The 57,671-nt window shown below is 70.4% G+C and carries 32 protein-coding genes and 1 pseudogene (1 of these 33 running past the window's edge); 15 read left to right on the top strand and 18 right to left on the bottom strand.

The annotated features are described in order from the left end of the window. The 4 genes from OG519_RS30370 to OG519_RS30355 form a co-directional block, all read right to left on the bottom strand. On the bottom strand, window positions 1-1,038 hold the 5' portion of the coding sequence (locus tag OG519_RS30370; RefSeq protein ID WP_405590578.1) for an aromatic ring-hydroxylating dioxygenase subunit alpha. The gene continues 264 nt to the left of window position 1, outside the view; only the first 1,038 of its 1,302 coding nucleotides appear in the window; its start codon is at window positions 1,036-1,038; its stop codon lies beyond the left edge, outside the window. 792 nt (window positions 1,039-1,830) lie between these two features. Next, window positions 1,831-2,217 (bottom strand): response regulator transcription factor, encoded by a 387-nt coding sequence (locus tag OG519_RS30365; RefSeq protein WP_405590576.1) that lies wholly within the window; start codon window positions 2,215-2,217, stop codon window positions 1,831-1,833. 268 nt (window positions 2,218-2,485) lie between these two features. Next, window positions 2,486-3,556 carry a Rieske 2Fe-2S domain-containing protein gene (locus tag OG519_RS30360; protein ID WP_405590574.1) on the bottom strand — a complete coding sequence of 357 codons (1,071 nt, stop codon included), beginning with the start codon at window positions 3,554-3,556 and terminating at the stop codon, window positions 2,486-2,488. Window positions 3,557-3,599: 43 nt separating this feature from the next. Continuing rightward, a complete protein-coding gene (locus tag OG519_RS30355; RefSeq protein WP_405590571.1) occupies window positions 3,600-5,402 on the bottom strand; it encodes a BTAD domain-containing putative transcriptional regulator in 1,803 nt (600 codons plus the stop codon). A gap of 562 nt (window positions 5,403-5,964) precedes the next feature. Between OG519_RS30355 and OG519_RS30350 the strand changes: the two genes are divergently transcribed. The 4 genes from OG519_RS30350 (at window position 5,965) to OG519_RS30335 (ending at window position 18,284) form a co-directional block, all read left to right on the top strand. Further along, a complete protein-coding gene (locus OG519_RS30350; RefSeq protein ID WP_405590568.1) occupies window positions 5,965-7,371 on the top strand; it encodes a cytochrome P450 in 1,407 nt (468 codons plus the stop codon). A gap of 435 nt (window positions 7,372-7,806) precedes the next feature. After that, entirely contained in the window at window positions 7,807-15,342 is a 7,536-nt protein-coding gene (locus OG519_RS30345; RefSeq protein ID WP_405590565.1) for an SDR family NAD(P)-dependent oxidoreductase, read from the top strand. A 205-nt stretch (window positions 15,343-15,547) separates the two neighbouring features. Continuing rightward, on the top strand, window positions 15,548-16,522 hold the full coding sequence (locus OG519_RS30340; RefSeq protein WP_405590563.1) for a hypothetical protein: 975 nt from the start codon (window positions 15,548-15,550) through the stop codon (window positions 16,520-16,522). Between the two features lie 310 nt (window positions 16,523-16,832). Next, window positions 16,833-18,284, top strand: a complete 1,452-nt coding sequence (locus tag OG519_RS30335) for an MFS transporter (RefSeq protein ID WP_405590560.1) — start codon at window positions 16,833-16,835, stop codon at window positions 18,282-18,284. Between the two features lie 57 nt (window positions 18,285-18,341). On the opposite strand, the gene OG519_RS30330 is transcribed toward OG519_RS30335, so the two are convergent. Then, window positions 18,342-19,304: a LysR family transcriptional regulator gene (locus OG519_RS30330; protein ID WP_405590557.1), complete on the bottom strand. Its 963-nt coding sequence runs from the start codon at window positions 19,302-19,304 to the stop codon at window positions 18,342-18,344. A 144-nt stretch (window positions 19,305-19,448) separates the two neighbouring features. On the opposite strand from OG519_RS30330, the gene OG519_RS30325 reads away from it, so the two are divergent. Further along, on the top strand, window positions 19,449-20,048 hold the full coding sequence (locus OG519_RS30325; RefSeq protein WP_405590554.1) for an RICIN domain-containing protein: 600 nt from the start codon (window positions 19,449-19,451) through the stop codon (window positions 20,046-20,048). Window positions 20,049-20,693: 645 nt separating this feature from the next. Here the strand turns inward: OG519_RS30325 and OG519_RS30320 are convergent. Then, window positions 20,694-21,872: a cytochrome P450 gene (locus OG519_RS30320; RefSeq protein WP_405590551.1), complete on the bottom strand. Its 1,179-nt coding sequence runs from the start codon at window positions 21,870-21,872 to the stop codon at window positions 20,694-20,696. An 833-nt stretch (window positions 21,873-22,705) separates the two neighbouring features. Between OG519_RS30320 and OG519_RS30315 the strand changes: the two genes are divergently transcribed. From OG519_RS30315 to OG519_RS30300, 4 genes are all read left to right on the top strand, one after another. Continuing rightward, on the top strand, window positions 22,706-24,601 hold the full coding sequence (locus tag OG519_RS30315; RefSeq protein ID WP_405590548.1) for a cobalamin-dependent protein: 1,896 nt from the start codon (window positions 22,706-22,708) through the stop codon (window positions 24,599-24,601). 118 nt (window positions 24,602-24,719) lie between these two features. After that, the gene (locus OG519_RS30310) at window positions 24,720-26,603 is read left to right on the top strand and encodes an amino acid adenylation domain-containing protein (protein WP_405590545.1); all 1,884 of its coding nucleotides are present in this window, start codon (window positions 24,720-24,722) and stop codon (window positions 26,601-26,603) included. Then, complete coding sequence (locus OG519_RS30305; RefSeq protein ID WP_405590542.1) at window positions 26,600-27,373, top strand: thioesterase II family protein; 774 nt, start codon at window positions 26,600-26,602, stop codon at window positions 27,371-27,373. Before OG519_RS30310 ends, OG519_RS30305 begins: the two co-directional genes overlap by 4 nt. 136 nt (window positions 27,374-27,509) lie before the next feature. Next, window positions 27,510-28,727, top strand: coding sequence for a cytochrome P450 (locus OG519_RS30300; RefSeq protein WP_405590539.1), 1,218 nt, complete (start codon window positions 27,510-27,512; stop codon window positions 28,725-28,727). A gap of 36 nt (window positions 28,728-28,763) precedes the next feature. On the opposite strand, the gene OG519_RS30295 is transcribed toward OG519_RS30300, so the two are convergent. The 8 genes from OG519_RS30295 to OG519_RS30260 all read right to left on the bottom strand — a co-directional run bounded on the left by OG519_RS30295 (window position 28,764) and on the right by OG519_RS30260 (window position 36,447). Beyond that, entirely contained in the window at window positions 28,764-29,753 is a 990-nt protein-coding gene (locus OG519_RS30295) for a DMT family transporter (protein ID WP_405590536.1), read from the bottom strand. A gap of 218 nt (window positions 29,754-29,971) precedes the next feature. Next, a complete protein-coding gene (locus OG519_RS30290; RefSeq protein ID WP_405590533.1) occupies window positions 29,972-31,063 on the bottom strand; it encodes a histidinol-phosphate transaminase in 1,092 nt (363 codons plus the stop codon). A 209-nt stretch (window positions 31,064-31,272) separates the two neighbouring features. Next, window positions 31,273-32,259: an ornithine cyclodeaminase family protein gene (locus OG519_RS30285; protein WP_405590531.1), complete on the bottom strand. Its 987-nt coding sequence runs from the start codon at window positions 32,257-32,259 to the stop codon at window positions 31,273-31,275. A gap of 110 nt (window positions 32,260-32,369) precedes the next feature. Continuing rightward, window positions 32,370-32,963, bottom strand: a complete 594-nt coding sequence (locus OG519_RS30280) for a hypothetical protein (RefSeq protein ID WP_405590529.1) — start codon at window positions 32,961-32,963, stop codon at window positions 32,370-32,372. A gap of 52 nt (window positions 32,964-33,015) precedes the next feature. After that, complete coding sequence (locus OG519_RS30275; RefSeq protein WP_405590526.1) at window positions 33,016-33,990, bottom strand: branched-chain amino acid transaminase; 975 nt, start codon at window positions 33,988-33,990, stop codon at window positions 33,016-33,018. Continuing rightward, window positions 33,987-35,411 carry a phenylacetate--CoA ligase family protein gene (locus OG519_RS30270; RefSeq protein WP_405590523.1) on the bottom strand — a complete coding sequence of 475 codons (1,425 nt, stop codon included), beginning with the start codon at window positions 35,409-35,411 and terminating at the stop codon, window positions 33,987-33,989. Before OG519_RS30270 ends, OG519_RS30275 begins: the two co-directional genes overlap by 4 nt. Before the next feature lie 312 nt (window positions 35,412-35,723). Then, on the bottom strand, window positions 35,724-36,143 hold the full coding sequence (locus OG519_RS30265) for a DUF2000 domain-containing protein (protein WP_405590520.1): 420 nt from the start codon (window positions 36,141-36,143) through the stop codon (window positions 35,724-35,726). A 10-nt stretch (window positions 36,144-36,153) separates the two neighbouring features. Further along, window positions 36,154-36,447 (bottom strand): Dabb family protein, encoded by a 294-nt coding sequence (locus OG519_RS30260; protein ID WP_405590518.1) that lies wholly within the window; start codon window positions 36,445-36,447, stop codon window positions 36,154-36,156. A 1,119-nt stretch (window positions 36,448-37,566) separates the two neighbouring features. Between OG519_RS30260 and OG519_RS30255 the strand changes: the two genes are divergently transcribed. Next, the gene (locus OG519_RS30255) at window positions 37,567-38,508 is read left to right on the top strand and encodes a hypothetical protein (RefSeq protein ID WP_405590515.1); all 942 of its coding nucleotides are present in this window, start codon (window positions 37,567-37,569) and stop codon (window positions 38,506-38,508) included. A 566-nt stretch (window positions 38,509-39,074) separates the two neighbouring features. Continuing rightward, window positions 39,075-39,203 carry a hypothetical protein gene (locus tag OG519_RS30250; protein WP_405590513.1) on the top strand — a complete coding sequence of 43 codons (129 nt, stop codon included), beginning with the start codon at window positions 39,075-39,077 and terminating at the stop codon, window positions 39,201-39,203. 32 nt (window positions 39,204-39,235) lie between these two features. Here the strand turns inward: OG519_RS30250 and OG519_RS30245 are convergent, their stop codons facing one another. After that, window positions 39,236-39,544, bottom strand: coding sequence for a hypothetical protein (locus OG519_RS30245; protein WP_405590511.1), 309 nt, complete (start codon window positions 39,542-39,544; stop codon window positions 39,236-39,238). 518 nt (window positions 39,545-40,062) lie between these two features. Here OG519_RS30245 and OG519_RS30240 point away from each other — a divergent pair. Further along, window positions 40,063-43,947: a S8 family serine peptidase gene (locus OG519_RS30240; RefSeq protein ID WP_405590508.1), complete on the top strand. Its 3,885-nt coding sequence runs from the start codon at window positions 40,063-40,065 to the stop codon at window positions 43,945-43,947. Window positions 43,948-44,118: 171 nt separating this feature from the next. On the opposite strand, the pseudogene OG519_RS30235 reads toward OG519_RS30240, so the two are convergent. Further along, a pseudogene (locus OG519_RS30235) lies at window positions 44,119-45,047 on the bottom strand (transposase); the annotation flags it as partial. Between the two features lie 726 nt (window positions 45,048-45,773). On the opposite strand from OG519_RS30235, the gene OG519_RS30230 reads away from it, so the two are divergent. The 3 genes from OG519_RS30230 to OG519_RS30220 all read left to right on the top strand — a co-directional run bounded on the left by OG519_RS30230 (window position 45,774) and on the right by OG519_RS30220 (window position 52,377). Next, entirely contained in the window at window positions 45,774-47,777 is a 2,004-nt protein-coding gene (locus OG519_RS30230) for a family 43 glycosylhydrolase (protein WP_405590505.1), read from the top strand. A gap of 593 nt (window positions 47,778-48,370) precedes the next feature. Then, a complete protein-coding gene (locus OG519_RS30225) occupies window positions 48,371-50,752 on the top strand; it encodes a glycoside hydrolase family 44 protein (protein WP_405590502.1) in 2,382 nt (793 codons plus the stop codon). Between the two features lie 254 nt (window positions 50,753-51,006). Then, window positions 51,007-52,377, top strand: coding sequence for a cellulose binding domain-containing protein (locus OG519_RS30220; protein ID WP_405590499.1), 1,371 nt, complete (start codon window positions 51,007-51,009; stop codon window positions 52,375-52,377). Window positions 52,378-52,477: 100 nt separating this feature from the next. Here the strand turns inward: OG519_RS30220 and OG519_RS30215 are convergent, their stop codons facing one another. Both OG519_RS30215 and OG519_RS30210 read right to left on the bottom strand, forming a co-directional pair. Then, window positions 52,478-54,238, bottom strand: a complete 1,761-nt coding sequence (locus OG519_RS30215) for an arabinofuranosidase catalytic domain-containing protein (protein WP_405590496.1) — start codon at window positions 54,236-54,238, stop codon at window positions 52,478-52,480. Window positions 54,239-54,932: 694 nt separating this feature from the next. Continuing rightward, window positions 54,933-57,134, bottom strand: a complete 2,202-nt coding sequence (locus OG519_RS30210) for a cellulose binding domain-containing protein (RefSeq protein ID WP_405590494.1) — start codon at window positions 57,132-57,134, stop codon at window positions 54,933-54,935. Between the last annotated feature and the right edge of the window lie 537 nt (window positions 57,135-57,671).

Here is a 57,671-nt window from a genome sequence, read left to right as displayed (position 1 = left end):
CTCCGGATCTTCGTCCTTGGGGGCCAGCGCGACCGAGGTGATGGCCATCCGGTCGGCGCCGATCGGGTCGATCTTGCGAATCGTGATCGCGATCGCGTCGATGATCAACAAGTTGGGGAAGATCAGCAGCGCGCGGTTGGTGCCGGTGATCCGTTCCGCGCGTTCGGCGCCGAACCGGTCGACGAAACGTGCGGCGGTCGCCTCCATGCGCGGCCGGACCTCGGGACCGAACATCGGCGTCCAGTGGGCGAGCGGGCGCGCCGCGGCCGGCGGCAGCTCATTGGCTCCGTGACCCAGGCCGAGGGCGCGGCCGAAGCCACCTCGCCGTCGTGGCGGCACCGACCCGAGCGACTGCATGTAGCTGACGTAGCGCTTGTGCAGTGCTCGGAAGTGGTAGATGTCGACGCTGTTCTCCATCATGAGTTTCCAGTTGGCCTGAGCCCCGTGGAGTTGCGCGCCTTGGATCACCTCCATTCCGACCTCGGACTGGTCGTCGATGAGATCGAGGTACTCCGTGGCTCCCGCCAGGTACTCGGTCAAGCTGCGCGGCTGCTCCGGATCGAAGGTGACGAAGACAAAGCCGCGGTAGATATCACTCTGGTGCTGCGCCAGGCCGAAGTCCGCCTTGCGAAAGTTCGGCCCGTAACCGTCCGGAATCGGGACGCCGACCAGGTCGCCCTGATTGGAGAACGTCCAGTCGTGATAGGGGCACCGGAAAGATTTGGCCTGCCCGGCCGGCAGCGAGCAGATCAGAGCCCCGCGGTGCGTGCAGCTGTTGGCAAACACCCGGATTACCCCGTCGGACCCGCGCGCCATGACCACCGGGCGCCCGCCGACATCGCGTGACACGAAGGAGCCCGGCGTGGGTATCTCCGATTCGTGCCCGAGGTACAACCAGCAGCGATCGAAGATCCTGGCCATCTCTCGCGCGGCCAGGTCGTTGTCGGTGTACGCGCGGCGATCCACCCGGAACGAGAGGCGCTCGAAATCATCGAGGACGATCGGATCGTCCACTGGCCGCTGCAGTTCGATCGTCACTGCTCTCTCTTTCGCTGTAGTTTCTGGAAGGTTACGGTTATGAGAACCGCCTCGGCCGTGCGTGCCGCAGCATCGCCGCACTCGGGCTGCGCGGCGCGTGTATCTGACCAAATGCACCAATGCGGGGAGGTAAAACCCGACCATCGGGGGCCGTTCACGACTCAGCAGCTCTCCTAAGTGCCGGATTGCAACCACGGGAAGGTTGGCAGATCGCCAAGTCGGCCGTACATAGGTCTTAATACCCATCGCTGGCCGTCGCTGGATGTCGCTATGCTGCGACGCCCACCGGCAGTCCCAAAAGCACGGTTTTTGCCGTCTTTTGCCGTTGACGGGCCGACGGCATTGACCTGGTCACGACACTGAACGCCAAGATCGCGTGAGGAAAAATAATTTAAAATTCAAATAAATTGAGTTGAGAGTGAGCGGTTTCACACCGCACACCGTCAGGCCGGCCGAGGTATCGGCGGCGAGTGTCGACAGCGCCGGTTTCTCCGACCTGGACACCGGCGGAAGGTGGGGAAGCCACCGGACCGGACGGGACGTCCGGTGCCGGCCCGTGCCGGGAAGGCACGGGCCGTGAGGTGGAGCTCCTGCGTGAACACCTACACGAAAGCACTCGGAGGCCGGTGTGAGAAGGTGTGCCGGTCATTCATCCGGTGAGCGCGACCACATGGTGTCTCGGACAGCGGGGAGCGGGTCGGCCGCCCGAGCCGCTGGCGGCCACCGGCGCGACGCCGGGAACGATCGACGGTGCCACTGCTGCCCGGCACGGTGACGGCCGGGCAGCAGCCGTCACGCCGCTCGGTTGTGCCGAACCGCGTAGACAGCGGCCTGGGTTCGATCTGACACGTTGAGCCGGGCGAAGATCGCCTGCATGTGGTTCTTGACGGTCTTCTCGGTGATACCGAGGGCCCGAGCTATGTGGCGGTTCGTCATGCCGTCGGTCAGCAGCGCGAGAACCTCTAGCTGGCGTGGTGTCAAGGCGCTGGAGGGAGGCTTCTCGCCGGCCGGTTCACCGCCGGAATCGGTCGTTACTCTCCCCTGAGGATGAGGAGCGCGGGTGGTCCGAACCTCTGCCCGTCGCGGACCCGGGCGCTTCGCCGTCGTGTCCTGAGCGACGGGGATATCTAACTGCTGGTCGGTCAGCGGGTGTGTGTGGTCCCTATTTTGCGCAGCCATCCGTGTCTCCTTGCCCCGTGGTCGAATGGACAGTCCCGCGCCCGGTCGGCTCCGACAGGAAGCCCCAGGCCCGGTAGTAACCACGCCGACTGTATCGAAGGCGTCCGTCCGATGACCGGGGTCCCGAAGGTTTCCGGTCGGCCGCGGGCCGGGGAAAAAGGAGACGTACGTTCCGAAAATCTACCAGTCCCGGACGCCGAGGCCGTCCGACGGATCCGCGCCTACGACCTCTGGGACGGGGCGGGTCCGGGCCCGGGCCGACAGCAGGTCAGGCCCGGTCGGCCGGCGCGTCGAGGGGGTAGAACTGCCCCGCCCAGCCGCGGTACCGGCCGATCGCACTCTCCTCGGAGGTGAGCGCGGGGTCCGGCAGGTACCGCTTCCGGTTCCAGATCCGGGCGTCCTGGACCATGTGGTGGACCACGGTCCGCATGAGCGCCTGCCCCGCCACGGCGGACAGCGACATGACGGCGGCCTTCCGGAGCAGGGGGGAGTCCGGGCGCGAGCCGGCGTCCGTCATGATGACCACCCGCAACCGCGTCCGCCACGGCTCGATCGGGGTCGCCGTGACCACCACCCCGAGCGTCATGCCGATCTGGTGCAGCGTCACCTCGCCCGACGCCAGGCCGAGTCCGGACAGGGCCAGACCCTGCTCCACCCGGATGGTCCCCAGGCCGACGGAGAGCCTGATGGCCGCGCCGAAGGCGATACGCAGCAGCGGCCCGTCCTCCAGCGGGGGTTTCACCTCGCGGAGCGCGACGTTGTGCACGACCGCCTGGTGCTCGTAGTCGACGAAGCTCTCCATGACCTCCTGCGGGTGCGAGGTCAGGACCGTGCTCCAGGTGGCGGCGGGCGCGAACCGGTCGTCGGGCAGTTCCGAAGGCTCCCAGGCGGGCGGCGCGGCGTCGTGACCGTGCCAGCCGTAGACGACCCCGCCCCGCTCGCGCACGGGGTACTGCCCCAGCGCCGCACGGGGCGGAGTGCCGCCCGGCGCCCTGACGCAGGACCCCTCGACGTCGAAGGCGAACCGGTGGAACGGGCACACCAGGTGCTCGCCGTCCACCGCCCCGCCGGCGCCGAGGTGGGCGCCCAGGTGGGGGCAGTGGGCGTCCACGACCCGCAGGACGCCGCCCCTGGTCCGGTAGAGGACGACGTCGCGCCCCATGAAGCGGCGGTTCACCACCGCGCCGGCCGGCACCTCGCGGGACAGCGCCAGGCAGAACCAGCCCGACGGGTACGGCAGCGGCGCCCGGTCCTCCGCTCCCACGGCACGGTCGGCCCGCGACGGACCGGCTCCCTGCCGCAGGAGGTCCCGGAGCCCGGCCAGCGATCGCCTGTTCACGTCTTCCTCCTCGTTCCTCTGCTCACGGCCGCAACCCGGGCGATCAGGCACCTTCCTCCCATGCCCGCCGTTCATCCGGTTCCCCCCGTTCCCCCCGCTCGCCTCGTTCCTCCCGCTCCTCCCGCGCCTTCTCGGCCGCGTAGGCGCCCACCAGGTCGTCGAAGCGGTATCGCCCGGGGGCGAACTCCCGGATCAGGTGCGCGTAGGCGAGCCCGGTGAGGGCCTGCATCGCCGCCAGAGTCGGCACTTCGGCCAGCCGGCCCGCCTCGGCGGCGGTGACCTCGCGCACCCGGTGCGCGCCGAGGACGCGGAACATACGTGCTTCGGGGCAGGTCAGCCGCCGGTAGGACCACGAGAAGGCCGCCCGGATGTCGCCCGAGGCCCGGTCGCCGCGCAGCACGTTCAGCCGGTTCTGCTCGCTGCGCAGTTCGTCGGCCAGGTGGCGCAGCGGGACCATGGGCCTGCCGACCGCTCGGGTGGCCGCGATCACCAGCGCCAGGGGCAGCCGCGCGCACGCCTCGGTCACCTCGGCGAGGGCGGCGCCGTCGACGGCGAGGTCGCCGGCGGCCACCCGGCTCGCGAGCAGGGCCGTCGCCTCGGCCCGGGAGGGCAGGTCCAGGGTGGTCAGCCGGGCGCCGTGCGAGGTCACCAGACCGGTGAGCTTGCGGCGGCTGGTGATGATGACCATGCACTGCGGGCCGGCCGGGATCAGCGGCTGCACCTGCGCGCTGTCGTACGCGTTGTCGATCAGGATGAGCATCCGCCGCTGCGCGAGGGTGGTCCGGTACAGGTTGGCGTAGGCGGCCGGGCACATCGTGTCCGGCGCCGGCAGCCGGATCAGCGGGGCGAGGACGGACCGGATCGCCTGCTGGATGCCCACCGGGTCGGCCGCCGAGCCGAAGGCACCCAGGTCGATGTACAGCTGCCCGTCGGGGAAGCGGTCCGCGATCCGGTGGGCGAGGTGGAGGGCGAAGGCCGTCTTGCCGATTCCCGGGGGGCCGCACAGCACGGAGACCACCGGGGAGGAGCCGACCGGCGACATCCCGTCCGCCACCTCGGTGAGCATCCTGAGCTCGGACTGGCGCCCGATGAAGCTCCTTGGCCCGGCCGGGATTTGATGGGGGATGCCGACCAGCGGCCGGGGGGCCTCGGGCCGCTGCGGGCGCGGCTCGCGCGCGGTGTCGGCGTGGACCCGCTGGGGTGGTACGGGCAGGGTCAGGGCCTGCAGCGGGTCGTCCGCCAGGATGAGCTGCTGCAGGTGCCGCAGCGGGCCCCCGGGATCGATGCCGTAGTCCTCGACGAGGAGCCGGCGCGCCCGGGTGAAGGTGTCCAGCGCCTCCGCCCGCCTGCCGCACCGGTACAGCGCGAGGATGAGCTGCTCCCACCGGCGCTCCCGCAGCGGCTGCGCGGTGGTGAGCGACATCAGGAACGGCAGCAGTTCGTGGTGCTGACCGAGCGCCAGCCGGGCGTCCACCAGCGACTCCTGGACGGTGTGGCGGTGTTCGAGCAGTTCCGAGATGACCGGCTGCATGATCGGCGTGGCCGGGATGTCGGCCAGCGGCGGGTCGCCCCAGGTGTCCAGGGCGCGCTGGAACAGCCGGGCCGCGGCGTCGACGTCGCCCAGCAGCTCGGCCGTCCGCGCCTGTTGGGCCAGGCCACGGAAGCGGTGCAGGTCCAGCACGTCGCCCTCGTGCAGGGCGAGGCCGTAGCCGTCGCGGCCGGTCTGCAGCCGGCCCTTGATCGGCGTCGCCTTGCGCAGGCTGTATGCGTTGCTCCGGAGCGCGCCCCCCGGATCGCTGGGCAGGTCGGCTCCCCACAACGCGTCGGCGAGATATTCCTTGCTCACCCGGCGTTCGCTATTCAGTAAGAGGATGCACAGCGTGCTCCGCTGGCGGGGTCTCATAATTGCCAGAGGGTCGCCGCTCGCAGAACGCACCGTAGCCGACCCAAGGATTGCGAACTGCACTTACTCCCCCGTTCGAGTAGCAGTTCTCGTCAACCTGTACCCGTGAAGCACCTAGGTTTCAGGCGCACGACGCTATTAAAGCATTATTTCGATGGCGGCCGTCAAGACCGTCGGCGGCTTCCGCCACGAGTGGCTGAACCTGTTTGGAGTTTCGTTTGTGATCTTTGGTCACCAGGGGCTCCGGCCCGGGCGTCCCACCGGCGATCCCGGAGTGCCTTCCGGTGCGGGCGATTAGCCGGGTTCAGTCGGTGAAAAAGGGTGGCTACCAGCGCGATCACGCTTCGATCACGCTCGAGTCACGCCCCCGTCGCGATCATGCTGTTAGTCTGAGCTATCGCGAAAGGCGCTCATTTGTGTCACCTGAGTAAAACACTCGATCATTCATTATCGGCCCGTTTTTCAAATGGGCTCGAATGGCACTTGACGCACCTGGGAGGGTCGCATGCGCAACTCGCTTGCAGGCAAGAGGACCACCACGGAGCCCGGTGAGGACATTCCCGTAGCGCCCGGCGGCCTCCCCGTCGTGGGCCACGCGGTGAAGGCCCTGCGCGACCCGCGGGGGTTCCTGCGCTCGCTGCCCGCGCACGGCGACGTCATGAGCATCAGCGTCGGCCCGCTCAAGGCGGTGATGGTCTGCGACCCGGAGCTGACCTCGCAGATCCTTCTCAACGACCGCACCTACGACAAGGGCGGCCTGCTGTTCGACCGGGCCAAGGAGGTCTTCGGCGACGGGCTGGTGACCTGCCCGCACGCCATGCACCGGCGCGAGCGCCGACTGGTCCAGCCCGCGTTCCACCGCAACCGGCTCTCCGGCTACGCCCAGGTGATGACCGAGGGCACGAGCCAGATGACCGGCAAGTGGCGGCACGGCCAGGTCCTTGACATGCCGGCGGAGATGCTCAGCCTGACGATGCACAACATGCTCCAGTCGATGCTCGGCGGGACGCTCCCCCCGCAGGACCTGCGCCAACTGGTCAGCGACGCCATCGAGGTGCAGCACGCGACCTACCGGCAGACGTTCACGCCCGCCCTGCTGAACCGGATACCCACCCCCGGCAACCGGCGCTACCGGAAGGCCATGGCCGGGCTCAACAACACCGTTACCGACATCATCGCCAAGGCCCAGGGCAGCCCGGAGGACCACGGGGACCTGCTCTCGGCGCTCCTGGCGTCCCGCGACACCGGCGCCTCCGAGTGCCCGGCCGGCGGCGGCCAGAGCGAGCGCCTGAGCAGCGCCGAATTGCGCAACGAGGTGCTGACCTTCCTGGTGGCGGGTTCGGAGACGACGGCGATCGCCCTGTCCTGGGCGCTGTACCTGATCGCCCATCACCCGGACATCCAGCAGCGGCTGTGGGCCGAGATCGACCGTGTCCTGGAGGGCAAGCCGGTCTCCCTGGACCACCTGCCCGACCTGAAGCTCGCCGACCAGATCATCACCGAGACGCTGCGGCTCTACCCGCCGGCCGGAATGATCTGGACCAGGATCGTCACGTCGGACACCCGCCTGGGCGACTACGACATCCCGGCCGGCACGACCATCGCGTACAGCCCGTACGCGATGCACCGCCTGCCGCACTACTACCCGGACCCCGACGCCTTCGACCCCGACCGCTGGGACGCCGAGAAGCGGCAGTCGACCCCGCGCAACAACGCCTTCCTCACCTTCGGCGGCGGCGCGCGCAAGTGCATCGGCGACCAGTTCGCCGTCACCGAGGCCGTGCTGGCGCTGGCGGACATCGCCTCCCGCTGGCGGCTGGAGCCGCTGCCCGGCCAGGGGCACCCGGCCATCACCCCCTCGATGGGGCCGCGCGCCCTCAAGATGCGCCTGACCGCCAGAACAGCCGCATAAGCGCACCCAACACGGCGCGAGCGCACGGACCAACCCGGGTCGGCGAGGCGGTTCCCGCCGCCCGGGGGGACCGGTAGGCCGCTCGCGCCGGTCGCCCATGCCCTGGAGTGGGGAAACCCCCGGGGCTCCGGGGCGCGCCCGTCGATCTCCGGCGACGCGGGCTCTCCCGCGGTGTGCCGCGGCGCACGGCCCGCGGCACACCGTGCGATGGACCGTGCCCCGCCGAACCCGGTCTTCTCCACTCCTTACCGGACACCGGTCCCCGAATGGGGACCGGTGCGAGTCTTCGAGCATTACGGGCAGCCGCGCGGACGGCTCCAGGATCCCCTGTCCGGAAACGCGAGCGGTCACGCATATGAAAACGCAAGCGGTCACGCATGTGGAAAAAATATGTGAAAGGCAGGCGCAGTAATGGTGAGTCAGGAACGAGGCGGCATGAGCGGTGCCAGGACCGCCCAGGGCACGGGGGAGCCTGTCGCGGTGGTCGGGGTGGGTCTGCGCCTCCCGGGGGGGATCACCACCCTCGGCGGGCTGTGGGCGGCCCTGGCCGGCGGCGAGGACCTCGTCACGTCGGTGCCGGGCGACCGGTTCAGCACCGACGATTTCGTGATCGACGGGGGCGGGGTACGGCCGGGGAAGGCCTACACCGGCGCGGCCGGCATCTTCGGGGACGTCTGGGGGTTCGACCCGGACTACTTCGGCATCTCGCCGAAGGAGGCCGCCCAGATCGACCCGCAGCAGCGGTTGCTGCTGGAGTGCGCGGTGGAGGCCTTCGACGACGGCGGCGTCGACCCGCGGCTGCTGGCGGGTTCGGACGTGGCGGTCGTGATGGGCCTGACCGTCCAGGACTACTGGGGCCTGCTGCTGCGCCGCCCCGGGGTGATGAACTCGTTCGCCCCCACCGGTACCGGTGCGTTCAGCGCGGCGAACCGCCTGTCCTACCTGTTCGACTTCCACGGGCCGTCCCACACGGTCGACACGGCCTGCTCCTCCTCCCTGACGGCCCTTCACCTGGCGGCCGAGACGGTCCGGTCGGGCCGTTGCGACGCCGCGCTGGCCGGTGGCGTCAACCTGGTGCTCGGCCCGGGCGGGCACGTCATCTCCAGCCAGGCGTCGATGCTCTCCCCGACGGGGCGCTGCCACTCGTTCTCGCAGGACGGCGACGGCTTCGTCCGGTCCGAGGGCGCGGGCGTCGTGCTGCTGAAGACCCTGAGCCGCGCCCTGGCCGACGGCGACCGGGTGCACGCGGTGATCAGGTCCTCGGTGGTCAACGCCGACGGCCGGACCCTCGGGATGTCCATGCCGGGCGCGGACGCGCAGGCGGCGATGCTGGAGCGCGCGTACGCCGAGGCCGGTGTGACCGCCGACCAGGTGTCGTACGTGGAGGCGCACGGGACCGGCACGGCCGCGGGCGACCCGGCGGAGTGCGAGGCCCTGGGACGGGTGCTGGGCCGGCGGCGAAGCGGCGGGAAGCCGCTGCCGATCGGTTCGGTGAAGTCGAACCTGGGACACCTGGAGGCCGCGGCCGGCATGGCGGGCCTGTTCAAGGCCCTGCTGGTGCTGCGCGAGCAGCGGGTGCCCGCCACCCTGCACGCCCAGCCGCTGAACCGGTCGATCGACTTCGACGGGCTGGGTCTCGCCCCGGTGACGGGGATGCAGCCGCTGGACGGCGGTCCCGGTGTGCGGCGCATCGCCGGCGTGAACTCGTTCGGCATCGGCGGCGCGAACGCCCACGTGGTGCTGGAGCTGCTGGACACGCAGCCGGCCGCGGGTGCCGGCACGGACACGTCCGCGTCGTCGGGCGCGGCCGTGCCGGTGGTGGTCACCGGCCGCACCGAGGCGGCGCTGCGCGCGTCGGCGCTGGCGATGGCCGACCACCTGGAGGGCATCGACGCCTCCGCCCTGGCGGACGTCGGGTACACCACCGTGCGGCGCCGCGAGCGCCGTGAGCTGAGCGCGGCCGTGCTGGCCACCAGCGGCGCGGCGGCCGCGCGGGCGCTGCGGGAGCTGGCGGAGAAGGGCGCGTCGGACGAGGCGGCCTCGGCCGTCAGCACCACCCGCGGACGCGTCGGATTCGTCTTCAGCGGCAACGGCACCCAGTGGCCGCGGATGGGCGCGGAGCTGCTCGGGCACGACGCCGCCTTCACCGCCGAGATCCAGGCCGTCAGCCGCGAACTGGAGCCGCTGCTTGGCTGGTCGGTCGAGGCCGAGATGGCCACGCCCGACAACGCCCGGTGGGCGCTGACCGAGGTCGCGCAGCCGATGCTGTTCGCCCTGCAGGCCGGCCTGGTCATGTCGCTGCGCGAGCGGGGCGTGCTCCCGCACGCGGTCTGCGGCCACAGCGTCGGCGAGGTCGCGGCCGCCTACTGCGCCGGCGTACTGGACCGGTCCCAGGCGTGCCACGTGATCGCGCACCGCAGCCTCTCGCAGGCGCCCACCTTCGGGACCGGGCGGATGGCGGCCGTGGCGCTGTCGCCCGCGCGGGCCCAGCGCCTGCTAGACGAGACGGGCTCGGCCGACCGCGTGGTGGTCGCGGCCGTCAACTCCCGCCACGACGTCACCCTGGCCGGAGACAGCGAGACGCTGGAGGCCCTTGAGGACCGCTGCCTCGCCGACAGCGTGTCCTTCCGGTTCCTGCGTCTGGACTACCCCTTCCACAGCCCGGCCATGGACGCGGTCCGCGGCCCGCTGCGGGAGGGGCTGGGCGAACTCGCGGCCGGTCCGGGCGAGATCCCGCTGATCTCCACCGTCACCGGCCGCGCGGTCGCGGACCAGGAGATGGATGCCGACTACTGGTGGCGCAACGTGCGCGAGCCGGTCCAGTTCGCCGGCGCCGTCGCGGCGCTGGTCGGCGAGGAGCACGGCTGCGACGTCCTGGTCGAGGTCGGCCCCCACCCGGCGCTCAGCGGCTACGTGCGCCGCATCGCCGCCGACGAGGGCGCGTCGGTGGAGGTCGCGTCGACGCTGACCCGGATCAGCGCCGGCCCGCAGACACTGGGCGGCACCGTGCTGCGCGTGGTCGCGGCCGGGGCGCGGCTGGACTGGGACCGGTTCTTCCCCCGGGGCGGTCGCGTCGTCGACGCCCCGGCCTACGCCTGGCAGCGCCAGCGCTACCAGCTGGGCGACCCCTCGTGGTGGTCCGACCACGAGATCGCGCCGGCGCCGCAGCCGCCCGCGTCCAACCCGCTGCTCGGCCGGCGCCTGCTCGCGGGCGACCCGACCTGGGGCCGGGAGCAGAGCGCGGCCTGGATCGGCGACCACAAGGTCGGCGAGGCCGTCGTGATGCCCGGCACGGGCTTCCTCGACATGGCGCTGTCGGCGGCCCGCGAGGTGCACGGCGGCCCCGTCGAACTGCTCGACATAGCCATCGCCCGGTCGCTGGTCCTGCCCAGCGAGCCCGGTGCGGCGCCGGTGCGCACCACCACCACCGTCCGCCCCGACGGGACCTTCGTCGTCGCCGGGCACACCGGGCACGACATCGAGGCCGTCCAGCACGTGAACGGGCGCTGGCGCGGCCTGGCCGACGGCCGGCCCGCTCCGCTGGACCTGGCCGCCCTCGCCGGACGGATCCGCGGGACCGTCGACATGTCCGACCACTACGGGGCCTGCACCGCGGTCTCGCTGCACTACGGCCCGGCCTTCCAGACACTGAAGACGCTGGCCGTCCAGGACAGCGAAGGCCTGGCGCGGCTGCACACGGACCGGTTCGCCGACAGCGAGCACCAGGCCCGCGTGGTCCTGCTCGACGGCTGCCTCCAGGCGATGCTGCCACTGTCCGCCCGCGCCGTCACCGGCTCCGCGCAGCCCTACGTCCCGCACCTGCCGGTGTCGATGGGCAGCGTCCGCGTCTGGGGCCCGCTGCCCGCCACCGTCGTGGCGCACATGCGGCTGACGTCCGTGGTCGAGACCGGCCTCATGTGCGACATCACCGTCTGCGACACCGACGGGACGGTCCTGCTCGACCTGGTGGACGTGTACGCGCGGCGCATCGAGAACACCGGCTCCCCCGCGCCCCGGGTCTACAACGAGGTGCTCAGGGCCCGCCCGCGGATGACCACGCTGCCCGGCACCCCCAGCCCGCTGCCCGCGCCCGCCCGGGTCATCGAGACGTGCGTCCCGGTCATCACCCGGCTCGACGAGGCGTTCCGTGAGGCCGGCTACAGCGGCCACATGGAGCGGTCCCGGCAGCTGAGCGCGCAGTTCATGGCGGCCGCGGTGGACCGCATCCTGGAGTCCGCGGTGGCCCGGGGCGCGATCGAGCCCGCCGGACCGGCCGGTGGGCGGGCCTTCACCATGGACGACCTGAGGAGCGCGGGCGTCCGGGAGAGCCTGGCCAAGATGGTCGAGACGATGCTGGCGATCGCGGTCCGGTACGGGCTGGTGACCGTCCGTCCGGAGGGCGGCTGGCAGCAGAGCGGCACCCCGGTTCCCGAGGAGCTCCTGCAGGGCTGGCTGGCCGAGTTCCCCGAGCTGATCGTGATGTGGCAGGCCGCCGCCTGGGTCGGCCGCAGCCTGCCCGGCGTCCTCACCGGTGAGGCGGAGGGTCTGGAGGTCCTGTTCGGCGAGTCCGGTCCGATCGCCGCGCAGGTCTACAACCACGACCCGGGGCTCACCTACCTGTCGGACGCCGCCGTGGCGTACCTCAGCACCGCCCTGGCCGACTGGCCGGCCGACCGGCCGCTGCGGATCCTGGAGATCGGCGCCGGCACCGGCGGCTTCACCGCCCGGATCCTGCCCCACCTGCCGGCCGACCGGACGCACTACGTCTACACCGACGTCTCCTCGGCGTTCTTCCCCAAGGCCGAGGCCCGCTTCGCCGCCTTCAACTTCCTTGAGTACCGCGCGCTCGACCTGGGCGTCGACCCGCTCGACCAGGGGTTCGTGGCGGGCTCCTTCGACCTCGTCGTCGCGAGCAACGCCCTGCACACGACCACCGACATCACCCGGGGCATGCGCCACGCCGCCACGCTGCTGGACGACAACGGCCAGCTCGTCGCCCTTGAGATGCACAGCAACGCCTACGTCGCGACCCTGTTCGGCATCCTGGACTCCTTCTGGGACTCCACCGACACCGAACTGCGGCCGGCCGGCGCGGCGCTGACCCGCGATCAGTGGGCACCGGTGCTGGCGCAGGCGGGCTTCTCCACCAGCGCGTTCCTGAGCGCGCAGCCGGACGTGGAGGGCGTTCCCGCCTCGGTGATCGCGGCGGTGCGCGCCACGGGCGCCGAACCCGCCGGCGAGCAGCCGGAGCAGGAGGCGGACGCCGCGACCTCCCCCTGCCTGCTGATCACCGAGAACGGGAACGGCTCCACCGAGGGCCTGGGCGCCCTGGTGGCGGCCGCCCTGACCGCCACCGGAGCCCGCGAGGTGACGGTCTCGGCCTTCCAGCCGCCGACAGGCTGGGCGGCCCTGCTGCCGGCCACCGGGCCGGTCGACGTCGTGCTGATCGCCGACGACACCGAGCCGGCGACGGCCGAGCGGATCACCGCGCGGGTCGCCCGCGCCTGTGCGGAGCTGAGCGCCCTGGCCGGCGCGTGCGCGCGGGCCGGCGGTGACCTCCAGCCCACCTTGTGGCTGGTCGCGTCGATGACCGCCGACCGCCTGGACGCCCCGATGACGCACACCGGTGCGGCCCTGTGGGGTGCCACCCGCAGCCTGGCCAACGAGCAGCCGCTGGTGACGGTCCGCAGGATCCGCGTCGTCAGCGGGACCGCGGGGATGGCGGCGCAGGCGGCCGGCCACGTGGCCTACGAGATCACCCACCCCGACGCCGAGGACGAGTGCGTGATCACCGCGCACGGCCGGTTCGCCGTGCGGGTGCAGGCGGTGCCGGAGACCCGGCGGACCCGTGCCCACGGCACCACCGCGCAGTTCGCGCTGGCCGTGCACGGCGAGGCGGGCGCCCCGCCCCGGCTGATCTGGCAGGACCGCGGCATCCCCGCCCCCGGGCCGGGGGAGTTGACGGTCCGGGTGCAGGCCGCGGCCCTCAACGGCCGGGACGCCCTCTTCACCACCGGGCGCCTGCTCCCGCCGCGCGGCGCGCGGCCGGGCGACGTCCACCTCGGCTGCGAGGGCGCGGGCGTGGTGACCGCCGTCGCGGACGACGTCACCGGCATCGTCCCGGGCGACCGGGTCGCCGGGATCACCGCAGGCGGCTGGCTGGCCTCGCACATCAACCTGCGCGCCGACCGGGTGGTGAAGCTCCCCGAGCAGGTCACCTCCGTCGCGGCGGCGACCCTGCTCACCGCCCAACTGACCACGCACCACGTCCTGGGCCACCTGGCCGACCTGGGACCGGAGGACAGCGTCCTGGTCCTGGGCGGATCCGACGCGACCGGGCTGGCGGCCATCGACTTCGCCCGGCGCGCCGGCAGCCGCGTCATCGTCGGCGCCGCGACGCCGGCGCAGCGCGCGCTGCTGAGCCTGCCGGGGATCGACCACGTGGTGGACTCGGGTGCTCCCGGCTTCGCCGAGGAGGTCCGGCAGGTCACCGGGGGCGGCGTCGACGTCATCCTCAGCCTCGGCTCCATCACGCCGGACCTGCGCCAGCGCGCGCTGGACCTGCTGACGCCGGGCGGCCACTTCTTCGACGTCGCGCCGACCCCGGCGCCGCTCCAGATGCCGTCCCTGGAGCGCGGCGCCACCGTGCACGCCGTCGACGTGGTCGGCTGGTTCGAGCAGCCCGCCGCCTGGGTGGACCGCTGCCTGCAGGACCTGCAGAAGATGATCGACAGCGGCGAGTGCGGCACGGTGCCCCACACGGTCTACTCCGCGGACCGGATCCACGAGGCCATGGACAGCGTCCTGGCCGGTCAGGGGGCCGGCAAGACGGTCATCCTGCTCGAGGACGGCGTCCCGCTGGACCGCGCCGCCGACGAGCCGGTGCTGGACGCCACGGCGACCTACCTGATCGCCGGCGGTCTCGACGGCTTCGGCGCCGAGACGGCCCGGCACCTGGTCCGCCGGGGAGCGCGCCACCTCACGCTCGTCAGCCGGCGCGGCACCGCGGCCAACCAGAACGCCGCCGCCCTGGTCAGCAGCCTGAACGCCCAGGGGGTGCGGGTGGAGGCGCGCGCCGTCGACGTCTCCGACCCGGAGACCGTCGACCAGTTGTTCCGCGACATCGACGCGGGCGGACGCCGGCTCGCCGGGGTGATCCACGCCGCCATGGTCCTCGACGACGGCGAGATCACCGACCTGTCCGCCGAGCGGTACCTCACCGTCCTCAACCCCAAACTCACCGGAGCGCTCCTGCTCGACGCCCACGCCCGCGAGCGGGACCTCGACTTCTTCGTCATGTACTCGTCCTTCGCCGCGCTGCTGGGCAACCGGCGGCAGTCCTCCTACGCCGCGGCCAGCCTCGCGCTGGAGAACATCGCGCACCAGCGCAGGCACGACGGCCTGCCCGCCACCGTCCTGCAGTTCGGTGCCATCTCCGACGTCGGCTACGTGCTCCGCACCGGGATCACCTCGGTGATGAGCGACTACGGCATCCTGCCCATGACCTCGGCCCAGGCCCTGGACCGGCTCGACATGCTGCTCCAGGACCCGGACACCACGGTCACCGCGGTGGTCGCCGAGTCCCGGGGCCGGGAGCAGGCGCTGATGGCCTTCCTCCCCGCGGTCACCGCGCCGCGCACCGCGATGCTGGTGCACACGGCGGACGCCGGTGACGACGACACCCTGCTGCCGCGCCTGCGGGCCGCCGCCAGCACCGAGGAGGCCCGCCCGATCCTGCTGGAGGCCCTCACCGCCTGGCTGGCCTCCGGTCTGCACACCACGCCGGAACGCGTCGACGTCGGCCGCCGCATCGACCAGCTCGGCGCCGACTCCCTGACCGCCACCGAACTCATCGGCCACATCCGCCGCCACACCGGCTGCGCGATCCCGGCCCCCGAGATGATGACCGCCTCGCTGACCGGCGTCGCCACCACCGTCCTCAACCAGCTCCGCCCCGACAGCCAGTCCTGACGACCCCTTGCCGGGGCGCGGCCGAACCGGCCGCGCCCCGGCCGCACCCCGGCCGGGCGACAGGACCGGCGGCCGGGCCGCGTACCAGTCATCCGGGAAACGGATCCGGCAGCCGGGCAGGCCGGATCCGTTGTCCGGATCACCCGACGGGAGCAGCCCCCGCTCCCAGTGACGACGAACGGGCAGATATCCCGGGAGACCACAGATGCCGCTCACGACAGCCCTCGCTTTTCCGCCCTTCAGCAACCCCTATCCGCCGGGGATCCTGCGTACGCTCGCCCACACGAACGCGAGCGTGGCCGACGCCCTGGAAATGACCGACCGGAAACTCGCGGAACTCGGCCATCCGCCCGTCACGGACAGACTCACCGCCGGGGATTCCGGCCCGGATTCCGGCCCGGCTCCCAGTCTGGAGACGGAATACGTCCACAACCTGGTGGCGGCGACGCTCGTCCCGTACTCCGTGTACGCCTCACTCGACCTGAAGGTGGTGCCGTCCATCATTCTCGGACACGGCGCGGGCTTCAACGTCGGCAGTGTGATCACGGACCTCATGACGATGGAGGAGACGATCGACGTTCTGCTCGGGGGCTTCGTCGAGGCCAAGCGGATGTCGCTGCGGGGCGGAATGCTCGCCCTCGCCGTCAATCAGCAGACCGCTCGGGCGATGTGCCGGCAGGTCTCGGAGAAGGGCCTGTACGTCGGCATGATCAACGCCCCGAACCAGACGGTGGTCTGCGGCTGGTTCGACGACCTGGACCTGCTGCAGAGCCACGCGGAGCGCAACGGCGTCTCCTGCCGGCGCCTCGCCGCCCTGCTCCCCATCCACACCCCGCTGTTCCGGCCGGCGGCCCTCCAGGCGATCATGCGCCAGCAGGAGCGCACCGTGGATCCCGTGCTGCCCCCGCTGTACTTCACCACCGAGTGCCGGCCCATCGTCGAGACCGACACGGTCAGGAGGGCGTCGCTCGCCATCTGGACCAAGCCCGCGAACCTGATCGAGTCCGTGGCGGACCTTCAGGAGAACTTCGGCGTGAACCACTTCATCGAGATCAACACCACCCCCACCCTCGCTCCGATGATCGTCCAGAACGCGCTCCCGGGCACGCGGGTCGACGGCCCGCCGACGGGCATCACGGATGCCGCGGACGTGCTCCCGTACCTGAACGGCGCCTTTTGACCCCGATAGCGCGTGTGACGGCCCGTCAGCCGAGCGGGCGGGCCGTTCCCGCGCTCCTCACGTACGGTCGGTCGCGCGTGCCCGCCCGGGCCGCGGTGATCTCAACAGTTGATAGGACCTGGCTATCAAGATCAGTCCGATCGGGTATTGGACGACGTGTTGTTCCGGGCCCTACGGTCCTTAATATGACCACCCAACCCGCATTATCGGCCCTGCCGCGTCGAGCTTCCCGGCAGGTGACGGTGCCCCCCAGAGCCCGCGCGGACGCTCAACCGCGCCTCACCGGCCGCGGCACCACCGGAGCCGGCCGATGAGCACTCCCCAGGAGCAGTCCGAGCCGCGGATGCTGGTCCCCTCGCTGGTGTTCGTCGCCCTGGTCGTAGCGGCGGTCGCCAGCCTCGGGGCGCCGCTCATCACCACCGTGGCCACCACGTTCCACGTCTCGCTCAACAGCGCGCAGTGGACGCTGACCATCGCGCTGCTGGCCGGCGCGGTCTCCACGCCGATCCTCGGCCGGCTCGGCGCCGGCCCGCACCGGCGCGCCACGATCCTCGCCACGCTGGCGGTCGTCGTGTTGGGCAGTGCGCTCACCGTGCTGCCGCTGCCGTTCGCCTGGCTGCTGGTCGGCCGGGCCGGGCAGGGCATCGGGCTCGGTCTGACGGCGCTGATGATGGGCGTGGCCCGCGACCACCTCCCCGAAGAGCGCAGCGCGGCCACCATCTCCCTGGTCTCGGTGGTCTCCATCATCGGGGTCGGCGCCGGCTACCCCCTCGCCGGCCTGCTCACCCAGGTGGGCGGGGTGCGCGCGGCCTACGGCCTCGGCCTGTTCGTCACCGCCGTCGCCTTCCTGGCCGCCTGGCGCTTCATGCCCGACGCTCCCGCGGGCCGCTCCGCCCACGTGGACACGGTGGGCGCGCTGCTGCTGGCGGGTGGACTGTTCCTGGTCCTCTACCTGGCCGGCGAGCGGAGCCTGTGGAGCCACCACCTCGCCGTGGCGATGGTGCTGGCCGTCGTCGCCGCGGTCCTGCTCGCCGTCTGGACCGTCACCGGGCTGCGCGGCAAGGCGCCGCTGATCGACCTCAAGGCGCTGCGGCACCCGGCGGTCGCCGGGGCGAACCTCGCCATGTTCGTCGGCGCGATCGGCATGTACATCCTGCTCACGCTGATCACCCGGTACGCGCAGACGCCGCACAGCGCCGGCTACGGCTTCGGGCTCACCACCTTCGTCGCCGGACTGGTGCTGATCCCGTTCTCCGTGCTGGGGTTCGTCGGCGGCAAGCTCACGGCCCCGATGCTCAAGCGGATCGACGCCCCGTTCCTGCTGGCGGGCAGCGCCGTCATCATCATCGGCGGGTTCGTCCTCTTCGCCACGGCCCGGTCGAACCTGGTCGACCTGCTGCTGGCGATGAGCGTGCTGGGCTTGGGCGTCGGCAGCTTCTCCGCCGCCATGCCCGGCGTCATCCTGGCCGTCACCCCCAAGAGCGAGACGTCCAGCGCGATGAGCTTCAACTACATCACGCGCAGCGTGGGGTACTCGCTCGGCAGTGCCATCGGCGGCCTGGTCCTGTCCGCCGGCACCGACGCCGGCCGGATCTTCCCGAACGACGGCGCCTTCACCACGGCGGCCCTGGTCGGCATCGTCGCGATGGCGACCACCACGATCGCCAGCCTGGCCCTGGCCCGCAAGCGCTCGCCGCAGGCCGCGCCGGTCGTCGCGCCGGCCGCCGCCCCGACCCGGAGCCCGGACCGGTCGAGCCAGTGACCGCCCGCCGGACGGCGCCGCCGCGACGCCGTCCGGAGCGCCCCTGGGCCGGTTGGTTCAGGTTGACGAACCCGGCCCGAAGGTCCCGCGGGCGGCGGTGCGTAGGGCTTGCAGGGGCGGGTGGTCGCGATTGCGCAGGAGCCAGGCGAGGGCGGCGGTGGAGGCGGGGGCGTCGGTCACGTCCACGAAGGCCACGCCCGGGCGGGGATAGAGGTGGCGGGCGGCCGCGGGCAGGAAGCTCATGGCCTGTCCCCTCGCGACGATGTGGAGAAGAGCCTCGATATCCCTGGCCGCCGGCCCCCGTCGTACGACTGCCCCGTTGGGGCGGGGGTTGAGCGCCCAATAGTCCCACCACTCGGTCGGCGTCTGCGGCGGGAAATCCACGGCCGGGTGGTCGTTGAGCCGGTCGAGCGTGATGGTGCTCCGGACGGCCAGGGGGTCACCGGCGGGCAGGCAGGCAACCCGGGGCTCCGTCGCCAGGTGGAGCGCCTGCAGACCGGCGGGGAGCGGGGGCCGAAGGAACGCCGCGTCGACAGCGCCATTGAAAAGGGCGTCTATCTGGTCAACGAAGGTGAGGGTGACCATCTCGATGACGATCCCGGGGTGGCGGGCGTGGACTTCGCCAAGGACCGCGTGGGTGTAGGGCATCGCCGCTTCTCCCGCGATGAATCCGACGGTCAGCCGCCCCCGTATCTCACGGGCCTGGGCGGCGGCCCGGCGCTGCAACCGGGTCATGGCGTCGATGACGTCACGCGCCGGGGGGATCAGTGCCCGCCCCGCGTCGGCGAGACGAACGCTGCGGCTGGTGCGCTCGACCAGGGACACACCCAGCCGCTCCTCCAGCGCCCGAATCTGCTGACTGAATGCGGGCTGCGTCATAAACAGACGGGCCGCTGCTCGGCCAAAATGCAGTTCTTCGGCCAGAACGAGAAACAGCCGCAACTGGTGGAGACTTGGTTCCTTGCCGACACCCAGGCCCACCTCGAATAAGTGATCTTCCGCATCCTTTTTCTGGTCCATACACGGAACTTTATCCATCGCGTGCGAAAAGCGATAGCCAACCCCCTCCCGTGGCGCGGTCAGGCGGTGCAGGATCGTCGGTGCCGACCCGCTCACCTCGGACCGCTGTTCCCAGGGGCCGGCACATCGAGAGGAAGGAATCTCATGAGGATCCGACACGCTCTGACCGGGGTGGCCACCGCGGCAATCGTCCTGGCCGGCGCATCCACGGCTACCGCCACAGCAGCACCGGTCACCGCCCACCCGGGCAACACCCACAGCGAGGCGGTCTCGTTATCCGCGATCACGCGTTCGCACATCGAGGCACTCGCCGCGGCTTCCCCCAATGCCACCTACGGGTACAAGAACTTCGTCAACGGCAAGTACCCGAACGACTGCCTGGATGACAGCAGCGGCGCCCACCTCCGCATCAACGCGTGCAGCGACGCGAGCTACGACAACGGTTACCAGAAGTGGTACACGGTTGACGACGGCGGCTCGTTCCAGTTCGAGAACGTGAAGACGGGCCTGTGCCTTGACGGCAGCGGCGGCGCCGGCATCCGGACCTACGCGTGCAGCGACGCGAGCTACGACAACGGCTACCAGAAGTGGGTGATCTACTGGGAGAACTCCGACAGTAGCTGGGTCGACTGGAAGAACGTGGCCACCGGAAAATGCATGGACTACAGCGCCGGGGCCGGCCTGCGCCTCAACACGTGCAGCAGCGCCAGCTACAACAGCGGCTACCAGATGTGGAACCTGTGATTCTCCGGAGCGCGGCCGTCTGGGCAGTTGGTCAGCCGCTGAAAAACGTCGAGGGTGTCTCAGGCCGCGTGAGACCATCTCGGCATGCGCCTGGTAGCTGACGGAGCCACGCCGACCTCGCGGTTGGTACTGGTCAAAGACCTCGAGACCGACGACGGGTACGCCTTCGAGTTGACGGGCCCGCTCTTCCTGGCTGCTGGTGATCGAATCGCATTCAAAGACGGCAGACTTGTCGTCGTGCGGGCTGGTGGAGCGCGGCTGTCGCCGGCCGGTGACTGGTCCACTCGTTGCGGGCCTGGATCTCAGAACCTCCGGTAGAAGCCGCTCCTCGAACGGTGTTGCCGTACTTGATCACTCGGCTCGGTAGCCGCCGTACACGGAAGCGGCCTTCGTCTGAACATGTGCTCCAAGCAAGGGAATACACACGTTCAGAGCGAAGGCCGCGAGGATGAGGCCGGGGCAGTTCACCCCTCGCCCGGGGCGTGGCCGGCCCAGGCGGCGGGCCACTCGACCCGGACGGGGCGGTGGCCACGGTGGGCGCGCCGCGCACCCAGCACGCCACCGCCACGCTCGTCACCGGGGCCGAGCCGGGGTCGGGGGCGACTACGTGATGACCGTGGGAGTCGACCGCGTGCGGTGGGCCTGTCAGTGGGGCTGGCCGAACCGCACCGGCAGCAGGTCGGGGCCGTGGATGCCGAGGGGGCTGCGCCAGTTCGGCTGGCCGGCCAGGGCAGGAGGGTCGAGGCGGCTGGTCAGCGCGGCCAGCGTCTCGGTGAGTTCGAGACGGGCGACCTCCGCGCCGAGGCAGTGGTGCGCGCCCGCGCCGAACGTGAGGGTGGACGCTTCACGTCGCCGGTCCAGGTCGAAATCGTCCGGACGGGTGAAGACCGCCGGATCGCGATGTGCCGCATAGGTGCAGAGCAGCACCAGCGAGCCGGCTGGAAAATGCTTTCCCTGATAGTCGATGTCCGTCGTGGCGAAGCGGAACACCATCGGCGCGGCGGGGGCCAGCCGGATGATCTCCTCGGCGGCGAGCGTGGCGCGCCGCGGGTCGCCGCCGATCCGCTCCCAGAGATCGGGACGCTCGCACAGCGTCACCATCGCCTGGCCGAGCTGGCATCGGGTCGTGTCGTGCCCGGCGAATGCCGTCGCCACGACCAAGCTGCGCAGCTCCTCGTCGTCGAGCTGCTGGCCCTCGTCACGGGCCCGGAGCAGCGCGGAGATCAGGTCCTCCCCCGGCTCGTCCTTCCGCCGTGCGATCGCCTCGTCTATGTAGCCGTACAGACTCAGCAGACCGCGTTCGACCCGCGCGTACGTGTCCGGCCCCCAGGACAGGTCGTAGATCCGGCCGATGTCCCGGGTGTGCTGGGCGACCGCTTCGGTGTCTTCGTCCGGGACACCCAGCAGGTGGCAGATCACGGCGAGCGGCAACTGGTCGGCGAACCGCGCGACGAAATCACCACCGCCCGTGATGTCGTCGGTCAACGCGTCGGCCCGGGTACGTATGAACCCGCGGGCAAGCTCGATCACGCGCGGGCTGAACGCCCTGCGCATCAACGACCGCAACCGGGCGTGGTCCGGGCCGTTGCGGTGCAGGATGATCGGCACGAACCACCGGTACACCGGGCCGTCGGTGAGGCCCTGACGTTCCAGCAGGCCTTGTCCGCTCTGGACGAGGCGCGGATCGCTCATCAGCTCCCGGGCTTCCCGGTAGCGCAGCACGATCGGCCCGAGTTCGGTCTCCGCGTACCAGTCCGCCTGCTGAGCGGGTAACAGCGAATCCAACGCGAAGCCGACTTCGGTGACGCTCAGGGACGTGACCAAGGCGAACCCTCACCTTCTGGCGTGTGGTGCCGCGGGTCGACGCTGCTCCTTCGCCGACGAGCGCGGCCGGATGGTTCAACGGACGGTCGGACGCCCGTCGGACAGCCCGCCGTGAGCGTGCACCGCCGTCCCGGGATCACAACGAGTGGCAAGTGTAGTGAACTTGATCAGATGACGTCGGGTTTTGCTCAAGGCCCCGGCAACTTGTCGGTCATGGCGTCAGGAAGGTGCCTCTGCCGGTGTGGCCGGCCACGGTCCCGCGCCGGCACCGGGACCTGCTCCAAGGCGACTTCGGAGAACGTCTTACGTGAATTCAGCGCAATCCGGACGGCTTCCTCCCGGAAATCCGGCGAGCACTTACCGGATGGTGCCACTTCCTCCTCATCTCCCTGATACAGGACAGCCCTATTGGGGGCCTGTCGGGAGACCCCGTGGCCACTCACCGCTTTCAAACACGCAACCTCTGTGAAAATTGCCATTGAACCGATCCCGCGCGCGCGGAAAGTTCCTCTTGACTTGCCTTCTGGAGCCCTGTCAACTAGACATTCGTCACACCCGGACGGTCAGCCCTGACACCGTCGGACCGGGAATCGACGCTTCGGCAGAAGCCGCCCTGTCCGACCAGGTTCTCCAGTCGCACTCCCCCGCACGACCGAAGGCGTCACCGCGGACGAAAGCCGGTGGCGCTCCGCCGGGAAAGACGCACCGTACCGCCCGAATCGCCGTCGATCCGACACGTCGCTGCCGCTCCCGCCCCCTCACTGCGGGCGGGCGCAGCAGCATGGACACCGGATCCATTCGACCGGGCGTACCGATCCATGGAAGGAAGCGCAGTGAAAAACGTTCTGCTCATCGAGCTTTCCGTTTTCGAGCGGATGACCCCGTTGGCTTCCGGGTACCTCCAGGCGTATGCGATGACCGATTCGGTCATTCGCAGCGAATACCGGTTCGACCGGTACTTAGCCGTCGCCAAGACGGGCCGGCCCCATGTCATCGCGGACCTGGTCAAGGCGGCCGCCGACGTGTACGCGTTCAGCTGCTACGTATGGAACATGGGCCTGGTCCGAAGCGCCGTCCGGGCCATCAGGCAGGCGCGGCCGGACGCCCAGATCATCCTCGGCGGTCCGCAGGTGATGTCGCAGGGCCTCCGGTACCTCGACAAGGACGACGAGAAGACGGTCATCTGCAACGGCGAGGGAGAGGTGACCTTCACCCGGTACCTGCTCGCCCTGACGGAATCCGTTCCCGAGTTCCAGGACGTCAACGGATTGAGTTTCTACCGCGACGGCCAACTGGTGACGACACCGAAGCAGCCGAGGATCAGCAATCTGGACGACGTGCCCTCGCCGTTCCTCACCGGCGTCTTCGACTCGGCCTACAGCATCGCCATTCTGGAGACGAACCGGGGCTGCCCGTACCACTGCGGGTTCTGCTTCTGGGGAGCGGCCACCAATGACCGCGTGTACCGCTTCGACGAGGACCGGGTCCGCGAAGAGATCACCTGGATAGCCAAGAACGAAATCCTCTTCCTCTTCATCGCCGACGCGAACTGGGGCATGCTGAGCCGGGACGTCGACATATCCCGGCACATCGCCTCGTGCGCAACCGAGTTCGGAGCCCCGAACGTCCTCTACTTCTCCGCCGCGAAGAACAAACCCCAGGCGGTGACCAAGATCACGAGCATCTTCCAGGATGCCCGTCTCATCGCCTCTCAACCGGTTTCCCTGCAGACGCTCGAACCGGCCAGCCTGGATCTCATCTCTCGCTCGAACATCAAACTGAGCGCGTTCGCGGCGATCCAGGAGGACCTGCGCGAAAAGCGCATCAGCTCCTACATCGAGCTTATTTGGCCGCTGCCCGGGGAGACCCTGGAGTCGTTCCGGCAGGGCATCGGCACCCTGTGCGAGAACGAAGCGCAGACGATCATCGCGTACCCGCACCTGCTCCTGAACAACACCCCCATTTACCACAGCTCGGAGGCCATGGGCATCGTGAGCCGGCCCGCCGGGGGCGACATCGCGGAAGCCCGCATCGTCATCGGCACCAGGGACGCCTCCGTGGCGGACTTCGCGGAAGGCATGTACTTCTTCTACGCCTTCCACGCCCTCCACAACACGAACAGCCTGCGGACGGTGATCCGCCACCTCGTCAAGCAGCACGGGATCCGTTACCAGGACGTGTTCTCCGCGTTCGCCGACTTCCTGCGGCGGCAGGGTGACGATGATCCCCTGAGGGCGTACATCGAGCGGTCCATCGACGACGCCGACTACTACGACGTGAACAACTACGGTCTGTTCATCCATTCCGTGCTGCACGAGCACAGGGAGCTGTTCTCCCGGCATGTGCGGGAGTTCGTCCGGAGCCAGAGCTGGTGGGAGGACGACACCGCGCGGGCGCTGTTCGAGATCGACATGGTGAACCGTCCCTACATGTACAGCAACACGCCCCTGGACGCGGCCCACGAGGACTTCCACTCGCTGCGCCTCGTGGCGCAGGGCACGCGCAGCTACACGGTCCAGGTGCCCTCTCACCACCTGTCGGCGCTGACCGACGCGGTCCGCATCGAGACCGTGCCGCCGGACGGTGTGTTCACCGTCGACCACAAGCGTCTGCAGTATCCGTTCATGCCCACGCAGAGCGCCGACCACAGCGGCTCCTACTGCCACGGCATGATCGAGAAGGTCGGGAACGTCATGCCGACCTGGGCTCCCTCCCCGTCCCGCGGGTGAGGGGCCGGGCGCTTCCGCGACACACAACCCGGCGAGCCGCGCCGTCCAGCGCCTCGGCGGGACCGCTGCCCGCTCACTCTCCAGCCCGTGGTGTCCCTCCTCCGGCAGACAGGAAGCCATGACGAAGACCGAGAACACGATGACCGACGAGACGCGCCTGGCTCCGTCGGACCCGCCACCGACGTTGAGCGCCCTGTTCGCGCGGCACGTCGCCGAGCGCCCGGACGAGCCCGCCGTCACGTACGGTCCCGTCACCCTGACCTACCGGCAACTCGACCGGGTGACCGGCTCCCTGGCCGCGCGGCTGCGGGAACTCGGGGTGCGACCCGACCGGTTGGTCGCCATCCATGTCGACCGCAGTCTCGGCACCATCGTCGGGATGCTGGCGACCATCAAGGCGGGCGGGGCCTACGTGGCCCTGGATCCGAGCCATCCGACCGCTCGGATCCGCACGATTTTGGAGGAGTCCAAGCCGGTGGCCCTGCTCACCGAGGCAGGCGCCGGCGATCCGAGCGGGCTCGGCATCCCGGTCCTCACCCTGGCCGAGCACCTCGTCGAAGCCGTACGGGAGGACGCCGGACACGACGTCCCGGTTGACGGCGGCGCCGGCCCCGACGACCTCGCGTTCGTCGTCTACACCTCGGGTTCGTCCGGCTCGCCCAAGGGAGTCTGCGTCACCCACCGCAACGTGGCGCGGCGCACCTGGAACCCGGACTACATGTCGTTCGGGCCCGGCGACCGCGTGGCCCAGATCTCGAACGCCGCCTTCGACGCCGCGACGATCGAGGTGTGGGGCGCGTTGCTCAACGGCGCGGAGCTGGTGGGGTTCGACCGCGACACCATCCTCTCCCCCGGCCGGCTCGCAGCCGCGCTCCGGGAGAACCGCATCGACACCGTGGTCATGGCGACGCCGCTCTTCAACCAGCTCGCGGCGGACGATCCCGCCACCTTCGCCTCCATCTCCCAGATCCTCGTCGGCGGGGACGCGCTGGCCGTCCCCCAGGCCACCGCGGTGACAGCCCAGGGTTGCTCACTGGTGAACGGCTACGGCCCGGCGGAGTGCACCACCCTCGCCACGGCACACCGTGTCACGCCGATGCCGACGGACCAGCTGAGGGTGCCGATCGGGCGGCCCCTGCCCTACACGACCTGCTACGTGCTCGACGACACGCTGCGCCCCCTGCCGGCGGGGGAAGCGGGCCAGCTCTACGTGGGCGGCGAGGGCATCGCGCGCGGCTACCTCGGTCGCGAGGACCTCACGGCCGAGCGGTTCGTCAAGGATCCCTTCGCCGCGGATCCGGACCAGCGCGTGTACGCGACCGGCGACATCGTCCGCGAGCTGCCGGATGGTTCGTTCGACTTCCTCGGCCGCACCGACTTCCAGGTCAAGATCCGCGGTTTCCGGGTCGAGATGAACGAGGTCGACGCGACGCTGCTCCAGCACCCTGGCGTCGGCGAGTCGGTCACCGTCGCCGACGTACCGGCCGGGTCCGGGGACAAGAGGCTGGTCAGCTACTACGTGGCGAAGGGCCGGACGCCCCTGGAAAGCGGCGCCCTCCTCGCGTTCCTGCGCGAAAGGCTGCCCGAGTACATGGTCCCGTCCGTGGTGGTCTCGCTGCCGGAGCTGCCGAAGAACGCCAACTCGAAGGTCGACCGGGCACTCCTGCCGTCACCGGTGGCGACGCCGTCCGCGGAGGACGCCCCCGCCGGCGCGGCCGACGCCGTGGAGGAGGAGATCGCCGGGATCGCCGGGGAGCTGCTGTCCATCCCGCGGCTCGGATCCGACGAGAACTTCTTCGACGTCGGCGGCCAGTCCATGCTGGCGATCAGGCTCCTGACGCAGGTGGGCCGGCGTTTCGACGTCAGCATGACGCTGGCGGAGTTCTTCGAGAACCCGACCGTCCGCGGCGTGGCGGACTACGTCCGGGAGCACGGCGGCACGACCGCCGCGGTCGCCCACGAACCCGGCACGGCCGCCCCGTCGGGGGTGGTCGGTCCGTGACGAAGACCGGCGACACCACTTGGTTCCCGCCCTGCCGTCCGGCGGCCGCACCGCCACCGGCCCTGGACGCGGGGGCGGTCCAGTTGTTCTGCCTGCCGCACGCGGGAGCCGGCGCCTCGGTCTTCCGCGACTGGCCCGAGTCGCTGGCGCCCGGCATCGACGTCGTGCCGGTGCAACTACCCGGCCGCGAGAGCCGCCTGCGCGAGCCGGCGCGCCGCTCCGCATCGGAGCTGGTCGACCTGTTGCTGGAGCCGCTGGCCAACCGGGCGGGGCCGGATTTCGCCCTGTTCGGGCACAGCATGGGGGCGTTGCTCTGTTACGAACTGGCGCACGAGTTCACCGCCCGCGGCACACCTCCCCGGCATCTGTTCGTCTCCGGTCTCGAGGCGCCCTACCTGCCCTCCGAGGGAGAGCGGTTGTACAACCTGCCGGATGACGAGCTCTGGGCGGCGATCACCAAACTGGAGGGCACCTCGCAGGAGGTGATCGCCCAACCGGAACTCGTACGGCTGCTGCTCCCCACGTTCCGCGCGGACCTGGAGGTGTGGGCGACGTACCGTCCGCACCGCGGGCCGTTGGACGTGCCCATGACCGCGATGGGCGGGCGGGACGATCCCAGCGTGAGTGTCGAGGGGCTGGCCGCCTGGGAGTCCCTGACGTCGGCGGACTTCCGTCTCGCGGTGTTCGACGGCGGGCACTTCTACCACCACGCGGCGCCGGGCGAGGTCGCCGCCGTGCTGGAGGAGCGGCTGGCCCCCGACCGCCGCTGAGCACGTACGGCCGGCACCGCGCGCGGGGCAGCCGCGACCATCCGGGGTTGCGGCTGCCCCGCACGGCCCGGGCCGGCCCACCGATGCCCCACCCCGCGGAGGGCACGGGCCCCCGCTTCGATCGATTGGAGTTCCCTTGGACGCCCACGAAGGAACACCGTCCTCCCTGGTGCACCTGGACGGCACGTTCTTCCAAGACCCCCAGGGCCTCTTCGCGCGCCTGCGCGCGAGCGCCCCCGTCACCCAGGTCCTCACCGCCGAGGGCCTGCGGGTCTGGCTCGTGACGCGCTACGAGGACGTCCGCGCCGCACTGGCCGACCCGCGGCTGGCGAAGGACTGGGTGACGCACATGACGCCCGACGACTTCGACATCAACGTCGATCCCGTGCAGGCATATCTCGACCAGCACATGCTCAACCTCGATCCGCCCGACCACACCCGCCTGCGTCGCCTGGTGGTGAAGGCCTTCACGCCGCGGCGTGTGGCCGCGCTGCGGCCCCGGATCTCGGCCGTCACCGACGAGCTGCTCGGCGCGATGGCGGAAGGACCGGCGGAGACGGATCTGATCGAGGCGTTCGCGTTTCCGCTGACCGTGACCGTGATCTGCGAACTGATCGGCATTCCGATCGACGACCGGGAGTCCTTCCGCGCGTGGTCGGCGACGCTGCTGTCCTCGCAGGGGACACGGGAGACCTCCCGTGCGGCCGCGGTGGCCATGTACGACTACTTCACGCAGAAGGTCGCGGAGCGCCGGCGGGTACCGTCGGACGATCTGCTCTCGGCGTTGATCATGGCACGGGACTCCGGTGACTCACTGACGGAGCACGAACTGCTGTCGATGATCTTCCTGCTGCTCGTCGCGGGACACGAGACCATGGTGAACCTGATCGCCGGCGGCATGCTGGCCCTCCTGACGCACCCCGCCGAGCTGGACAGGCTGCGGAAGGACGCTTCGCTCCTCCCCTCGGCCCTGGAGGAGTTGCTCCGGTTCGCCAACCCGCTGAACCACGCGACCGAACGCTTCACACTGGAGCCGGTGACCATCGGCGGGACCCTGATCCCCGCCAAGGAATGGGTCATGCTGGCGACGTCGGCGGCGAACCGGGACGGCACGCGGTTCGCCGACGCCGATCAGTTGGACGTGGGCCGGGATGTCTCGGGCCACCTCGGGTTCGGCCACGGGATCCACTACTGCCTCGGCGCTCCGCTGGCCAGGCTGGAGGGCGAGATCGCGTTCGGGCGGCTGCTCGACCGCTTTCCCGATCTCCAACTGGCGTTGCCGGAGGCATCGTTGAGGTGGCGTGCCTCCAGCCTCATCCACGGGCTGGAGGAACTGCCGGTCCGCCTCCGCTGACGCGTGGATCCATCGCCGCCGCGGTGGGGTGGCCGTTCAGTGGCGTCGATCGACGAGGCCGAGCATGACGCCCCCGACGATGACGATCCCGCCGAGGGCTTGGGCGAGTTGGACGCTCTCACCGTTGATGAGCACGGCTCCCAGCACGCCGAAGGCGGGGACGAGGTTGAGGATGTTGACGGCGACCGACGGCTTGAGCGTCTGGAGGCCGTAGTTGTAGAGGAGGAATCCTCCCACCGAACACCCCACCGCGAGGTACACCAGGAGGGCCGCGCTGGTGACGGAGGGCATCGACCAGCGGGTGGCCTCCAGGAGCGAGGCGAGCAGGAAGCCCCCCGCGCCGACGATCATCTGCTGGTAGGTCAGGCTGAGCGCGTCCCGCCCCCCGACGAGCTTGCACACCACGTTGTAGAACGCCCAGACGAGTCCTCCGAGGAGCAGCAGGATGTCGCCGCTCCAGCGCCGACTGCCGCCCACGGTCGCTCCGTTGTCGACCACGAGGTACGCGCCCGCGGCGGCGAGCAGCACGGCGACGACACGTGTCACCGGCATGCGCGCGCGGAACAGCACCAGTTCCAGCAGCATCGTCATGAGCGGGTACGAGGCGGCCATGATGGACGCGTCGGATGCCGTCGACATCTTGACGCCGAAGTTCTCCAGGATGAAGTACACCGTGATGCCGAGGAACCCGCTGAACCAGATCAGGTAGCGCTGCCGCCCGGTGGGCCGTTCCACCGGGCGTCTTCTGGCCGCCAGCCGTACCAACACCAGGAGCACCAGCGCGGCGAGCGTGAACCGCAGCGCCCCGATGGTCAACGGCTGGACGTCGGACAGCACTTCCTTCGTGACGGCGAAGGAACTGCTCCATAACAGTGCGGCGCCCACGACGGCGCAGATCGACACGGTTCTGGTCCGTTGCCCGCCCGCCGGGGAGACGGCCGGCGCGGCGGCGGCGCCGACCGGATGGATGGGGGCGGGGGGTGTCTGTGCGGTACCGGTGCCGCTCTGCGGGTTCTCTGCCGCCATCAGTATCTTCTTTCAAGCCGCGCCGTTCGGCGAACCGGATGTTTCAACTTACGCTGTTCCCAGAAAGGCCTATCAATGTATCAGCCGGATGGCACGATAAACTGATTTCCGAATATTGTTCGGCCTCAACGGAGAACGGTCAGCCGTGGACGAATTGGATTCGCCGCGTGTCCGGTTGCCGTCGCGGCCGCCTGAACCGGCGGCGGCCGCGGGCGGGTTCAGGAAGAGTCCGCGTCCTGTTCGCGCGCCAGGCCGGCCGTGACCGACACCAGGAGGTCGTCGGCCTCCCGGCCGCCCACCGTGACCCGCACGCCGTCCCCGGGGAAGGAGCGCGTCAGCACGCCGTGCGCCTCCAGCGCGTGGGCGAAGGCGTCGGCACCGTCACCCAGGGGGAGCCACAGGAAGTTCGTGTCGCTCGGCACGACGGGCCAGCCCTGGGCGAGCAGACGGTCGCGCAGCCGGTCCCGTTCCTTCGCGATCTCCTCGACGCGCGCCAGCAGTTCGTCCTCGACGGTGAGCGAGAACAGCGCGGCCTCCTCCGCGACGCGCCCGACGCCGCAGGGCACGGCGCACTTGCGCAGCGCCTCCGCCACGGCCGGGTCCGCGAAACCGTAGCCGACCCGCCAGGCGGCCAGCCCGTACGCCTTGGAGAAGGTCCGCAGCGTGATCAGGTTCGGCCGCTCCCGGTGCAGGGCGACACCGTCCACCGCGTCCTCGGACCGGCTGAACTCCACGTAGGCCTCGTCGAGGACGACGAGGACGTCCCCGGGGACCCTGTCCAGGAACGCTTCGAGTGCCTTGGCCCCCACCGCCGTGCCGGTGGGATTGTTCGGCTCGCACAGCAGAACGGCGCGGGTACGGGGGGTGATCGCCGCGGCGAGGGCGTCGAGGTCGTGCGTGTGGTCGCGCAACCGCACTTCGACGGGGCGCGCGCCCGCCATCCGCGTCATGATCGGATAGGCCTCGAAGGAGGGCCAGGCGTAGACGACGTCGTCGCCCGGTTCCAGGAACGCCTGGCCGATCTGCTGGTAGATGCCGACCGAGCCGGGGCCGGTGACGACGTGGCTGAGCGGGACGTCGTACTTGGCCGCCAAAGCTCCCGCCAGCCGCGTGGGGAAGATCTCGGGATAGTGGTTGCTGCCGGCGGAGGCGGCGAGGACGGCGTCGCGCACGGAGGGCAGCGGGGGGTACGGGTTCTCGTTGAGGAAGAGACGGTAGGAGGGGCCTTCGGACGGCGGTTGGGGCGGCTTGGGGACGTAGGCGGGAATGCCGTCGAGGGCGCCGCGGGGCGCGGGAGGGGAACTGCTCATGGGAGGGCTTCCTTCCACGGCGGCGCGAGGGGCGCCGCCGGACGCGTTCGGGCGTGGGCGGAGAGCGTCCGGGCCCGGGCGGGGAGCGACCAGGCTTGCGGTGCGTCGTAATGCCCGGCGAGCCGACGATCACCGAACAGGACGGTCGGGACGTCAGTCGCTCGGAGGGCCGGACCCACCCGCCGCGGCACCGCGTCGCATCCTCACCGTCAGTCGAGGCTGAAGCTCAGGCCCAGCCGCTGCTCCTCGGCGGCCCGGGCGATGGCGTAACCCGACATGACGTCCTGGACGCCGAGCCCCAGGGACTTGTAGAGCGTGATCTCGCCTGCGTCCGTCCTGCCGGGGTGCTTGCCGAGGAGCACCTCGCCCAGTTCGGCGAGGATGTGGCCGTGGGTGACCAGGCCCTCCTCGAGCGGTCGGCGGAGGTCACCGGACTCGGCGAGGGCCGACTCGCGGCTGTCCACGAAGAGCCGGGCGCCCGCGACGGCCGCGGACGAGAGCTCCCGGTGGTCGACGAAGGAGGCACCCACGGCGTTGACGTGCGCGCCCGCGCTGATGTCCCCCGCGTCGAGGAGGGGTTCGCGGGAGGCGGTCGTCGTGCAGACGATGTCCGCGCCGCGAACCGCCGCCGCGGGTGTCGGAGCGGTCTCCACCCGCAGGCCGAACTCCGCCTCGGCCCACTGCCGGTAGGCCTCCGCGTGTTCGGGAGTGCGGCTCCACACCCGGACGCGGCGGAGCGCGCGCACCGTCCGCAGTGCCTCCAGATGGCCGCGCGCCTGCACTCCCGAGCCCAAGATCGCCAGGTCGCCGGCGCCGGCCGCGGCGAACGTGTCCGTCGCGACGGCCGAGACGGCGGCGGTTCGGATCTCCGTGACGGCGCCGGCGTCCATCAGCGCCAGGGGCTCCCCCGTATCCGGACGGAACACCATGACGACACCGATGTGCAGATCGAGGCCCCGCGCCGGGTTGCCGGGCTTGAGGACCATGGCCTTGAGCCCGAAGCCCGCGAGGTCGTCGCCGCTGACATGACCCGGCATGGTCCCGAGCAGGCCATCGTCGGACGCGGGCCGCAGGATGGTCCGCAGGGGCTGGTCGGTCAGCCCCGCGCTGTAGCGCCGCATGGCCTCCGTCATCACGTCGACGGCTAATTCCATCGGGTACAGCCGGCGTACCGTCTCTCGGTCGATCAGCAGCATGTGCGGGGAGTCCTTCCCTGGGGCCGGTGGTGCCTGGGGCGCTGTGGCGCGGTCCCGTGCTTGCGGCGTCCGGGCGGCACGCACGGGACCGTGACCGCGGCGGGTCGTCGTCAGTCCGCGGCGCCGAGCCGGAAGACGGACCAGAGCATCCGGATGGAGCGGGTGCGGGAGATGAAGCAGAGGGAGTTCGCCTTGGCCGCCGGCTCGGTGGTCAGGGCCAGGTCGGTTTCCCGCTCGCGCGCCTTGACCGCCGCCGCGCTCGTGGAGTCGGCGAGCACCAGCTCCGCCTCGCGGTACTCGTCGGGGATGAGCTCCTCGATGAGCGGAACGGGCGCGGAGTGGGTGGCGATACGGGGACGGCCCCTGACGGTGTGTCCGTGCGGGGCGGCGATGCCGTAGGGGGGCGTGTCGAAGATGAAGGCGCCGGCCAGTTGCAGTTTTGGCGACATGTAGAACGTGTTGATGTGGGGGTAGGCGTTGGCGACCAGGAGGTGGCTCGCCGCCCCGTCGTGGAGCGCGGCGCAGGCCTCCTCATAGGTGTCGTGCAGTTGTATGGAGGCCGGGCCGCTCGTCCCGCGGCCGAGCCAGAGGCACAGGGCAGCCTGTTCGCTGCTGGTCCCGGGGGGCCCCAGTGTGGCGATGCGGGCGACGGTGCCCTTGTCGGCTCCGGTACCGATCCAATTCTCGTGCAGGGTGGAGGGCATGCGCGATCTCTCCGTTCGTGACGCGTTGACCGGTACGGACACGATCCGGTCCTCAGCGGACCGGCAGCAGCCAGTCCGCGTGCCGGGGGTCGTCCCCGCGCACCGTGTCCTGGTAGGCCTCCATGAGCCGCGACGTGAGGGGGCCGACCGTGGCGGCGCCGACCGCCCGGCCCGCGATCTCGGTCACGGGCACGATCTCGGCCCCGGTCCCGGTGAGGAAGACCTCGTCCGCGGCGAACAGGTCGTCCCGTTCGAGGTCGGCGAACTCGGTCGGCAGGCCGGCGTCCGCGGCGAGGCGGACCACCGTGTCGCGGGTGATGCCCTCCAACAGGCCCGCGGCGACCGGGGGGGTGACGAGCCGCCCCCGCACCACCGCGAACACGTTGGATGTGCTGGCCTCGGTGACGCGCCCCGCGTCGTTCAGCAGGATGGCGTCGTCGTACCCGGCGGCGTGCGCCTCGTCCACGGCCAGCGCGTTGTTGACGTACCCGCCGGTGACCTTGGCCCGCACGGGCAGCACGCTGGACGCGGGGCGGCGCCAGGAACTGATGGCGCACCGGATGCCGCCGCGGTTGCCGTAGGAGCCCATCCGGAAGGCGATGACCGACAACGCGTCGGTGACGCCCCGCAGTTGCACCCCGGGCGGCGTGCCGGGCATCAGAGCGCGCTTGTACGCCAGCGGGCGGACGTAGGTGTCGTCGGTGAGCCCGCCGCGGCGCAACAGCTCGGTCGTCACGTCGCACAGCTGCCGCACGTCGAGTCCGACATCCAGGCGCAGCATGCGCGCACTGCGCAGGAGCCGCTCGAAGTGCTCGCGGGCCCGGAACACGGACAGGGTGCCGGTGGAGCGCTGGACGTAGGCCCTGATGCCCTCGAAGACGCCGGTGCCGTACTGGAGCGCCTGGGTGGAGACCGGCACGTGGGCATCCCGCAGCGGTACGAAGCCGCCGTCGTGGTAGGCCACGGCCGCGATCGCCGGTGTGCGCGGTGCCCGCCCGGCGAGGTCCTCGCCCGCCGCGGTGGTCACTGGGCCCGCCCCGCCGTCAGGGCGAGTGCCGCCGCGCGCTCGCGGTCGATCGACCCGTCGCGCCGGTCCTCGACCCGCGCGGCCTTCCAGCTGACCATGGCCCCGGTCGTGGTGATGGGCCCGAGGGGTCCGTACTCGAAGGAGACCTCGACGCCGAGCCGTTCGCGGCAGTCCCGCGCCACGGCCTGTTCGTCGACGCGCACCTCGGGGTCGTCGGCCGGCGTCTCGAGGCGCAGGGTCAACGTGTCGCGGCCGTCCGCCGCGTCGATCACGATCTGGTAGTCGACGTAGCCGCGGGGGTGTGTCAGCAGCAGGTCCTCCAGGTCGTACCCGCTGATGCGCCGACCGCCGATCACCATCACGTCGCGGGTGCGGCCCAGCACCTCCAGGGTCGGCGCCGGCACGACCGCCCCGGGGAGCGCGGGGGTGAGCCGGACCAGGTCGCCGGTGCGGTAGCGGATCAGCGGCTTGCTGCCCTGATAGAGCGCGGTGAGGACGAGTTCACCGTGGCGCACGCCGTCCGCGCCGGGTTCGACGGCCTGCCCCGTGACCGGGTCGATCACCTCGTACACGTTGAGGAGGGGGGCGGTGCGCAGGAGGCCGTCCGCGGTGGCCGCGCCCATCACGGAGGACTCCTGGGAACCGTAGAGCGCGTTGTAGGCCCGGGCGCCCCAGACCGCGCCGACGTTCTCCAGCAGGCTCGGTGAGGCGAGCTCCCCGGTGCACATGATCACGTCCAGCCCGAAGTCGCGCCGCGGGTCGAGGCCGGCCGCTCGCGCCTTCTTCGCCAGGGTCAGCGCCATGCCGGGGGTGCTGAACAGCGCGTTGGCGGGCAGTTCGCGCAGGGTCTTCAGGGCCCGGTCGTAGCCGACCATGGGCGAGTGCGGCCACATCTTGGCGACGGCGTGCCCGAGGTTGCGGCAGACTTCGCCGAACGTGTCGCCGAACGCGTGGAGTTCGGTGGGTCCGGAGACTCCGACGATGAGGTGGTCGCCGTACTGCCTCAGGATCGTGTCGTAGTAGACCGTGAGCGTGGTGTTGTTGTTGAGGGAGTCGATGTTGTCACGGGGGCAGGGAGTGCTGCGTCCGGTCGTCCCGGTCGTCTCGTAGAAGATCCAGGCCTTGTTGAACGGCTGGGAGAGCATGTCCTCGAAGGCGGAGCGCAGGTCGTCCTTGGTCGTGAACGGCACGGTGGCGAGCTGCTCCGGTGTCAGCGCGGTGATCGACTCGGGTGCGACGTCGGCCAAGTGGCGCCGGTAGAAGGGGGAATTCTCCTTGACGTAGGCGACGCTGCGGCGGAACTGCTCCAGTTGCCACGCGGCGAGTTCCGCCTCCGAGGTCTCCTTCCTCATGTACGCGAAGTGGCGGTCGCGTATGTCCCGGGCGATGCGGTCGAGCTCTTCGTTGAATACGGTGAACACGGTTCCTCCTGAGAGTGAGGGATGTGGCGTTCCGCCGGTCCTGTCGTCCGCCTGACGGCCACCCCCATCGACAACCAGCGGTCCTTCCCCAACCCCAACCGCGAAACGGACAAGAACCCGCCTTCCGCACTCCGAGGTTCGGCACTCCGGGGTCCCGCGCCTTGCCGAGGTTCCCCCCGCGTGTTCGCCCCCTGTCCAGGTCCCGGCGGGACAGGTGTCCCGTGCCGCCACCCGGCCGGTCGGGTCGGGGCGTGGCACCGCGCACCCCCGTGGCGGCGGGGGTGGGCGAGAAAGGAGCGAGCCGACGAGGTGTCAGCGGTACAGCTGCAGGCTGCCGGTCAGTTTGTTCACGGCGGACTTGGCCCCGTACAGCGCGACAGCGATGTACGGGATCTCCGCTGAGGCGATCTCGCTCGTGCGCTCGGTGTACTCGTCGTAGCTTCGGGACGACTGGGCTACCTCCGTGAAGTCGACGACCAGGATGTCGGGGAAATCGGCGGATTTCAGGACGATGTCGCGCAACGTGGCCCGGTCTCCCCGCAGCACCGGCAGCGGAATTCCGGTGATCCCGCGATGGGAAAGGCCGTCGGCATCCTTCACGTCGTCGCCGATGATTCCTTCGGTGAGCTTCCCGACGGAGAGCGAGAGCGCGGCCACCGCGTTCATGGCGAGTCCGACGGGAAGATCACCGTCGATGACGAAGGTGCATTTGGCTGCATTGCTGGGCGGCATAGTTCTCTACCTATTCCTTGATATCCGCAACGACCCAGTCGCTGATCTCCCGCCAGAGGGCGATCGCCTTCTGGTGGAAGGGGTCGACGAGGTAGCGCCGGAGGGCCTCCTCGTCGTCCACGAGACCGATCACTGCGAGATCATAGGCGATGTCACGGGGCGTAATGTTGCGGCCTACGATCCACTCGCGCAGCTCTGGAACCTCTGCTCCCACTTGCCGGCAGATACGCTCCGCTTCCTGCGCCACCGGCGCTTCCCACGAGATCCCGGGCTTGAACTTGAACAGCACGATGTGCCTGATCACGCTCGTTCTCCTCATGATCGGTCGGGCCTTACGTCCGGGACGGGCCGCCATCCTCCGGCACCGGCGTCGGGACCGACCCGGGTTCGATCACGCAGGCGGCCTCGCCGTGCGCCGCTGCCGGCACGTGAATTCCCTGATCACCTCGGACCGCCGGTCAACGAACACGTAGTCGATGGGCCGGCCGGTCCGCGCAACGCCCTTTTTCCCCACGTAAGGACTAGATACGACGAGATATTCGGGAGCGTCGCCTCAGAAGGTCGATAGCGCGACTGCCCAGCTCGCCGATCCCCCTCCTGTGCACTTCCATCTCGGAGCCACCGGAGTCGTTCGCTGTTTCCATGACGCTCCTTTTCCAAGAGGCGGCAGGCAGTCGGCTGCCGATTCTCCGCCCGGCGCGAAACCCCAACACCGAAGCCACTGACGGATTGCCGAGAGCGATCCTACATAAAGGAACGAAATTTGCAACGGGTTGTGCGGCGAATCACAGACGTCATCCCGTGCCCCGCGGACGTTTTAAAACATGGCCGGTAACCTCCCCGAACGTCGATTCGTCCGCGCTCCTTTCGCCACTTTCGCGCTGTCCGGAGTACGGACACCCCGAGCGCGGTTCCACACCGGGCAAGGAAAGCGGACGGGATAGTCCGGAAATGGGTCAAGTTCACCCCAGGGGATCGCACAGCGCAACGGGCCCGAGTCGGGGCCGCGGTGCCCGAATTGCTCATCGAGTACGACGCGGAAGGCCGCTGTCGAGCAAGACACGCGGACAATTCCGGCCACCCCCGCGGCCTGGAACGCGCCAGCGGGACCCTTCCCCGTAACGCCCAGCATTTACCTTGGGCTCCATGGCTACTGAGACGAAGACCGCCCTCGCGGCAGCCTCCAGCCCCCTTCCCGCCGCCCAGCCGACGTTTGTCGTACGTGGCTGCGAGGCACGGTCCACACCGGCACACCGCGCCGGCGGAACCGGAGCGTGAAGACGTCGGTGCGGCGTGGCACCGAGAGGACAGGGGCTCACACCAACCACTCCGGAACACCTGGGCGAACGAGAGCGGGACGGAACCCGGCGCGGGATCCCCGACTCGATCAACTGGTCAATCCCATGGAAGAACGAGGCCTGCTGTGATCAGTACGCACATCCCTCAGAAGGAAAGCCCCGCTCGCGGTGCCACCGGCAACGCCCCGGCGACGGAGGGGAGTCTGCGGGCGGCGCCCAGCGCCACACCCGTCGGCCACGGCGGCGCCGCCCTCCCGACCGGCCGGCACGAGGGGACTCTCGCCCTCTCCGACCTGCCGGACCCCGTCGAGACCGTGGACGCGACCGGCGACCTCAGTGAGGACGAGGAGCGGATCCTCGCGCTCTGCATGCGGGGCATCCGGCAGTTCGAGGACGCGTGGTGGGTCATGGGCAAGGCCATGGCCAACATCAACAACAGGCGCCTGTACCGCGCGACTCACGCCACCTTCGCGGACTTCGTCCAGGACGTCTTCCACAAGTCCCGGCCCACCGCGTACGAGGAGATGACCTCCTACGCGATCGGGGAGCTGTTGTCTGCACGTGCAGACACGGCCCATGTCGACCACGCGGACACCGCGCCCGCGCACCAGCGGGTGCCGGCCATCGGGAAGAAGGCCGCCGGCGCCCTCAACCCCATCACCAAGGACTACGGCGCCGAGACGTCGATCGCCGTCCACGAGACCATCAAGGAGGCAACCCGGACGTCGGTCACGGTGAAGGCGATCAACGGGATAGTGCAACGGCTCCCCCGCAGGGACGAGAAGGAGCTGTCGCAGGAGGAACTGATCGTCCTGGTGAGGCAACTCGCATCCGACGCGCCGCAGCCCCGGCAGCCGGTCCACGCCGTCCAGCCGTCCGCACTCGACGCTCTCCGCCACGCGCTGACGCAATTACAGGCAGCACTGCGGTGGCTCTCCCAGGCCGACATCACCAAAGCCCTCGAAGAGAACGCCGACGAGACCGCCCGGACCCTCGCCTGCGCCAGGGAAGCCGCGGGCGAGGCGGCTGTTCGGGCCACCGCCATGCTGCACCGCCCGATGGGCTGACCACGGTGTGAACACGGCCCCCGCGCGCACCCCGCACCGCCTCGTGTGGACGGAAGCGGGGTCGCGCGCGGTTCCGTTCTACGGCCGAGGTCGTGACTGCCGCCGTGGTTCGACGACCCAGCGGTACGTGCCCAGGCCGGTGCCGCGGCGGGCGATGGCCAGTATGCTGCGGCTGCTGCGGCAGCGGGTCCAGACGAAACCCCAAGTTAGTCTACACGACCCAGGGCGAGTCAACAACACCAAGACGAGCGCCCAACTGCCCCCACAGACACCGCCACCAGAGCCGTTCCACCTCCAACCGAGCGAACCGCTTCTCGCTCGGCCTCGGCAGCGACGCCGAGCCCTGCGACCGCAAAGGCCGGGGACCGCCCCCGGCCCGCGCATGACGCCCCGGTCGGGGGGACGTGACCGCGGCTCAGACATTCTCCCGGCAGAAGACATAGGTGCCCAGAGCCAGCGAGACCGCCGCGAGACCGAGGCCCACCCCGGCGCCTTCCGCCACCGCGGCGGTGGCGAAGTGGCCCAGGAAGGCGTCCCTGATCGCGTCGACCAGATACCGGAGCGGGGTGAGGCGGGAGACGTCGTTCAGCCGGCTCGGCCTGCGCGGCCGGACCGGTCTGGCGCTGCTGGGCCAGGCGCAGGAGCTGGCCGCCCGGGCCCCGGTCGGCGCGACGGTCCGTCCGGGCCTACTGTGACTCCTGCCCCGGCACCCGCGCCCGGGCCGATTTCACTCGGCGGTCGCGGCGTTCACCTCCACCGTGCCCAGGGCGTGGCGCACCAGGACGGTGTCGGCTTCCGGCAGCACCACGTCGTATGATCCGTCGCCCGTCACAAGGGTGTACCCGCGGAACTTTCGCATCAGCGGAACCCTCTCACCCTCGCCCTCCAGCGACAACGGGGGCGCCAGAGTGACCCGCTGCTTCGTACCGGCCGGTCCCCGCCCCCACAAGGGAGCCTGACCCGCTGTCAGATGCAGCGCGCCGAACGCCGTCCGGGGCGTCGACTGGCCGCCGATGGATTTGCTGTGCGCGGCCACGATCAGGGTCTCCCCCGCGTCCAGGTCGGCGCAGTCCCCCGCAGCCGAGCGACGCTGGATTCCGATCCGACTCAGCCAGACCTGTAGTGCCGATCGTGTCCCCGCAGCGCGCCGCACGTTGTCTCCCCAATGAATGGATCATGGCGCCGACACTGTACAGGCTTCAACAGCAGGCAGTCTCGCGAACATGTCAAACCCTCGCGCTCTTCATCTGGTCAGCCCGGCGATCAAAAAGAAACGCCTCGCCGTATTCCGCCACTGAAATCCCGGACGGCGGAGGCGAGGGCGCCAGCGTCTCCGGCTCGCGTATGACGAATCGTCAGTATGTTTCCGCCTCCTTGCCGGCGCCCCGGCATCTCGCCGAACAACCGCGCACCGACCGGTGGTACGTGAAACTTGCGTTACATCAGAGGTCCGCAGGATTTCAAGATCTTGTCATGCCATTTTCAACATGATCAAATTCGGCGATCCCCGTCTCTGGAGGCGCCGTGAAGCTCCCATCCAACCGAAGATCCGCTGTGGCCGTCGGCATCGCCGTGCTCGCCGGCCTGGTCATCCCCGTCCAGGCCCACAGCGCCGATCCACCGGGACCCCCCGCGGCGGCGGTGACCGGCCACCCGGCTCCCGCGCCGGTCACGGTGACGCTGATCACCGGCGACAAGGTGACGGTGACTCCGGGGGCAGGCGGGTCCCTCTCGGTGGACGCCATCCAGCGCCCGCCGGGCGCCCCCGGATCGGTGCGCACCGCGATCGAGGACGGGGACACCTATGTGTACCCGGACGAGGCCATGGCGTACATCGCGACCGGCCGGCTCGACCAGCAACTCTTCGACGTAACCCAGCTATTGGCCCAGGGCTACGACGACGCGCACAGCGGGGAACTCCCGCTGATCGTCACCCGCAGCGCGACCCAGGCCGCCCTCACGTCCGGCGCCGCCGGGCGCCCGGCCGCTCCGGCGCCCGGCGGCGACCTGCCCGGCGCCCGGACCACGCTGAGCCTGCCCGCCGTCAACGGCGCGGCGGTACGGGCCGACCGGTCCGCGTCCGCCGCCTTCTGGTCCGCCCTCACCGGCGCCGGCCAGCCGGACGCCCGGCTGTCGTCGGCGGCGCGCACCACCGGGACAGCGGACTCGGCGGCCACCGCGAACACCGCGCACACCGCGCACACCGTGGCCGGTTCGGCCACCGCCGCGGCACCGTCCTTCACCGACGGGGTCGACAAGGTATGGCTCGACAGCAAGGCGACGGCGACCCTCGCCGACAGCACGGCCCAGATCGGCGCCCCCGCGGTGTGGGCGGCCGGCGGTACTGGCACCGGCGTGCGGGTGGCGGTCCTGGACACCGGGGTGGACGCCACCCACCCGGACCTGGTGAACCGGGTGGTCGCGGCCAAGAGCTTCATCCCGGGTGAGGACACCGTCGACCACTTCGGCCACGGCACCCACACCGCCTCCACCGTCGCCGGGACCGGCGCGGCCTCCGACGGCAAGGAGCGGGGCGTCGCCCCGGACGCCGATCTGCTGATCGGCAAGGTGCTCGACAACACCGGATCGGGTGCGACGTCGGGGATCATCGCGGGCATGGAGTGGGCGGCGGAGACCGAACACGCCAAGGTCGTCAGCATGAGCCTGGGCACCACGGAACTGCACACCCAGGACGATCCGCTGAGCCAGGCGGTGAACCAGTTGAGCGCCGAGACCGGTGCGCTCTTCGTCATCGCCGCTGGCAACACCGGGAACGGTCCCTACAGCGTGACCTCGCCGGGAACCGCGGACGCCGCGCTCACCGTCGGAGCGGTGGACTCCTCCGACCACCTCGCCGACTTCTCCGCGGCCGGGCCGCGGATGGGTGATGACGGGCTCAAGCCAGACATGACCGCTCCCGGGGTGGACGTACTGGCGGCGCGCTCGCAGTACATGAGCGACGGGGACGGCTACTACATCACCGAGAGCGGCACCTCCATGGCGACGCCCCACGTCGCCGGCGCCGCGGCGCTGCTGGCCCAGAAGCACCCCGACTGGACCGGGCAGCAGCTCAAGGACGCGTTGATGAGCTCCAGCACGCCGACCCCCGACTACAGCCCCTATCAGGCCGGTACCGGCCGGCTGAACGCGGCCGCCGCCTACTTCCAGGACCGTGTGGTCGCCACCGGCTCGGTGGACGCGGGGCTGGTCCCCTGGGCGCCCGGCAAGCAGCCGAAGCCGGTCACGCGCGCGATCACGTTCACCAACACCGGCGCCGAAGCCGTCGCCCTGAACCTCTCGGTCAACCCCGGCAGCTCACCGGCGAGGGTGTTCGCCCTGGCGGCGGACCAGGTCACCGTACCGGCGCACGGGTCGTCGACAGTCGACGTCGTGGTGAGCCCCAAGGGCCTGGCACCGGGCCAGTACGCGGCCCAGGTGACCGCGGCCTGGGCGAGCGGGGCCGTGCACACGGCCGTGGGGGTCTCGGTCGAGTCCGAGAAACACGGCCTCACCATCCGGCTGAAGGACGGGAAGGGCCGTCCCACGAGCGGCGAGGTCGAGATAACCGGCGCCGACGGCCGGACCCACGCGATGTGGGTCCAGGACGGGACGCTCACCAGCCGCTGGGCACCCGGCACCTACACGGTCGTCTCCGAGGCGGACATCCAGGGCCTGCACGGCTCCCACTCCCTCGGATACGCGCTGCTGACCGCTCCCGAGGTCGACCTGACGGCCGACCGCACCGTGGATCTCGACGCCTCGCGCGTCCGGCAGGTGAAGGTGGCGACCGCCAAACCCACCAGCGTCGTCGCCAGCAGGATCGACATCTACCGCTCCTTCACCTCGGCCGAGCCGACGCCGAACGACACACAGGCGCTGCACCAGATCATCTGGCCGTCGGCCGCCTATGACAGCCTGTGGGCGCTGCCGACCGGGGGCAAGGTGAAGCAGGGCAGCTTCGTCTTCACCACCCGGATCCGGGCCCAGCAGCCCCCGCTGGAGATCGGCTACGGCGGACACCGCCTCGCCGACGCCCCGCTGGTCCAGCCCGGCACCCCGCAACTGCCGGACGGCACCCGGCACCTGGACGCGGTCTTCGCCGGTACCGGCGCACCGGCCGCGTACGCGGGTCTGGCGGCGCGCGGCAAGGCCGTGGTGGTACGCGGCAGCGCCGACGTGACCCCAGCGGACCAGGCCGCCGCGGCGCACGCCGCCGGGGCGGCGATGCTGGTCGTGGTCAACGAGGACGACGGCCGGTTGAGCGACTGGTACGGCGACCCCGACGGCCTGACCACCGGACAGATCCCGGTCGCCACGGTCAGCCTCGACGAGGGCGAAGCGCTGATCAAGAAGATCGGCGCCGCCCGGAAGAACGTGGTGCCCCTGTCGGTCGAGGCCCATCCCTCACCGAAGTACCTCTACGACCTGGCGGATTACCACAACGGCGGAGTGCCCGCCGACCCCTCGGCCGCGACGGACCCCCGCGATCTCGCCCGTATCGATCTCGACTTCGCCCCGTCGTCCGGCGAGCAGGTCGTGGAGAGCCGGGAGGACAGCCCGGCGTACGAGTACGGGCCGGCCGCCAACCCGCTCGCCGTGTACGGGGAGGTGCGGGTCGCGCCATTCCCGTCGGAACGGGTCGCCCCGGGCCCGCGCACCGACTACGTCTCCGCCGGAGACGGCGTCAAGTGGCAGCAGTACGCCTCCATCGACGGCTGGCGGACCTACACCGATGTGACGAGCTACCGGCCGGGCAGCGTACAGAAGGACCACTGGTTCGGACCCGTCATCCGGCCCCGCATGGTCAGCGAGGAGATTCCGTACCGCGGCGAGAACTCCATGAGCGGCTACATCATGGCCTTCGGCGACGGAGGATCCGCCCACAGCGGCGATTCCGGCCTGATGACGCGGAGTTTCTCGCTCTACCAGGGCGACCGGCTGCTCACCCAGGGCGGTGTCGTCCCCACGTTCGGCGTCGGTGACCTGGCGGCACGGAAACTGCCGTACCGGCTGGTCGTCGACACGGCCGGGAGCACCGCGCTGAGTCCGTACTCCACCACCACGCACACCGAATGGAGTTTCGACTCGGGTGCTCCGGCGGCGGACGTGCAGGCCGCGGCCATTCCGCTGGTCCAACTCGACTACGGAATCGACCTCGACCTCGCGGGGCGGGCGAAGCGGACGGCGGAGTTCTCCGTCACCCCCGTGGTCCTCGGCAGTGCCTCCGCCCAGGACGCGCCCTCCTCGGTCGGGCTCCAGGTCTCCTACGACGACGGGGCCTCCTGGCACCGGGCGGACCTGAAGCGGAAGAACGGCACCTGGACGACGTCCCTCGGCGCGCCGAGCCACGCCGGCTACGTGTCCATCCGGGTCACCGCCGAGCAGCGCAACGGCGGCGGCGTCACCCAGACCATCACCCGGGCCTTCGGCCTCCGGTAACCCCCACCACCCCTCCGACAGCCCCGCCAGGACCGGCCCCTGCCCCCGCCCCCGCCGAAAACCTCATCCGCCCTGGCGGGGCGCGCGGGGTCGGGGGCTCGGCTGTAATTCCGGCGAACCAAAGGGTCAGGTCAGGGGCGTAACGAAGTCGTACCCGTACAGACCGTGGGCGCCCATCACGATCAACCCCTGCCCGTCGGGCAGCCAGCAGCACCTGGCCAGGACGCCGTCGACTCGTGTCATCGCCAGCGGAATCCCCGCGGCCTTGCCGTAGTTGGTCGTCTCCGTGACGGTAGTGATCGCGGGCTCGGGCCAGGTCTCCGGCTCGGTGAAGCGGAACTCCGGACCGTGCTTGGGCAGCCGGCCATTGACGCCGTGCATCCGTGGCGACTTCGGCAGCCGCATCGCCCGGTCGGAGCGGACCCGGCCGACCAGCTCGACCGGCAGATCCCGCAGGACCCAGGCCAGACGGGTGACGTCGTAGCCCGCATCGCTGACGATCACGATAGGCGGGTCCCCGGCTTGCTATCGCCCCGCGGCGATGAGCCACTCGACCACACCCCTCAACTCAACCGCGCGGCGGTGATCGCCCTCGCATCGTCCGCCGGGCCGAGCCGAAACGCGTCCAGGATCGCGGTCCAGGACGTGACACCCGGCTCCAGAACGGCCACAAAGGAGTAGGGCCAGCCCGGGATGAACTGCGACGCCGTCTTCGCCCGGCCGTAGACGTGGCAGAACAGCCGCTCGGCCGAGCACGGCGCGGCCGAGCGAAGCCACGGCGACACATCGACCGCCAGGACCAGGCGCCCGCCATCGCACCGAGGAAGCGTCAGCCCGGCCAGCATCGCCCGCAGCCTGTCGACGTCGATCCGGCCGTGGTTCAAGCCGCCGTACATCGCTCCGTGCCCATGGCGATGCTCGGACAGCAGCGTCAGGTCCACCGGGGACTTCACCGCTCCGTCCGCACACAGCGCCGCGTCCGCCAGCTCGAACAGTTCATCGCGTCGCTTGCTCAGACACGCGTAGAACTCACGCCGACAATGTGACGCTTCCACGAACGCCCCGCGCCGGACGGCATCCGACAGCAGACGCACCCTCATGGCCTTCGTCCCGGTCACCTGCACCGTGGTCGGAGCACAGGATCAGACGAAGGCCGCCCCCAGGTCCGGCCAATCCCCAGGTGTGTAACCCCGTTCGAGATGCCGTTCGGTTCCAGAATACCGAGGCGCACAGGCACTGCCGCACGCCTTGTGACCCGTCCCGGGGCGATCACAAGCGTCGGCGGGAGCCGGGACGCCGATGGCGACCTGGGAACCGCCCGGGTAAGTTAGCGATCTTCGGATGGCGGAAGCTCCCGGAGTCCCTGAATGCGAACGACATGATGAACCCCGACCAGCCCCCGCATACCAACTCCCGCGCCCGGGCTTCGTCGGCCAGGAAGCGGTAGCCGAACTTCCGTTCTGCGCGGTGGGCGTCAAACGACACGTTCGCCCGATACGGCTGCTCGACCCCGGCGTCCGTCATCGGCTTGCCGAGCCACCTGAAGCGGTGGCGGGCCGGGCCGGTGCGAGGCCGGATCCCGCTGGCCGCGCGCCGGTCGCAGCGCCTCGCTCGCCCCCGCGCCGACCACGCTCACCACCGCCTGAACCGCCGCGCCGACGCCGCCAATCGACCTCTTGCGGGGCTTCCGTGCCGCGTGCCAGGCTAAATCCCCAGTGCCGCGCAGGAATGCCACCTGGCGGCCCCGGACATCCCTGCATCCCCCCATCCGCGTGTGTGAGCGCTAACAGCAGCTCCTCACGTTGAGTAAACTCAGGGAGAATCTCGTGGATCGCAAACACAGAAGACCGCACGTCAGAACGTGGCTGATCGGCCTGGTCTGCACAGCGCTGGCCGCCGTGGGAGTCTCCTTCGTGGCGACGTCGGCGCAGGCGGCGAGCGGCTGCCAGGTCGACTACAGCATCACGAATACGTGGCAAGGTGGCTTCGGCGCGAATGTGAGCGTTACCAATCTCGGTGCAGCGATCACCAGTTGGCAGTTGACGTGGTCCTTCGCCACCGGGCAGAGCATCACCCAGCTGTGGAGCGGCTCCTACGCTCAGAGCGGCACCCAGGTCACCGTGACCAACGCTTCCTACAACGGCAGCCTGGCCACCGGCGGATCCACCACCTTCGGCTTCAACGGCGCGTACACCGCAAGCAACCCGGTCCCAACCGCGTTCACCCTGAACGGGACTACCTGCACCGGCGGTGTCACCACCACGCCCCCCACCACACCCCCGACCACACCCCCGACCACGCCGCCGACGAGTCCCCCGTCGTCCCCGTCGACGTTCAGCAACCCCGTGCTCTGGGAGGACCTCGCCGACGCGGACGTCCTGCGGGTGGGTGACACCTACTACTACTCGGCCTCGACGATGCACTACTCGCCCGGGGCACCGATCCTGCGCTCCTACGACCTGGTCCACTGGGAGTTCGCCGGCCACTCGGTTCCCTCGCTCGACTTCGGCGAGAAGTACAACCTGAACGGCAACGGGCGCGCCTACGTCGACGGCGTGTGGGCCTCGTTCCTGAACTACCGCAAGAGCAACGGGAAGTTCTACTGGGGCGGCTGCATCGACTTCAACAAGACGTACATGTACACCGCCTCCTCGGTCGAGGGCCCCTGGACGCGGGGCTCGGTGATCAACAACTGCTACTACGACGCCGGAATGCTCGTCGACGACAACGACACCATGTACGTCGCCTACGGCAGCGGCACGCACTACGTCGCCCAGTTGTCGGCCGACGGGCTGAGCCAGGTCCGCAGCCAGGCGGTGTTCACCGATCCGTCCAGCACCGGAACGACCGAGGGCAACCGCATGTACAAGGTGGGCGGCGCCTACTACATCCTGGTCGACCACCCAGCCAACGCCGAATACGTCCTGAAGTCCACCAACGGCCCCTTCGGCCCGTACACCGAACAACCACTGCTCAACAACATCGGCACCCCCATCGTCGGCGGTGGCGTTCCGCACCAGGGCGGGATCGTGCAGACGCAGAACGGCGACTGGTACTACATGGCCTTCGTCGACTCCTACCCCGGCGGACGCGTCCCGGTGCTGGCCCCCGTCAAGTGGAACTCCAGCGGATGGCCGGTGCTCCAGACCGTCAACGGCGGCTGGGGTACGACCTATCCGTACCCGAACGTGCCGGCGCCGCCGCGTGAGGTGAAATCCCCCACCGGCACCGACACCTTCACCGGGCCCGATCTCGGACCCGAGTGGGAGTGGAACCACAACCCCGACAACACCAAGTGGTCCGCGAGCAACGGTCTGACCCTGAAGACCGCGACGGTGACCAACGACCTGTACTCGGCGCGCAACACCCTGACCCACCGGATCCTGGGACCCACGTCCACCGCGACGGTCCCGCTGGACTACTCGGGCATGCACGACGGGGACCGGGCAGGACTCGCGCTCCTGCGCAACTCCTCGGCCTGGATCGGCGTCAAACGCGACAACGGCACCGCCCGGCTGGTGATGACCAACAACATCACCATGGACGGCAGTTGGAACACCACCAGCACCGGCACCGAGGTAGCGAGCACAGCCCTGTCCGGGGGCAAGGTCTGGCTACGCGTCAACGCCGACATCCATCCGGGCACCGGCAGGCAGGGGCACTTCTCCTACAGCACCGACGGCGTCAACTTCACCGCCTTCGGGCCGGGCTTCACGATGGACAACAGCTGGCAGTTCTTCATGGGGTACCGGTTCGCCCTCTTCGACTACGCGACGCAGGCGCTCGGAGGCTCCGTCAAGGTCGGCCAGTTCACCCTGTCCACACCCTGACTCACCACCCGGGCCCGCCGTTGAACGAGCGGGCACCCAAGCGGGTGCCCGCTCCTGCGGACCTCCGAGGAATCCCGGATCCGCCTCCGCTCGTACGGAGACCGGTTCGCATACCTGCTGACCGGCGCCACGATCTACGGCTCACCTCATCGAGCGCCCCGAGTTCGGCCCGTAGCAGGCCGGCTCGGATGAGCCCGCGGGTCCGTCGGCGTGCCCTGATCGCCGCCGGCGGGCGCACGGCCCCCCGCCGCACCGTGCCGGGCGCGGGCAGCGGGTCCTCGTGCGCATGTGTTGACACCCCGGTCCAGGAACTCCAGACTCCTGGCAATGGGAGCGCTCCCACGAACGCCCGGACGGTCCGCCCGTCCGGCGGGCGTAGGAGTCGCGCCGCCGACCGGGCAAGCGTGATCGCCCGGCTGGAGGCCCGCCGCCCTGTCCGGTCGTCCGTTCCGATCGGGGGGGGCGGGTTCCCGCGGCGCGGTCGTTCCACCCCCCACGAAAGGCCGTGGCGTCGTTGGTCGTCGGTGCCGGCTGTGCGTCTTCGGATGCCGCGGACCGGGCGGCTCGCGGTGCCGGCCGCCGAGAAGGAGACCATGCGTACGACACACAAGACTGCCGCCCTGGCGGCGTTCGCCCTGCTGCTGGCCGGTCCGGGTGCGGCGCAGGCCGCCGGCACCGGAGCGGCCCGGCCGCCGAGCGCCGCAGCGACGGCGGGCCCGGCGATCACCGTGGACGCCACGACCGGGCGGCACGCCATCGCCCCGGAGATCTACGGCATGAACTTCGCCGACGAAGACCTCGCCGCGGACCTGCGCCTGCCGGTGCGGCGCTGGGGCGGCAACGCGACCACCCGTTACAACTACAAACTCGACGCCTACAACGCCGGGTCTGACTGGTATTTCGAGGACCTCCACTACAACAACGACACCTCGGCTCTGCCCGCCGGGTCGGAAGCCGACAAGTTCGTCGAGCAGAACCGCAGGACCGGCAGCGGCACGGTGATGACGGTGCCGATGGTCGGCTGGACGGCGAAGGGCCGCGACGACGGCTGCGGATTCAGCGTCGCCGAGTACGGCGCCCAGCAGGACACCGACGCCCAGTGGCGTCCGGACTGCGGCAACGGAAAGAAGCCCGACGGCACCCTGATCACGGGCAACGATCCCGCCGAGACGAGCACCCCCGCGGGCGCCGACTTCGTCAAGGGGTGGGTGCGGTACCTCGACAGCGCCTACGGGACCGCCGACAAGGGCGGGGTGCGCTTCTACGACCTGGACAACGAACCCGACCTGTGGCACAGCACGCACCGCGACGTGCATCCGGACGGCGCGAGCTACGACGAGCTGCGCGACAAGACCTACGCCACGGCCGCCGCGGTCAAGGACGCCGACCCCGCCGCGCAGACCCTCGGCCCGGTGGGCTGGGGCTTCAACTCGCTCATCTACTCCGGCCTTGACCAGAAGGTGTGCGGCGAGCAGGGCGGCAGCTGCTGGTCGAACCCGCCGGACGCCGCCGCCCACGGCGGCGTGCAGTTCGCTCCGTGGTACCTGCAACAGATGAAGGCGTACGACCTGGCCCACGGGCGCCGCGTCCTGGACTACTTCGACGAGCACATCTACCCCCAGCAGTCCGGCGTGTTCGGCAGCGCCGACGACGGGGCCACGCAGGCCCTGCGGCTGCGCTCCACCCGGCAGTTGTGGGACCCCACCTACATCGACGAGAGCTGGATCAACCAGCCGATCCAGTTCATCCCCCGGATGCGCTCGCTGGTCGACCAGAACTATCCCGGCACGAAACTGGCCGTCTCCGAGTACAACTGGGGGGCGCTGGACCACATCGACGGCGCCTTGGCGGAGGCCGACGTGCTGGGCATCTTCGGACGTGAGGGGCTGGACCTGGCGACCCTGTGGTCGCCGCCCAAGGCGACCGACCCCGGCGCCTACGCCTTCCGCATGTTCCTGAACTACGACGGTGCCGGCGGCACCTTCGGCGACACCTCCGTCCACGCCGCGAGCGCCGACCAGGACAAACTGTCGGTCTACGCGGCCGAGCGCAGCAGCGACCACGCCACCACCGTCATGGTGATCAACAAGACCACCGGCGACCTGGCCGCGCCTGTCTCCGTGACCGGCCGCACCGCCCTCCCGGCCGCGGCGCAGGTCTACCGCTACGGCCAGGACGACCCCGCCGCGATCCAGCACCCGGCCGATCAGCCGCTGAGCGGCGGCTCCTTCACCGCCACGTTCCCCGCGTACTCCGTCACCGAGTACGTCATCCCCGCCGGCTCGACCCAGGCCACCCCGCCCTCGGCCCCCGGCACCCCGACCGCCTCCGCGATCGGATCCGACCGCGCCACGCTGTCCTGGGCCGCCGCCACAGCCGGCACCTCACCGCTGGCCGACTACCGCGTCTATGCCGGCGACCCGGCCACAACGGCCCCGCTGGCCACCGTCCCGGCCTCGACGACCACGGCCACCGTCACCGGCCTCACCCCGGGCAGCTCCTATACGTTCCGGGTGGTGGCCACCGACACCGCGGGCCGCAGCTCGCCCGCGTCGACCCCGGTACAGGTCACCACGAGCCAGGCCTCCCCGAGCGGGTGCACCGTCGCCTACCAGGTCAGCAGCGACTGGGGCGCCGGCTTCACCGCGAGCGTGACGATCACCAACAAGGCGGCGCCGGTCAACGGCTGGCAACTCGCCTTCCGCTTCGGCGGCAGCCAGCAGGTCACCCAGGGCTGGAACGGAACCTGGTCGCAGACCGGAGCCGCGGTCACCGTCAAGGACGCCGGCTGGAACGCGTCCCTGCCCACCGGGGTCTCCACCACGATCGGCTTCAACGGCGCCTACACCGGCACCAACACCGCACCGTCCGCCTTCACACTCAACGGTGGCGCCTGCACCACCGCGGGTACCTCGGCGGCGACAGCTCTCTCCCCGGCCATCGGCCGCGCACCCGCGCGCACCGCACCCCACTGACCCGACCCGCGTGCCGCACGGCGGACGACCCGGGCGGGTTGCCCGGTCCGACCGCACCCAGCGACATGTCGTCCGACCGCTCGCTCGGACATTCCCCCCACTCACGCAAGGAGAACGATCTTCATGCGTCGGCTCAACAAAGAACGTCATCCGCGTCCCGGCGGTGCCGGCCGGCAGGTCCGGCACTCGCGTGCACGGATCGACACCCGGATCCCGGGCCCCTCTTTCCGACCGCACCGGCAAGGAGATGTGTGATGCGACAAGCGGCAACCGCACGGATAGCGCCCGACGGCTCCCGGGCGGGTCGGGCGGAATCCCCCTTACGACGCCGGCCCCTCAAGCTGGTCGCGGCCGCGTTGGTCGCCGCCGTCGGTCTGGTCGTCGCGATGCTCGCGCTTCAGCCCGCGTCCGCGGCCGACAACGGCTACCAGCGCGGGCCGGACCCGACTTTGGCCAGCGTGGCGGCCTCGAAGGGACCGTTCGCCACGGCGCAGGTGAGCGTGGCCCCCGGCAACGGCTTCAATGGCGGGACGATCTACTACCCGACCGACACGAGCCTGGGCACCTGGGGCGCGGTGGCGATCGTGCCCGGCTACACCGCGCTGTTCGCGAACGAGGAAGCCTGGATGGGACCGTGGCTGTCCTCCTTCGGGTTCGTCGTGATCGGCGTCGAGACCAACAGCCGTACCGACTACGACGTGGCGCGCGGGACGGAGTTGCTGGCGGCACTGGACTACCTCGTCCAGAAGAGTCCGGTGCGTGACCGCGTCGATCCGAACCGGCTGTCGGTGATCGGTCACTCCATGGGCGGCGGGGGCGTGGTCTGGGCGACCGAGCACCGGCCGTCGCTGAAGGCGGCGGTGGCCCTCGCCCCCTTCTCGCCGTCCCAGGACATGTCCACCGACCACGTCCCGACGATGGTCATGGCTGGGCAGAACGACACCGTCGTCACGCCGTCCTACCTCGACGGCCTGTACGCCACGATGCCGGCCGCCACGCAAAGCGACTTCGTGCAGATCGCGGGGGCCGACCACGTCTGGTACACGCACCCCGAGACAACCGAGATGCGGATCCTGATCCCCTGGCTCAAGACCTTCGTCGACAACGACACCCGGTACACGCAGTTCCTGTGCCCGGCGCTGGCGGACCCCAGCGGCGTCTCGATCTACCGCAGCAAGTGCCCGTACGTGCCCCCGGGCGGCGGCTCGTCCGGCGGCGCGACCACAGGAGGCACCACCACCGGGGGGACGACGACGGGCGGTACGACAACCGGCGGTACGACAACCGGCGGTACGACAACCGGCGGTACGACGACCGGCGGTACCTCGGGCGGCGCCTGCACGGCGACGTACACGACCGTCAGCGCGTGGAACGGCGGTTTCCAGGGAGAGGTGAAAGTGACCGCGGGCAGCGCGGCGGTCAGCGGCTGGACCGTTCGCTGGACCCTCGCCGGCGGGCAGACCGTGACCCAGGTGTGGAACGGCACACTGACCACCAGCGGTTCGGCCGCGTCAGTGACCAACGCGTCCTACAACGGATCGCTACAGCCCGCAGCGTCCACCGTCTTCGGATTCCTCGCCAACGGCGCCGCAAGCACGCCCTCGCTCACCTGCGCCAGCCCATGACCCCGCTGGCCCCGGGGCCAGCGGCTGTTTGACCGCGGGTGCTGTCCGCGGGGCAGGGGTAAGGCTGCCTGCCCCGCGGACGGAGTCGCCACTCAGTCGATCAATCGCATGCCGCGCCGTTCAGCGTGAACGAGGTGGGCACGGCATCGCTGGAGGCGAAGGTGCCCTGGAACCCGAAGGAGGTGTCGCCTCCCGCGGGGATGGTGCTGTTGTAGCTCATGTTCTTGGCCGTGACGGCCTGGCCGGACTGGCTGAGGGCGGCGTTCCAGGCGGAGGTCTCCTTCTGGTCGCCGGCGAAGGAGAAGCCGACCGTCCAGCCGTTGACCGCGCTCGGGCCGGTGTTGCTGACGACGACGTTCGCCGTGAAGCCGCCCGACCACTCGCTGGTCGTGGTGTAGGCGACGTGGCAGGTGCTGCCGGTGCCGCCGCCGGTCGTGCCGCCTGTGGTGCTGTCAGCGGTGATCGTCCAGGTGAACGACGCGCTGCCCTTGGCCCCGGTGGAGTCGGTGGCGGTCACCGTCACGGAATTGCTTCCCGCCGTGGTGGGCGTACCGGTGATCAGGCCCGAGGAACTGATCGACAGACCCGGTGGCAGGCCGGTGGCCGAGTAGGTCAGGGTCTGGCCGGAGGCGGAGTCGGTGGCCTGGATCTGCGGGCCGGTGACCGGGGTGCCCACGGTGGCGTTCTGGGCGCCGGGGTCGGTCACCGTGATCGTGTTGGCGCCGGTGGTCGATCCGTAGCCGGCGGCGGCGAGGCCGGCCTGTACGGCGTTCTCGGTGGCGTCGGAGGGGAAGCCGGCGGTGATGGCACCCTCGAAGAACTCACCTTGGCCGGACACGCTGTTGTCGCCGCCGGTGCCGAGCAGCAGGGAGCTGTCGGTCTTCATCGGTGAGTAGCCCTTCGGCAGGGCGCCGGAGTACGTCGTGGTCAGGCCGCCGCTGGTGGCATTGCCGTACTTCAGGGTGAAGTTGCTGCTGCCGTTGTTCTTCTCCCAGGCGCTGACGAAGGGGAAGTGGACGCCCTGGTTGTTGGGGTCCTTGTTCGAGCCGCTGCCGGTGTGGTACATGCCGTTCTCCAGGTCCGCCTCGACCCAGGGGCCGGTGCCGGTGCAGCCGCCGAACCAGCAGGCGGTGCCCCAGTAGATGGCGTTCATGGTCGCGTTGCCCGTGTCGGTGTGGGAGTTCTCACCGCTGCCGTAGTCGAAGCAGCACCACTGGTTGACATAGTTGGACGACGTCACCATGTAGATGCCCTCGGGCTGCGAGCCGGTGGGCGCCCCGGAGGCGTGGTCGACGCGGTACCCCACACCCGGCGTCACCTTGACGCCGAAGACCTGGTGGCCGGCCGCGACGATCGGCAGGGCCGCCGCGTTGGCGCCGATGTCGGAGCCGTTGGGCCCGGGGCCCTTCCAGTAGCCGCCGGAGGAGATCGGCAGGTCGTTGTGCCGGGTGGTCTGGTCGTAGAGCTTGGTGATGGTGCACGAGGTGTTGGCGCAGAACGACGTCTGGGCCGCCGCGTTGGCATAGCCACCGGCCGACAGCAGGCCGATGTCACGGTAGGTGTGGTCCGAGGAGCGCTGAACCTGGTACAGCGGTCCGTTGTACGCCGCGAACAGCGCCCGCGTCGTCGAATGCGCCGCGATACACGGCACACCGGCCGCACCGTAGATGTCACACGGTAGCGAAGCGGCGGCGGCCGGGGCGGCCTGGCGCGCGGCGGGAGCGGCCGTGGCCGGGCCGTTCGCGGCCGCCCGCCCGCCGAAGACCGCAGCGGTCAGCGCCAAGGCCAGGGCCACCAGGAGCACGGTGAGCGGTCTGATGCGGCGCAGGCCGGCCGGTCCGGGAGTCGCGTGGTAGAACATCGGAGCCTCCTTCAGGACAGACGTGCGGGGACGGCGGTCTCCCGAGGACCGGCGGCCGGGGCAGCGGCGCGAGAGCCGTTTCCCCGGCCGGGGACGAGCGGGCGCGCGGCGGGCCGCGATCACCCGCCCGCCTCGCCGGTACGGAGGTCTGGGCACCATGAGCCGACTCATGAGCAGGGCGGATGACCGCCCGGAGACGGCCCGGACGTCTCTCGGGAGATGGGGCGGTGGCGACCGGGTCAGAAACGGGCCGGTCGCCGGCGCCGGACCCCCGCGGTACCCGGCGGGGAAGGCGGATGGTGGAACCGGGTCAGGGCTGATCGTCGGGTCACAGGGACACTCCTGAGAAAAAGGGACGGGGACACTCCGAAGTGAGCGCTCACATCCCGATGTGGGGGGTCACAGGTGTGTGTAGCCAGCCGCCGGGGGTGGTGCCCCGGCGCTATGCCTGAACGAGACTGGCACACCTTCCAGCGGTACCTCAAGGGGCGTGCGGCGCAAAGCTTTTCCGGCCGCACGGGTCGCGCACAGGCGCACGCGAGATGGGACATACAGGGAGAGAACCGCCCTCGTCGCGCGCCATCGCGGATAGATTGGGGAAAGGTTTGTCCAGCCAGGGGCGTGATGAGAATGGCGTCGTGCCTCCCCTTCGGTCTGGTCCGTCCTGTCCGTCGTGTCGGTCCTGTCGGTCCTGTCAGTTGTTCGCGCAGATGGTGCCGTTGACGGAGAAGCTGGTCGGTGCCGGTGACAGGCCGGTGTCGACGCCGTTGAAGCCCAGACTGACCGAACCACCGCTCGCGGGGATGGTGCCGTTCCAGTCGGCGTTGGTGACCGTGACGGCCTGACCGGTCTGGGTCCAGGTGCCGTTCCAGCCGGACTGGACCCCCTCACCGGCGGCGGGGAAGGTGAAGGTGAGCTTCCAGCCGTTGATCGGGGTGGCGGCCTTGTCGGTCATCGTGATGGTCCCGCCGAAGCCGCCCGGCCAGCTGCTGGTCTGGGCGTAGTGGACGGCGCAGCTGCTGTCGGCCGGCGGTGGCACGGTGAAGGTGAGGGGTGCCGAGGGCAGGGACGGGTTGCCGTGGGTGTCGACCGCGACCACGTCATAGGTGTAGCCCGCGCCGATGGTCAGGCCGCTGAGCGGCAGGGTGGTGCCGGTCGGGCTGCCCACCAGCGTGCTGCTTCCGCCACTGCCGAGCCGGTAGACCTGGTAGTCGGCGACGGGGTAGGTGCCGGCCGTCGACGCGGGCCAGCTCAGCGTCCCCGTACCGGTGTTCGGGCCCGCGGTGGTGGAGGCCAGGTTCGAGATGGTCGGCTGCCCGGGCGCGCCCGGGGCGGTGGTCCCGGTGCCGCCGCTGCCCGGCACCTGGAGGACGGTCAGGCTGTACGGGGCGACCGTGACGCTCGAGGCCGAGGTCTGCGTGCTGCTGGTGATCTTGTTGGCGTTGTTGCCGAGTGTGTAGACGGTCGGTCCGCCGGCCGGGGTGAAGTTGTTGTAGCCGAGGTTGACGGTGTACGAGTTCGACGGGTCCTCGTTGTCGATCAGGATGTCGAGGTTGCCGCCGTGGCGTACGGCGTGCGTCTTCACCAGCGAGTTGGTGGACGAGGAGGTGACCATCGTGTCGCCCGATCCACCCAGCTTGGAGAGCATCTGCACGGCGTAGTAGGGGGAGAAGGGGGTGTCGACGGCCGGTTCGGTGACTCCGCTGCTGTTCGCGCCGTTGGCGAACATGCCGTAGTCGCCGTAGTCCTGGGCGCCCCCCACGGTGCTCGGTGTGGTGGGTCCGTTGTGCTCGTCCCACCAGTCGACGTTGCTGACGCCGTTCTCCAGCCAGGACATGTACATGTCCGCGGCGAACAGCGCGCCGGGCTGGGTGTCCGAAGCCACCTGGGAACTCGTCTCGCTCACCAGGATCGGCACGCCGGCGGGATTCACGCCCGCGTACTGCTGGATCTCCGATCGCAGGGTCGAGACGATGCCGGGGATGTCGCCCGGCGTGCCGAGCATGCTCGCCGCGGAATCGGTGCTCTGGGACGGGTAGTAGTGCACGATCACGCAGTCCGTCTTGGACTTCAGCGCCGTGAGCACGGTCTGGTTCCAGGACTGCGGGTACTCCGCGTTGGTCACGTTGTCCGGCCAGAAGCCCGGCGTGGTCAGCACCGCGCAGACGTGGGCGCTCGAACTGACCGCCTTGATCGCCGTGCTGTAGCCGAGGACGTTCTGGGCGTACTCGGTCGGGCCGCAGTTGTACGTCTGCGAGGGCTCGTTGCCGATCGTCACCGCGCTGCCGTTCAGCGCGGTTTTGCAGTGGCTGTCGGTTTCCCAGTTCGCGCCGTAGGTGCCGTTGCCGTAGATCTCGTTGCCGACCTCCCAGTACTTCACGGCGGTGCTGCCGGCCGCGGCCGCCTGCACCCACGCGGAGGCCAGCGAGGTGGTACCGGTGCCGTAGTTGACCGTGATGATCGACTGGGCGTTCGCCGCCTTCGCGGTGGCGGCGAACTGGCTGAAGCCGGTGTTCGGCGCGATGTAGCCGCCGGCCACGGCGGTCTGCGTCTGCCAGTTGTAGATGTCCGAGTACGAGCCGCCCGGGTAGCGCAGCGCGCCGATCCCCGCGGCCTTGAGCAGGCCGGGAATGGGGGTGTCGTTCATGTAGCCGTCGTAGACGGCCGTGTTCAGGCCGATGCCTTCGGCGGGGAAGGTCCCGAGCCCGGCATTGCCGTTCACGGTCACCGTGGCCGTCGAGGCGGCGGCGCTCCTGGCGGCCGGGGCCGGGGCCGCGCCCGCCGCCGCGGGGGCCACGGCGACACCGCCGAGTGCCGCGGCACCGGCCAGCGCGAAGCCCAGCCCCAGCGCCGTCCCTCGTCGTCGGTACGTTCTCGTGCCACTCGTCTGGCGCACTTCGATCTCCTTCCGGTCGGACCCCGCTCGGCCGCGACCGGCCGCGCACGGCACGCCGACGGTCGCGGGCGTCCCTGCGCGGGCGGGCGGTGAGTGAGCGGGGTATACGCGGCTTGTGTGGGGGGACAGGGACCAGCCTGCGCGGGCGGGCGGCGCGTGGTCCGTACGCCGTCCTGCCGGTGGCCGATCGGGACGGCCGCCGAGGCCGGCGGGCGCGTACCGGCAGGAGTGCCGGTACGCGCGGGATCCGCCCGCGGTGGCGCGTCGGCACGGCCCGACCCCGGTGCGCGAGGGCATCGGGCCGTGAAGCGGCCGGGGCCCGGCGGGCTCGCCGGTTTCCCTACCGCGGTGAGGCGAGGTGATGGCCCGGCTTCCGGCCTGTCAGGTCGCCGCCGGAGATCGGCGGGAAGCCGTTGGGCGCGGGCCCGGCCCGACGAGTGCTCGTCGAGGGGCGTCCCCGCGTGGGAGGCGCCCGTCATCGCCGGCGCTTCCAGGGGAGCGATTACCACTGGCGTTATGGGGCGTAAGCATCCAAAC

This window comes from Streptomyces sp. NBC_01190, assembly GCF_045039895.1.
Taxonomy (GTDB): domain Bacteria; phylum Actinomycetota; class Actinomycetes; order Streptomycetales; family Streptomycetaceae; genus Actinacidiphila.
Note: the sequence above shows the minus strand (reverse complement) of the source record. Positions and strands in the feature narration are given on the sequence as shown.

Coding starts and splice junctions, on each gene's coding strand:
- OG519_RS30365 (WP_405590576.1), bottom strand. CDS start 2,217: ATGGCTGCGCAAAATAGGGACCACACACACCCGCTGACCGACCAGCAG.
- OG519_RS30350 (WP_405590568.1), top strand. CDS start 5,965: ATGCGCAACTCGCTTGCAGGCAAGAGGACCACCACGGAGCCCGGTGAG.
- OG519_RS30345 (WP_405590565.1), top strand. CDS start 7,807: ATGAGCGGTGCCAGGACCGCCCAGGGCACGGGGGAGCCTGTCGCGGTG.
- OG519_RS30340 (WP_405590563.1), top strand. CDS start 15,548: ATGCCGCTCACGACAGCCCTCGCTTTTCCGCCCTTCAGCAACCCCTAT.
- OG519_RS30335 (WP_405590560.1), top strand. CDS start 16,833: ATGAGCACTCCCCAGGAGCAGTCCGAGCCGCGGATGCTGGTCCCCTCG.
- OG519_RS30330 (WP_405590557.1), bottom strand. CDS start 19,304: ATGGACCAGAAAAAGGATGCGGAAGATCACTTATTCGAGGTGGGCCTG.
- OG519_RS30325 (WP_405590554.1), top strand. CDS start 19,449: ATGAGGATCCGACACGCTCTGACCGGGGTGGCCACCGCGGCAATCGTC.
- OG519_RS30310 (WP_405590545.1), top strand. CDS start 24,720: ATGACGAAGACCGAGAACACGATGACCGACGAGACGCGCCTGGCTCCG.
- OG519_RS30295 (WP_405590536.1), bottom strand. CDS start 29,753: ATGGCGGCAGAGAACCCGCAGAGCGGCACCGGTACCGCACAGACACCC.
- OG519_RS30290 (WP_405590533.1), bottom strand. CDS start 31,063: ATGAGCAGTTCCCCTCCCGCGCCCCGCGGCGCCCTCGACGGCATTCCC.
- OG519_RS30285 (WP_405590531.1), bottom strand. CDS start 32,259: ATGCTGCTGATCGACCGAGAGACGGTACGCCGGCTGTACCCGATGGAA.
- OG519_RS30280 (WP_405590529.1), bottom strand. CDS start 32,963: ATGCCCTCCACCCTGCACGAGAATTGGATCGGTACCGGAGCCGACAAG.
- OG519_RS30265 (WP_405590520.1), bottom strand. CDS start 36,143: ATGCCGCCCAGCAATGCAGCCAAATGCACCTTCGTCATCGACGGTGAT.
- OG519_RS30225 (WP_405590502.1), top strand. CDS start 48,371: ATGCGTACGACACACAAGACTGCCGCCCTGGCGGCGTTCGCCCTGCTG.
- OG519_RS30220 (WP_405590499.1), top strand. CDS start 51,007: ATGCGACAAGCGGCAACCGCACGGATAGCGCCCGACGGCTCCCGGGCG.
- OG519_RS30215 (WP_405590496.1), bottom strand. CDS start 54,238: ATGTTCTACCACGCGACTCCCGGACCGGCCGGCCTGCGCCGCATCAGA.